56 protein-coding genes, 3 pseudogenes and 1 riboswitch (2 of these 60 only partly in view) are annotated in these 57,102 nt (G+C 51.3%); of the genes and pseudogenes, 16 read left to right on the plus strand and 43 right to left on the minus strand.

All coding sequences use genetic code 11. From position 1 onward, the window contains the following. Positions 1 to 1,074: pseudogene (locus tag NYE48_RS14125) on the plus strand (nitrate/nitrite transporter) (it extends 152 nt beyond the left edge of the window). A gap of 193 nt (positions 1,075 to 1,267) precedes the next feature. Here NYE48_RS14125 and NYE48_RS14130 read toward each other — a convergent pair. Next, positions 1,268 to 2,182, minus strand: a complete 915-nt coding sequence (locus NYE48_RS14130; protein ID WP_340999117.1) for a GNAT family N-acetyltransferase — start codon at positions 2,180 to 2,182, stop codon at positions 1,268 to 1,270. A 317-nt stretch (positions 2,183 to 2,499) separates the two neighbouring features. Then, positions 2,500 to 3,642 (minus strand): non-hydrolyzing UDP-N-acetylglucosamine 2-epimerase, encoded by a 1,143-nt coding sequence (gene wecB, locus NYE48_RS14135; RefSeq protein ID WP_340999118.1) that lies wholly within the window; start codon positions 3,640 to 3,642, stop codon positions 2,500 to 2,502. Positions 3,643 to 3,837: 195 nt separating this feature from the next. Between wecB and NYE48_RS14140 the strand changes: the two genes are divergently transcribed. The 6 genes from NYE48_RS14140 (at position 3,838) to NYE48_RS14165 (ending at position 9,241) form a co-directional block, all read left to right on the plus strand. Continuing rightward, the gene (locus NYE48_RS14140; protein ID WP_036715543.1) at positions 3,838 to 4,866 is read left to right on the plus strand and encodes a glycosyltransferase; all 1,029 of its coding nucleotides are present in this window, start codon (positions 3,838 to 3,840) and stop codon (positions 4,864 to 4,866) included. After that, complete coding sequence (locus tag NYE48_RS14145; RefSeq protein ID WP_340999119.1) at positions 4,863 to 6,068, plus strand: glycosyltransferase family 2 protein; 1,206 nt, start codon at positions 4,863 to 4,865, stop codon at positions 6,066 to 6,068. The genes NYE48_RS14140 and NYE48_RS14145 overlap by 4 nt, the downstream gene beginning before the upstream one ends. A 60-nt stretch (positions 6,069 to 6,128) precedes the next feature. Continuing rightward, on the plus strand, positions 6,129 to 7,151 hold the full coding sequence (locus NYE48_RS14150) for a polysaccharide pyruvyl transferase family protein (RefSeq protein WP_340999120.1): 1,023 nt from the start codon (positions 6,129 to 6,131) through the stop codon (positions 7,149 to 7,151). 3 nt (positions 7,152 to 7,154) lie between these two features. Beyond that, the gene (locus NYE48_RS14155) at positions 7,155 to 7,475 is read left to right on the plus strand and encodes a hypothetical protein (RefSeq protein WP_036715545.1); all 321 of its coding nucleotides are present in this window, start codon (positions 7,155 to 7,157) and stop codon (positions 7,473 to 7,475) included. Positions 7,476 to 7,536: 61 nt separating this feature from the next. After that, positions 7,537 to 7,740 carry a hypothetical protein gene (locus NYE48_RS14160; RefSeq protein WP_036715546.1) on the plus strand — a complete coding sequence of 68 codons (204 nt, stop codon included), beginning with the start codon at positions 7,537 to 7,539 and terminating at the stop codon, positions 7,738 to 7,740. 325 nt (positions 7,741 to 8,065) lie between these two features. Further along, entirely contained in the window at positions 8,066 to 9,241 is a 1,176-nt protein-coding gene (locus tag NYE48_RS14165) for a serine hydrolase domain-containing protein (RefSeq protein ID WP_340999121.1), read from the plus strand. 177 nt (positions 9,242 to 9,418) lie between these two features. Here the strand turns inward: NYE48_RS14165 and NYE48_RS14170 are convergent, their stop codons facing one another. After that, the gene (locus tag NYE48_RS14170; RefSeq protein ID WP_340999122.1) at positions 9,419 to 10,363 is read right to left on the minus strand and encodes a cation diffusion facilitator family transporter; all 945 of its coding nucleotides are present in this window, start codon (positions 10,361 to 10,363) and stop codon (positions 9,419 to 9,421) included. Between the two features lie 262 nt (positions 10,364 to 10,625). On the opposite strand from NYE48_RS14170, the gene NYE48_RS14175 reads away from it, so the two are divergent. The 4 genes from NYE48_RS14175 (at position 10,626) to NYE48_RS14190 (ending at position 13,785) form a co-directional block, all read left to right on the plus strand. Then, positions 10,626 to 10,751, plus strand: coding sequence for a YjcZ family sporulation protein (locus tag NYE48_RS14175; RefSeq protein ID WP_339324770.1), 126 nt, complete (start codon positions 10,626 to 10,628; stop codon positions 10,749 to 10,751). A 333-nt stretch (positions 10,752 to 11,084) separates the two neighbouring features. Beyond that, the gene (locus tag NYE48_RS14180) at positions 11,085 to 12,704 is read left to right on the plus strand and encodes a GMC family oxidoreductase (RefSeq protein ID WP_340999123.1); all 1,620 of its coding nucleotides are present in this window, start codon (positions 11,085 to 11,087) and stop codon (positions 12,702 to 12,704) included. Positions 12,705 to 12,903: 199 nt separating this feature from the next. Next, positions 12,904 to 13,323: a DUF1259 domain-containing protein gene (locus tag NYE48_RS14185; RefSeq protein WP_036713313.1), complete on the plus strand. Its 420-nt coding sequence runs from the start codon at positions 12,904 to 12,906 to the stop codon at positions 13,321 to 13,323. Positions 13,324 to 13,365: 42 nt separating this feature from the next. Continuing rightward, positions 13,366 to 13,785, plus strand: a complete 420-nt coding sequence (locus NYE48_RS14190; protein WP_036713310.1) for a DUF1259 domain-containing protein — start codon at positions 13,366 to 13,368, stop codon at positions 13,783 to 13,785. Between the two features lie 132 nt (positions 13,786 to 13,917). On the opposite strand, the gene NYE48_RS14195 is transcribed toward NYE48_RS14190, so the two are convergent. The 24 genes from NYE48_RS14195 to NYE48_RS14310 all read right to left on the minus strand — a co-directional run bounded on the left by NYE48_RS14195 (position 13,918) and on the right by NYE48_RS14310 (position 36,403). Beyond that, a complete protein-coding gene (locus NYE48_RS14195) occupies positions 13,918 to 14,439 on the minus strand; it encodes a GNAT family N-acetyltransferase (protein ID WP_340999124.1) in 522 nt (173 codons plus the stop codon). 24 nt (positions 14,440 to 14,463) lie between these two features. Beyond that, complete coding sequence (locus NYE48_RS14200) at positions 14,464 to 14,916, minus strand: MarR family winged helix-turn-helix transcriptional regulator (protein WP_036713325.1); 453 nt, start codon at positions 14,914 to 14,916, stop codon at positions 14,464 to 14,466. Between the two features lie 167 nt (positions 14,917 to 15,083). After that, entirely contained in the window at positions 15,084 to 16,379 is a 1,296-nt protein-coding gene (locus NYE48_RS14205; protein WP_340999125.1) for a DUF4179 domain-containing protein, read from the minus strand. After that, complete coding sequence (locus NYE48_RS14210; RefSeq protein ID WP_340999126.1) at positions 16,345 to 16,908, minus strand: RNA polymerase sigma factor; 564 nt, start codon at positions 16,906 to 16,908, stop codon at positions 16,345 to 16,347. Before NYE48_RS14210 ends, NYE48_RS14205 begins: the two co-directional genes overlap by 35 nt. 255 nt (positions 16,909 to 17,163) lie before the next feature. Then, positions 17,164 to 19,560 (minus strand): YcdB/YcdC domain-containing protein, encoded by a 2,397-nt coding sequence (locus tag NYE48_RS14215; RefSeq protein WP_340999127.1) that lies wholly within the window; start codon positions 19,558 to 19,560, stop codon positions 17,164 to 17,166. A gap of 284 nt (positions 19,561 to 19,844) precedes the next feature. After that, positions 19,845 to 20,522 (minus strand): DUF1796 family putative cysteine peptidase, encoded by a 678-nt coding sequence (locus tag NYE48_RS14220; protein ID WP_340999128.1) that lies wholly within the window; start codon positions 20,520 to 20,522, stop codon positions 19,845 to 19,847. 193 nt (positions 20,523 to 20,715) lie between these two features. After that, entirely contained in the window at positions 20,716 to 21,291 is a 576-nt protein-coding gene (locus NYE48_RS14225) for a class I SAM-dependent methyltransferase (protein WP_340999129.1), read from the minus strand. Between the two features lie 153 nt (positions 21,292 to 21,444). Beyond that, complete coding sequence (locus tag NYE48_RS14230) at positions 21,445 to 21,942, minus strand: DinB family protein (protein WP_340999130.1); 498 nt, start codon at positions 21,940 to 21,942, stop codon at positions 21,445 to 21,447. Positions 21,943 to 22,040: 98 nt separating this feature from the next. Beyond that, positions 22,041 to 22,820: an ABC transporter permease gene (locus NYE48_RS14235; protein WP_212953039.1), complete on the minus strand. Its 780-nt coding sequence runs from the start codon at positions 22,818 to 22,820 to the stop codon at positions 22,041 to 22,043. Next, the gene (locus NYE48_RS14240) at positions 22,817 to 23,740 is read right to left on the minus strand and encodes an ABC transporter ATP-binding protein (RefSeq protein WP_340999131.1); all 924 of its coding nucleotides are present in this window, start codon (positions 23,738 to 23,740) and stop codon (positions 22,817 to 22,819) included. The genes NYE48_RS14235 and NYE48_RS14240 overlap by 4 nt, the downstream gene beginning before the upstream one ends. Further along, a complete protein-coding gene (locus tag NYE48_RS14245; protein ID WP_036713323.1) occupies positions 23,737 to 23,934 on the minus strand; it encodes a PLD nuclease N-terminal domain-containing protein in 198 nt (65 codons plus the stop codon). The genes NYE48_RS14240 and NYE48_RS14245 overlap by 4 nt, the downstream gene beginning before the upstream one ends. Positions 23,935 to 23,957: 23 nt before the next feature. Then, positions 23,958 to 24,206: a hypothetical protein gene (locus NYE48_RS14250; protein WP_036713302.1), complete on the minus strand. Its 249-nt coding sequence runs from the start codon at positions 24,204 to 24,206 to the stop codon at positions 23,958 to 23,960. Further along, on the minus strand, positions 24,199 to 24,612 hold the full coding sequence (locus tag NYE48_RS14255) for a YxlC family protein (protein WP_212953045.1): 414 nt from the start codon (positions 24,610 to 24,612) through the stop codon (positions 24,199 to 24,201). Before NYE48_RS14255 ends, NYE48_RS14250 begins: the two co-directional genes overlap by 8 nt. Next, entirely contained in the window at positions 24,575 to 25,129 is a 555-nt protein-coding gene (gene sigY / locus NYE48_RS14260; protein ID WP_340999132.1) for an RNA polymerase sigma factor SigY, read from the minus strand. Before sigY ends, NYE48_RS14255 begins: the two co-directional genes overlap by 38 nt. A 379-nt stretch (positions 25,130 to 25,508) precedes the next feature. Next, complete coding sequence (locus tag NYE48_RS14265) at positions 25,509 to 27,767, minus strand: excinuclease ABC subunit UvrA (protein WP_340999133.1); 2,259 nt, start codon at positions 27,765 to 27,767, stop codon at positions 25,509 to 25,511. Positions 27,768 to 28,136: 369 nt separating this feature from the next. Further along, on the minus strand, positions 28,137 to 28,910 hold the full coding sequence (locus tag NYE48_RS14270; protein WP_341000660.1) for a TerC family protein: 774 nt from the start codon (positions 28,908 to 28,910) through the stop codon (positions 28,137 to 28,139). Positions 28,911 to 29,177: 267 nt separating this feature from the next. Then, positions 29,178 to 29,525, minus strand: a complete 348-nt coding sequence (locus NYE48_RS14275) for an MmcQ/YjbR family DNA-binding protein (protein WP_340999134.1) — start codon at positions 29,523 to 29,525, stop codon at positions 29,178 to 29,180. Between the two features lie 84 nt (positions 29,526 to 29,609). Next, complete coding sequence (locus tag NYE48_RS14280) at positions 29,610 to 30,008, minus strand: hypothetical protein (RefSeq protein WP_340999135.1); 399 nt, start codon at positions 30,006 to 30,008, stop codon at positions 29,610 to 29,612. A 156-nt stretch (positions 30,009 to 30,164) separates the two neighbouring features. Beyond that, positions 30,165 to 31,583, minus strand: a complete 1,419-nt coding sequence (locus tag NYE48_RS14285; protein WP_341000661.1) for a phosphomannomutase/phosphoglucomutase — start codon at positions 31,581 to 31,583, stop codon at positions 30,165 to 30,167. A gap of 79 nt (positions 31,584 to 31,662) precedes the next feature. After that, entirely contained in the window at positions 31,663 to 32,709 is a 1,047-nt protein-coding gene (locus NYE48_RS14290) for a glycosyl transferase (protein WP_340999136.1), read from the minus strand. Next, positions 32,684 to 33,844 carry a glycosyltransferase family 4 protein gene (locus NYE48_RS14295; protein WP_340999137.1) on the minus strand — a complete coding sequence of 387 codons (1,161 nt, stop codon included), beginning with the start codon at positions 33,842 to 33,844 and terminating at the stop codon, positions 32,684 to 32,686. The genes NYE48_RS14290 and NYE48_RS14295 overlap by 26 nt, the downstream gene beginning before the upstream one ends. Continuing rightward, positions 33,841 to 34,881, minus strand: coding sequence for a nucleotidyltransferase family protein (locus NYE48_RS14300; protein WP_036713296.1), 1,041 nt, complete (start codon positions 34,879 to 34,881; stop codon positions 33,841 to 33,843). Before NYE48_RS14300 ends, NYE48_RS14295 begins: the two co-directional genes overlap by 4 nt. 445 nt (positions 34,882 to 35,326) lie before the next feature. Beyond that, positions 35,327 to 35,431, minus strand: coding sequence for a DUF6254 family protein (locus NYE48_RS14305; RefSeq protein WP_246537318.1), 105 nt, complete (start codon positions 35,429 to 35,431; stop codon positions 35,327 to 35,329). Between the two features lie 123 nt (positions 35,432 to 35,554). Next, positions 35,555 to 36,403 (minus strand): GNAT family N-acetyltransferase, encoded by an 849-nt coding sequence (locus tag NYE48_RS14310; RefSeq protein WP_340999138.1) that lies wholly within the window; start codon positions 36,401 to 36,403, stop codon positions 35,555 to 35,557. Positions 36,404 to 36,918: 515 nt separating this feature from the next. On the opposite strand from NYE48_RS14310, the gene NYE48_RS14315 reads away from it, so the two are divergent. Further along, the gene (locus NYE48_RS14315; protein ID WP_156124671.1) at positions 36,919 to 37,029 is read left to right on the plus strand and encodes a sporulation protein YjcZ; all 111 of its coding nucleotides are present in this window, start codon (positions 36,919 to 36,921) and stop codon (positions 37,027 to 37,029) included. Positions 37,030 to 37,140: 111 nt separating this feature from the next. Here the strand turns inward: NYE48_RS14315 and NYE48_RS14320 are convergent, their stop codons facing one another. From NYE48_RS14320 to NYE48_RS14345, 6 genes are all read right to left on the minus strand, one after another. Further along, positions 37,141 to 37,503: a hypothetical protein gene (locus NYE48_RS14320; RefSeq protein ID WP_340999139.1), complete on the minus strand. Its 363-nt coding sequence runs from the start codon at positions 37,501 to 37,503 to the stop codon at positions 37,141 to 37,143. A 384-nt stretch (positions 37,504 to 37,887) separates the two neighbouring features. Next, a complete protein-coding gene (locus NYE48_RS14325) occupies positions 37,888 to 39,705 on the minus strand; it encodes an IS1182 family transposase (RefSeq protein ID WP_340999140.1) in 1,818 nt (605 codons plus the stop codon). A gap of 138 nt (positions 39,706 to 39,843) precedes the next feature. Then, positions 39,844 to 40,302 carry an AAA family ATPase gene (locus NYE48_RS14330; protein ID WP_340999141.1) on the minus strand — a complete coding sequence of 153 codons (459 nt, stop codon included), beginning with the start codon at positions 40,300 to 40,302 and terminating at the stop codon, positions 39,844 to 39,846. Between the two features lie 140 nt (positions 40,303 to 40,442). Beyond that, positions 40,443 to 41,771: a chromosomal replication initiator protein DnaA gene (dnaA, locus tag NYE48_RS14335; RefSeq protein ID WP_246537060.1), complete on the minus strand. Its 1,329-nt coding sequence runs from the start codon at positions 41,769 to 41,771 to the stop codon at positions 40,443 to 40,445. Positions 41,772 to 42,068: 297 nt separating this feature from the next. Continuing rightward, complete coding sequence (locus NYE48_RS14340) at positions 42,069 to 42,371, minus strand: hypothetical protein (RefSeq protein WP_340999142.1); 303 nt, start codon at positions 42,369 to 42,371, stop codon at positions 42,069 to 42,071. A gap of 185 nt (positions 42,372 to 42,556) precedes the next feature. Next, complete coding sequence (locus NYE48_RS14345) at positions 42,557 to 43,747, minus strand: cytochrome P450 (protein ID WP_340999143.1); 1,191 nt, start codon at positions 43,745 to 43,747, stop codon at positions 42,557 to 42,559. A 420-nt stretch (positions 43,748 to 44,167) separates the two neighbouring features. On the opposite strand from NYE48_RS14345, the gene NYE48_RS14350 reads away from it, so the two are divergent. Further along, positions 44,168 to 44,845: a class I SAM-dependent methyltransferase gene (locus NYE48_RS14350; protein ID WP_340999144.1), complete on the plus strand. Its 678-nt coding sequence runs from the start codon at positions 44,168 to 44,170 to the stop codon at positions 44,843 to 44,845. An 88-nt stretch (positions 44,846 to 44,933) separates the two neighbouring features. Here NYE48_RS14350 and NYE48_RS14355 read toward each other — a convergent pair whose 3' ends face one another. The 7 genes and pseudogenes from NYE48_RS14355 to NYE48_RS14385 all read right to left on the minus strand — a co-directional run bounded on the left by NYE48_RS14355 (position 44,934) and on the right by NYE48_RS14385 (position 52,815). Continuing rightward, positions 44,934 to 45,317, minus strand: coding sequence for a hypothetical protein (locus NYE48_RS14355; RefSeq protein WP_340999145.1), 384 nt, complete (start codon positions 45,315 to 45,317; stop codon positions 44,934 to 44,936). A 212-nt stretch (positions 45,318 to 45,529) separates the two neighbouring features. Then, positions 45,530 to 46,129 carry a GNAT family N-acetyltransferase gene (locus NYE48_RS14360; protein ID WP_340999146.1) on the minus strand — a complete coding sequence of 200 codons (600 nt, stop codon included), beginning with the start codon at positions 46,127 to 46,129 and terminating at the stop codon, positions 45,530 to 45,532. A 210-nt stretch (positions 46,130 to 46,339) separates the two neighbouring features. Continuing rightward, the gene (locus NYE48_RS14365; RefSeq protein WP_340999147.1) at positions 46,340 to 47,083 is read right to left on the minus strand and encodes a DUF1961 family protein; all 744 of its coding nucleotides are present in this window, start codon (positions 47,081 to 47,083) and stop codon (positions 46,340 to 46,342) included. Between the two features lie 49 nt (positions 47,084 to 47,132). Continuing rightward, positions 47,133 to 48,698 (minus strand): annotated as a pseudogene (locus NYE48_RS14370) (exo-rhamnogalacturonan lyase family protein); the annotation flags it as partial. Next, positions 48,689 to 50,185 (minus strand): annotated as a pseudogene (locus tag NYE48_RS14375) (APC family permease); the annotation flags it as partial. The pseudogenes NYE48_RS14370 and NYE48_RS14375, both read right to left, overlap by 10 nt. Positions 50,186 to 50,324: 139 nt before the next feature. Beyond that, positions 50,325 to 50,487: riboswitch (cyclic di-AMP (ydaO/yuaA leader) on the minus strand. A 188-nt stretch (positions 50,488 to 50,675) separates the two neighbouring features. Further along, positions 50,676 to 52,202 (minus strand): cardiolipin synthase, encoded by a 1,527-nt coding sequence (locus tag NYE48_RS14380; RefSeq protein WP_340999148.1) that lies wholly within the window; start codon positions 52,200 to 52,202, stop codon positions 50,676 to 50,678. Positions 52,203 to 52,455: 253 nt separating this feature from the next. After that, positions 52,456 to 52,815, minus strand: a complete 360-nt coding sequence (locus NYE48_RS14385; protein WP_036713278.1) for a winged helix-turn-helix transcriptional regulator — start codon at positions 52,813 to 52,815, stop codon at positions 52,456 to 52,458. A gap of 134 nt (positions 52,816 to 52,949) precedes the next feature. On the opposite strand from NYE48_RS14385, the gene NYE48_RS14390 reads away from it, so the two are divergent. Further along, positions 52,950 to 53,579, plus strand: coding sequence for an NAD(P)H-dependent oxidoreductase (locus NYE48_RS14390; protein ID WP_340999149.1), 630 nt, complete (start codon positions 52,950 to 52,952; stop codon positions 53,577 to 53,579). 143 nt (positions 53,580 to 53,722) lie between these two features. Here the strand turns inward: NYE48_RS14390 and NYE48_RS14395 are convergent, their stop codons facing one another. From NYE48_RS14395 to NYE48_RS14405, 3 genes are all read right to left on the minus strand, one after another. Further along, positions 53,723 to 54,679: an iron-hydroxamate ABC transporter substrate-binding protein gene (locus NYE48_RS14395; RefSeq protein WP_340999150.1), complete on the minus strand. Its 957-nt coding sequence runs from the start codon at positions 54,677 to 54,679 to the stop codon at positions 53,723 to 53,725. Between the two features lie 112 nt (positions 54,680 to 54,791). Then, positions 54,792 to 55,709 (minus strand): NAD(P)/FAD-dependent oxidoreductase, encoded by a 918-nt coding sequence (locus NYE48_RS14400; protein WP_341000662.1) that lies wholly within the window; start codon positions 55,707 to 55,709, stop codon positions 54,792 to 54,794. Between the two features lie 60 nt (positions 55,710 to 55,769). Further along, the gene (locus tag NYE48_RS14405; RefSeq protein ID WP_340999151.1) at positions 55,770 to 56,279 is read right to left on the minus strand and encodes an RrF2 family transcriptional regulator; all 510 of its coding nucleotides are present in this window, start codon (positions 56,277 to 56,279) and stop codon (positions 55,770 to 55,772) included. Positions 56,280 to 56,577: 298 nt separating this feature from the next. Here NYE48_RS14405 and NYE48_RS14410 point away from each other — a divergent pair, with 298 nt between their 5' ends. After that, positions 56,578 to 56,802, plus strand: a complete 225-nt coding sequence (locus NYE48_RS14410) for a hypothetical protein (protein ID WP_340999152.1) — start codon at positions 56,578 to 56,580, stop codon at positions 56,800 to 56,802. A 19-nt stretch (positions 56,803 to 56,821) separates the two neighbouring features. After that, positions 56,822 to 57,102 carry the beginning of a DJ-1/PfpI family protein gene (locus NYE48_RS14415; protein ID WP_340999153.1) on the plus strand. It continues 760 nt past the right edge of the window, so the window shows 281 of its 1,041 coding nt (coding positions 1-281); it begins with the start codon at positions 56,822 to 56,824; the stop codon falls past the right edge of the window.

Consider the following 57,102-nt stretch of genomic DNA (forward strand, 5'->3'; position numbering starts at 1 on the left):
AAATCTGGTGGCGCTGCCCGTGCTGGGGGGATCGATCCTCAGACTGGTATTAGGGTTCCTCGCTGATCGCCTCGGTCCCAAACTATCGGCCCAAATGGGAATGATCGTCACCCTGATCCCTCTTTTATTAGGCTGGTTGTGGGTCGATTCGCTCGATCAACTGTACGTCGTTGCCGTTCTTCTCGGCGTTGCCGGAGCATCGTTCGCTGCAGCTCTTCCCCTTGCCGGGCAATGGTATCCCAAGGAACATCAGGGCTTGGCGATGGGAATCGCCGGGGCCGGAAACAGCGGCACCGTCCTCGCGACCCTGTTCGCCAATCGTCTTGCCCAACATTTTGGAAGCTGGGAAATCGTGTTCGGCCTCGCCATCATACCTATTGCATTGGTTTTCATCTATTTCTCTTTGTTTGCCCGCAACAGTCCGGATCGACCTGCTCCCAAACGACTGTCCGAATATGCCCATGTCCTCAAACAACGTGATGCTTGGGTATTCTGCGCCCTATACTGCGTGACGTTTGGCGGCTTTGTCGGGCTCGCCAACTATTTGACGATCTTTTTCAACACCCAGTACGGTCTTTCGGCGGTTCAGGCTGCGGATATTACCACGATCTGCATCGTTGCAGGCAGCTTCTTCCGTCCCGTAGGCGGTTTTCTGTCCGATCGCATCGGCGGCTCCCGGATGCTGAGTTTCTCTATGCCGGAGCCGCGATGATGCTGATCGGCGTCTCCTTCCTGCCTCCTCTTGGGATCGTTGTTGCGCTGTTGTTTATCGGCATGATGTGCTTGGGTGCGGGGAACGGTTCCGTGTTTCAGCTTGTTCCCCAACGGTTTGCCGGCGAAATCGGCCTGGTTACCGGGATCGTCGGTGCTGCAGGTGGACTTGGAGGTTATGTGTTGCCGCTAATATTGGGTCGATTATACCAAGCAACAGGCTCGTACGCCCCAGGCTTCATCATTTTAAGTTTCATTGCGTCCGCTTCGCTGACGCTGACGATCGCGATGCAGCTGAAATGGCGCCGAAGCTGGCTCCGCGGAGTATCGTCCGGCCCGGAAACCGGATCGGCCAAAGCTTGATCGCGATGTATCGCGATGTACCGCCGGAAATTAAGCGATGACTCCATCAAATCATGCAAGGAGGATTAGGACCCGCTGACGAAATTGCACGAGCGGCAGGCTGAGACTTTTTTAGTCCTGGCCTGCCGCTCTTTCATGTTGCAAATAACAAGTAAGCCCTTCGTGAGCGCTCCCTTGTTATTTTTTTAACGACTTAAAGCTCTCTATGATAACGCACTTCTTCCGATATTTCTTTGAAACCGGCAGAGTGGTATAAGGACAACGCGGAAGCATTGGCCGTTTCGACTTGGAGGTCTGCAGTCGCACATCCCTGATTCTTCAGATAGGTTAGCGCCTGAGAAAGCAAATGTTTTGCAATCCCTTGGTTCCGCCAAGGAAGTCTCACAAACAGATCTTCAACGATCCCCTCCCCCTCCTCATCTACCCAAGCAATGATGCTCCCTGCGAAGGCGGCATGTTCCCTTACAATAAACATGGTCCACGAAGCATGATTCCGCTTATTCATGAACTGCTCGTAACCAATCGGGGCATCCGGCCAAATCTCCATATCTATTTCTATGTATTCCTGGATCTTTTCCTCGGTATCCATTGATTCTTTCACGCATCGAAAAGATTCAGCAAGCGGGGCCACGCCTATTTTTTCGCTTAAGTCTCTTCGCATGGTATACAAACTTTTCGAATATACAAAACCTTTCGATATGAAATAGTTATTGTTGCGCGCTTCGGTCGAATGGTTCCCGACGCCGATCATCGTTCGATTCGAACGGGGCAGCGTGTCTTTTAACTCGTATGCCCGGCGTAACATGCATTCATACAGCAAATCATAGAGCGGGTAGTCGTTTTCTCTTTGCGGAATGGTCTTTAAATTGAAATAAATATAATGCGCATGCCTTTGGGGGCCGCCTGTCGGGATCGTGGAAATGACTTCAACTTGTCCCTTCGCCAGCATCATTTCATTTTCGATCGCAACGAATACGTTAGGCCTATGATGTTCTTCTCCAACCCACCAAAAAACGGCGTTCTTATTGTTAGATGTAACGGCATGATACAACTCGCCTAATTTCTGCATGTCCTCTTTTCTAAAGGCCCGGACTTCTAAATCGCGCAAACCAAAACACCACCCATTTGATTATTCCCGCTAAAGGATTCGCAGTAGTATTTTAGCATGATTTCGATGCTTCGTTTGGTGACAAATGGATTTAATCGTTTTTCATCTGACTTCAGTTCACTTGGAGCGTCTTCATCAAGGCATAAAAAATGACACTCGCCGGAACGGAAGCAACGATACCAAGCTTCCAACGTTCCGCGCGGGCAGCTGCGTGTCAGTCATCCCCGAAAACATTGCAGAGAGAGGGTTAAAAGAACCCTCCTCCCTATCGCTTTGGCCAGAATCGAACAATCGCCGATTTTCCGATAGAGCCGCAACTAAGAACCCCATGACGCATTCGAAGAAGATCCGTGCCCAATGTCAAAATAGTCGCCTATTGCACGCACGATCCGCGCAGAAGCATGGCCGTCACCAAACGGATTGGCCGCCTGGGCCATGGCAGCATAAGCCTTCCGGTCGTGCAGCAGCTTCCTGATTCCCTCCATGACGTTTGACGTCCGCGTCCCGACGCATTTCAAGGTTCCCGCCGTCACGCCTTCCGGCCTTTCCGTCTTCTCCCGCAGGACAAGCACCGGTTTGCCGAGAGAAGGCGCTTCTTCCTGGATGCCGCCGGAATCGGTCAATACCATGTACGATCGCTTCATGATATGATGCAGGTCCACAACGTCCAGCGGCGCGGTCAAATGTATCCGCTCCTGCCCCGCCAACGCGTCCGATACGGCCTTTTGAATGGCGGGATTTGGGTGTACGGGATAGATCAATTCGATATCCGGATTTTCCTGGACGATCCGTTTGACCGCTTGGAATACATTGTTCATCGGCTCGCCCCAATTCTCCCTGCGATGCATGGTCATCAGTATCCAGCGCGTCTCCTTCCGGAGCTTATGCTGGAGCGGATGCGTAAACGGCGCATTCAGCGTCCATTTCATGGCATCGATTCCCGTGTTTCCCGTTACATAAATGTGCCGTGTTCTATTCTCTTTCAGCAGATGCGCTGCAGCCAGCTTTGTCGGGGCAAAATGCATGTCCGCAACCCGGCCGATCCACTCCCGGTTCATTTCCTCGGGAAAAGGCGCGTATTTGTCATAGGTTCGAAGCCCCGCCTCCACATGGCCGATGGGCACTTTGGCGTAATAAGCGGCCAAGGCGCCAATAAACGCGGTCGTCGTGTCCCCGTGAACCAGGACCAGATCATATGGATCCTTCCGAAATACCTCTTCCATCCCCCGAAGCAGATCCGCGCTCAAGCTGTACAGGCTTTGTCCTTCCTTCATCATATTCAAATCCATGTCCGCACGGATATCAAAACATTCCAGCACCTGATCGAGCATCTCCCGATGCTGTGCGGTAACGCACACGACCGGGGTGAACCCCGGAGTTTGTTCGAGTTCTTTGACCAAGGGAGCCATTTTGATGGCTTCCGGTCGCGTGCCAAAAACGACAAGTACCTTTTTATCCATACACGTTTCACGCTCCTCGCTCCTATCGAAATCGTCATCGGGAACATGATATGAAAGATTGATAGAAACGTTCCGAACGGGTCCCGTTCTTTGCATAATAATGAACCATTTTAAGCTCGATTCGTTCAATAGCCCAATCTTCAAAGCTATCAATGCATATAGTAACCCTAGCATCAAAGAAAGGAGGAAAACCTATTGGCAGTAATCATTTATCCAAGAACGATGAATTGGTCCTATATGAAGCAGAGGCCGCAGCAGCTGATGACCCAGCTAGGGGCGTTAGGACATCAGGTTTTCTTCGAAAACCTGGCACCGCTGGATTCAGAGTTTAAAGAGATTGAAAAAAATGTCTATCTATTTACGGATACGAAGGCCTTCTTATCCAAAAAACTCCCCGTACTTCGCAAGGAGGAACCGGTTGTCGTCTGGACGACCTGGTCCAAGCTTAGGACGCGCATCGACACGTTGTTCAAGCCGGACGTTACGATCTATGACTGCTGCGATGAATTTCCGCATTGGGCAAAATACGAGCCGAAGATGATCGAACGGGCGGACCATGTCGTGTGCACGGCGGATGTTATTCACACCCGTCTTTCTCTAGCGTATCCCGACAAGCCGCTGACGTTGATTCCGAACGGAGCTGACCCTTCATTTTTTGATGCCCCGGCATCCAAACGCCCCGCCGACCTGCCGGAAGGTCCCGTTGCCGCTTATATCGGGGCTTGGGCCTATTGGGTGGATCACGAGCTTTTCGCCAAGGCGGCCGCCGCATTTCCGCATGTCCATTTCGTTTCCATCGGCGCTCCTTACGGCAGCTCCGGCGATTACTCGCAGCTTCCCAATGTGCACATTCTCGGCGAAAAACCCCACGATGAACTCAAACGCTATCTTCGTCATATCGACGTAGCCTTAATTCCGTTTCAATATCATCCCATTACGCTCGCAACCAACCCGGTCAAAGCTTACGAATATATGGCTGCAGGCGTCCGCGTATTGTCGACCGCCCTGCCGGAGTGCATCGCGATGGAACCGCATGTAAAAACCGCGACCACCCACGACGATTTCATTTCGAAACTTGGGGATATCCTCACGCACCCGGATACGGAGGAGAGCAAGGAAGCCCGAATTGCCTATGCTCGCGGCAACCGCTGGCTCGAACGCGGAAAGGCGGCCGATCGGGTCATTGCGGAAACGATTCGTCTCAAGGGGCTCAGCGGAAAATGAAGCAGTTTGATATTCTTCCTTCCCAGCCCATCGGCTTCACCCGGGACGAAACCATCGCCTATCGCGACCGGCTTCTCGAGGATGCAAGCCGCTCCAATGGCGAGTGGGTGTGGTTAAGCGGTGCGAGTCCTCCCCCTTATAGGCAATGGCTCCGATCCTTCGATTGGCCTTTCGCATGCCCGGATCATGCTGTATGCATATGCGTGGACGGGATCCCCTGCCTATGGCGGAGGGAATGGCTTTGTAACCGCCTGTCGGAATGGAACGGCCGCCTTCCTGCGGCTCGTTTTCTTCAGGATGATCTGATGCCCGGCGACGAAACCCTAATGTTTCGGCTGGATATGCCTGAAGCGTCTGATCCAAGCCTCGGAATCTCCGGAAACCGTAAATTTTTCGGCAGATTCCCGGTTTCTCGGCAGCATGATCGCGAATATATCCTCCCTATTCTGACTGCCACCAGGCAGCATCCGGATTTTTGGGCATCGAATCAGACGGCATGGGCCCATCCCCGTTCGGAGCCGGCGGTTTCGATCCTTATGAGCGTTCACAATATGGGCGGCACCATCGGCTGGAGCATCCGCTCGGTGCTGGCACAGTCCTGCGGGGATTGGGAACTGGTCATCGGCGATGATGCTTCGGATGACGACAGCCTGGAAGAAGCCTGCTTTTTTTCCGACCCCCGAATCAAGGTTATCGTTCAATCGCGAAATCGCGGCAAGGCGATCATGATGAACCGGCTGCTCGAGGAAGCAAAAGGCCGCTTTATCCTGGAGTTGGACGGCGACGACTGGCTGCCTCCGGATACGGTCCGGCTGCTGTCCGAAGCTCTAGATCAGGCACCGGAAGCCGGAATGGCGACGGCCCTTTATGCATGGTGGATCCGGACGAGACAAATGGGACCGGTCTGGAAAAGCACCATAAGCAGCGTTTGCCAACAAAACCCGTCCGGTTTATCCGCGCATTCGGCCCACCCCCTCGTTCCCCGGATGTATCGCACCTCATTGTTGAAAGCGATCGGAGGTTGGTGGGACCGGGAAGACCGCTTCGGCCGGATCTTCGAAGATATCGACCTTACCGCCCGGCTGCTTGAGCATCACCTTCTCGTTCAGGTTCCGGCCGTCCTGTATCACCGCGTAATTTGCGGCAGCAGCATCAGCCAGCGCAACCGGGATTTATTTCCGGCCTGGCGCAAATCCCGTTAGAACCGGTCCGCCTGGTGTTGCTGTTTGATTCGGCAAGATTGTAAAGGAGGTGAAACGCACATGAAAATTGCCGCTTCCGGATATTACGGAATGGGAAACTTCGGGGACGATCTGTTCCTTCATACGCTCCGCCAGGTTTTTGACGAACATCATGTCTATCCTTGGAACTCCCGGCTGGATCCGAACCAGACCGATGCCTTCATTATCGGAGGAGGCGATCTGATCACCCCCTACTCCTTCAACAAATATTATTTCCCTGAACAGCTGAAAGGAAAGCCCATCTGGGTCTATGGGGTCGGCATTGTCGATGCCTATCCCGAGCACACCTGGCCGGAGGAGCAGGTTTCGGCTTACCGGGATATGATCTCGACGGCCCAGCGTGCGGTATTCCGGGATGTGAGATCCCAAGCGATCGCGAAACGGGCAGGTTTTCACCGGAATGTAGAGGTGGCTCCGGACATCGCATTCGCTTATCGTCAACCGTTCATTCCCGTAAAGCGTTTTTCCAGGCGTCCGACGATCGGCGTGGTGGTGTTCTCGTATTCTTCCTTCCCGATGGACAATATGGCAAAGCTGCTTTCGCATTTGAACCAAAAGGGGTTCCATCTGACGCTCATACCGGTCATTCATCATCCGGGCAACGCATACTCCGACTTTGGAACATGCCTGCAGCTGCAGCAGAAGGTGAAGGAACTTACGCCGCATGCATCCATCGAAACGCTTCCTTTCCTGATGGATATCGAGCTGACGTACAGCTTCATTCAATCCGCCGATTATTTGCTTTCATTCAAGCTGCATCCGTCCCTTGTAGCGCTTCGGGCAGGTAAGCCGGTGCTTGCCTTCAGTACGATGGGCAAAGTGCACAGCCTTATGCAATCCTTCGGGCTCGGCCCGTATGTCGTCGATTACCGCCGGCCGCTGGACGAACTGGTGGATCATGCTGAGAGCTTTTTGAAAAATGCTCCCGGCCAGGTGCATCGCGCGCTGCCTTTGATCCGGGAGACTGAACGACGAAGCCTTGCTTCCCTGCTGGAGCTAAAGAAGCATATCGAACAATACAAACGAAGACAGAAAGGAGAATGAATTATGTGCTGCATCCTGTTCGGCAGACGACTCGCTGCCAAAGTCAAAGCGTTAACGCGCAAGGTTGAACATCTCAGCCGGCAAACCGAACATTTAACCGAACGGGTCGAATCGCTGGAGAATCAGATCCGAACCGGGTTGGTCGCCATTCCGGAGCTTATCGAATATTTCGAAGCCCGAACCGGCCGGAAGGTACGCGTCGGTACTACTTTCGTTACCCTGGAAGGCGTCGTATTGGCTACGGCCGTGGATGGGGTTCAGCTTCGGGAAGCCTCGGGCGATCTCGTTCTTATTCCTTTCACAAATATTACGTCCGTACAGTAACCCCATTCGATTGACGTTTTTTTGATTTCCTATTCGTCATTTGCAAAGGAGGCGAACCCTCATGCGTTTTGTAGATTGGCTTCAGGGCTTTATCGGATCCGAAACCGAAGTAGCGGTGTCCGGCGATATCATCGTCGGGACGTTAACCTCGGTGGAAGAAAGCACCGTTACGTTAAAGGTGCCTCCGATCATATATGGCCCTCCGACCGATACGGCCATCATTCCGCTTCGGGCCATCGAATTCGTTCGAATCGTTTCGTCCTGATGGTTTTGACGATGACCCGAAAACAGCGTGTTGCCTGGCGTCTGCTTGTTTGTCGTCGGATCGATGACGGCATGGACTGCCACGTTCACATTATCAGCCCCTCCCGGCGAGATTGGTCCGGGCATTCGTTTCGCTGACCGCTTCAATGTGAACTTCGCCCCTAATAGGTTAGATGTGCAGTTCACAACCGAGCGGTCTTTTTTCGTTCAAATGATCGTAACAAACCCTATACAACCGGCCCGAAAGCGCTTAATATTCTGTTTAGTGCGTGGATCGCTTCCCTTTGGATTCAAGCAAACTTTTTCGAAAAGGAGCCCTATAAAACATGCTGGAAGCCATCATTGTCAATCAATTGAAAAAAACGCTGAGGGCAAGCATCGACAACCAGGAGATCGCCGGCGCGAACTTCATGGTGATCAAAGACGGCAAGGAAGTTTTTTATCATGAAGACGGCTTGGCCGACCTCGAATCGGGACGCCCGCTGACCAGGAATTCGATTTTTCGTTTATATTCAATGACGAAGCCGATTACCGCTGCCTCGGTCATGATGCTGTTAGAACGCGGGGAGATCGATTTGTTTGATCCGGTGAGCCGCTACATTCCCGGGTTCAAAAACCAACGGGTCGAAAAAAACGGCGAATTGGCGCCAGCCTCCCGGGAAGTCAACATCCACGATTTGTTGAACATGACTTCCGGTTTGGCCTATGGCGGAACCGACAGAGCCGGTCGGCACACGGAGGCCTTATTTCAGGAGCTGGGCAGCCGTTTGAGCGGCGATAATCCGATGAGCACCATGGAATTCGCAAACCGCCTGGGGCAAGGCCCGCTTTCGTTCGAGCCGGGATCGTCCTGGCAGTACGGAACGTCGGCCGACGTTCTTGGAGCGGTCGTGGAAGCGGTAAGCGGCGTGCGGTACGGACAATTTTTGAAAAAAGAAATTTTCGAGCCGCTGGGGATGAAAGATACCGGTTTTTGGCTGCCCGCGGAAAAAAGAGGACGCCTCGTGAAAACCTACCAGGATGACGGCGAGGGCGGCTTGAAGTTGTACGAGGGGAACAATCTCGGCATCCGGCATACCATGGACCGTGATCCGGCATTCGAGTCCGGGGGAGCGGGACTTGCGTCCACGATCGACGATGCCGCCAAATTTACGACGATGCTGATGAATCAAGGCAGCTTAAACGGCGTTCGCCTGTTGAAACCTCGAACGGTTCAATATTTGACATCGGCTTCTTTAACCGATTGGCAGCAAAAAGGCTTCGATACGTGGCATTCGTTGCGCGGCCATAGCTATGGCAAACAAATGCGCATCCTGACCGATCCGGGCAAAGCCGGATTCATCGGCAGCCAAGGCGAATACGGATGGGACGGCTGGCTTGGGGCTTACTTCTGCAACAGCCCTCACGACGGTTTGACGTTCCTGTTTATGGTGCAGAAAAAAGACGCCGGCACGATGCCGATTACCCGCAAGCTGCGCAATATCGTGTTCAGCACGTTGTAAGGGTTATCTTCCCCAACCGCTTTCTAGCCTTCAACTGCACAGCGCATCGATGAAATTCGACTTTGGCGCAAATGCCGGAGAGCTTGTGGAAAGTGGATTCAAAAAAATGGTTGCCAGTCGCCAGGTTGGATCCGGCGGCTGGCTTTTTTGCGATCCGGAAGACTGCAGCGAAGAGGGTTAATTATCCGATCCCTTAAACCCATGATGATCGTCTTCGTACCATGGATTCAAATGAACCAAAACTTCCTCAACGTCAGCATGCTGTTCCATGATGCTTTGTTTGATTTTACGGGAGATGTCGTGTCCTTCTTGAACGCTTAGTTCTGCCGGAACGCCGACCCTGACGTCAACGATGATATAATGTCCGTGGTCCCTGCACCTAATTCTGTCAAGGCGTTTCACTTCCGGAATTTGTTGAATCAGTTCAATTAGTTCGTTTATTTTTTCCGGATCGATGTTTTTCTCCATTAATACGTCGATCGATGATTTTCCCATATGAAAAGCCAATTTGAACACAAGAACAGCTACAATGATTCCTGCAATAGGATCCCCGTAGGACAGAATTCCGATATCATAATGATCGCCGATCATGGCCAATCCGATCCCTGCGACCGCAGCAATGGATGCATATACATCCGCCAGATGATCATAAGCAGTCGCAATCAAACCGTTGCTTTTCAACCTCTTGCCTATCGACATGGTATATACATATAAAATTTGTTTGAGGACCAAAGAGAACACACCTGCAACGAGGGCAATCATCGTAGCCTTATGCGGCGGTTCAAAAAGGATTGCAACGGAATGGTATGCCATGTAGATGGCAGCGAGCGCCAATATAATCGCTACGATTCCCGCCCCGACCACCTCGGCCTTCCCATGGCCATAGGGATGATCTTCATCGGGGGGGAGCTTGGAGACGCGCATCGAGCTGAGGGCGGCCCCGGTAGCCACGACATCGCCTGCATTGTGCACCCCGTCTGCGACGAGCACCGGACTGCCGAATAATATTCCGACTGAAAGTTTGACTGCAGTTAATGCAACGTTACTGATAAAACTGAGCCAAATCGCAATCGATGATTGCCTATTTTCATTAACCACGAATTCATTGCTCCCATAAAACATATTTAATCATCATTTGACGCTTTGAACGTGAAGGCGAAATAACGACCAGAATCTAATAGTAGCTCACAAACTTTGTGTGGGTCTAGAGAAACAGTTTTTGTCCTTCTCTAAAAAATATGATGCGGCATAAAATGTTGGACAAGAGAAAAAGTCGAACGGGACGGCTATTTTGCGGCATGATTTTTTATTGCCTTTTTGCCCTTACTCAATCCAAATGAATCCATATGATACAGTGTATTTTATTTCAAGGAGGTCGTACGTGATGAGTGAAGTCGTTGGAGGCGTTGGCGCGGGCTACGGTCCTGGAGGATTATGGGGAGGAAATATCGGAGTCATTTTGGTTTTATTCATATTGCTGGTGATCATCACAAGATCTTTTCTATGGTAAACAACAACAATAGAGAGGCCCTGCAGATTACTGCAGGGTCTATTTATCTATTTTTAACCGCCACAGGTTTTGCAACCATCGAGAAGCAGGACCGGATAGCAGAACCAGGTAGCAGAATCATGCGGATTTCGCTCCCTCCACCATACTCTGCTCCTAAATTTCCGCCCTGCTGCAGTAACCCCGTTCACCGTGCCTCCAACGCTTCGTGTTTGGGCATTTCCCCTTCCCGGTTGGATGAACTGATTTTTTATCGCAGCCGCGACCCTGAAATAGGCACCTTAACCAGAATAAAATAATATTCTGAATCAGTTCATTTATTAAAGGAGCTCGGGAATGAAAAAAAACTTGACCTATGATTATATCGTTGTAGGAACCGGTCCGGCAGGAGCCGTTATCGCCAAGTCGCTTACCGACGACAAACGGACCTCCGTACTCGTACTGGAATCGGGCGGAAATCATGACAAAGATCAACCGATCCGGGATTCAACCTTTGCACCGGAGCTTGAAGAACAGTTTTCTCCAAATTACTTTTGGCAAGGTGAGGGCGTTCCTCAGACCGGACTTGACGACCGGACATTCGAATGGACCACGGGCCGACTCCTGGGAGGCGGTTCCTCTATAAACGGAGAGCAATATGTCCGTCCGACGGCAGCCGTGCTTCGAAAATGGGAACGGTTGCTCGGACCCATATGGTCCCCCGATAAAGCCCTGCGGCGATTCAAGCGGCTGGAAAAATTCAATGGCTCAACGACAAACAAAGCCGCACACGGTTATAAAGGGAGAATAGACATCAGGCAAGCGCCTGAAAATCCCACCTCCATGGCCCGTAAATTGACAAATGCTATCGAGCGGGCTACCGGTTACCCCATCATACTTGACTATAATGATCCCGATACTCCCCTCGGACCATTCACCCGCTGGCAATTATACCAACAACCGGATGGCCGAAGGGAAAGTTCATCCACAGCCTTTCTGTCTTCGGATATCATGACGGCTTTAGGCAAAGGGGTCCATAACCGTAAGTTAACCGTACTCTTCCGCACCACGGCTCTTCGCGTTCTTTTTTCCGGCAAACGTGCCATTGGAGTTGAATTTTTGAAGGATGGACAATGCATCTGTGCGTATGCTCGGAAAAAGGTGATTATATCGGCAGGCATCAACAGCCCTCAGCTGCTGATGCTTTCCGGAATCGGATCGGCCAAAATGTTGAAAAAAGCGGGGATCCCCGTCGTCTTCAATAATCCGAACGTAGGGCAACGATTAAAAAATCACACTTTAAACTTCGCTGTTTTCAGTACCAATCCCAATGATCATCCCCTTCCTGCCGTTGATCCGGATGCGCTTTATACGGGGGGAGCTTTTTTGCCGGATCCATCCGGAAACGCTCCCGGCCAACGGGGCGTTCAGCTTGTCGGCATCGGTGCAGACGGGCAATTGACCATAGCCATTCTGTACTTGCGTCCTAGAAGCAAGGGGAATATCCGGATACAAAGCAAGGATCCGCTAAACATCGTATTGGCAGACGAAGGATTTCTTTCGGATCCGGACGATCTGGAGGCCGTAAAACAAATCTATCGGACTTATATCAAAAATATTGCTCTTGAGCTATCACGGATTGATCCTTCTTATCAGCTTCTCTCGCCTACGTTGGATATGATCGATGATGATGAAAGCCTTGAAGCATTTATTAAAGAAAATTTCGACCATAATCACCATCAGCAAGGCTTTCTGCGAATGGCTCCTTTATCCAAGGGAGGCGTCGTTGATCGTAAAGGAAATGTGCATGGGGTCAAAGATTTGATCGTTGCGGATGCATCCATCGTCCCTTTTACGGTCGACAGAAACACTTCCGCCGCCGCCTATCTTATCGGCTATACGATAGCTAGGCAACTAGGCAAAAAAAGAAACCCTCCAAAAAAACGGCGGACGCGAACGGAATGGGGCGAAGAATGAATTCTGGCGTTCCGGGATGATTCGCGCGTGCTGAAGGTGTTCATATCGAAACTTTGAACCTGACTTAAGATAAGTCAGGTTTTTCATATGAATTGAGTGGAAACTCTATTTTTCGGTCATATCACATAAGAGATTGCTCCAATACAATTCTCTTCTTCGATCATAGGATACATAGAAATGGATTAAAGGAGGACATGTGATGGCAGAACAAGTCAAGGTTAGCCCGCAATTCAAAAAGCTCTGCAGCCAATTCGCGAAAATATTGGGAGGCCAATCGGAAATCGAAGCAGGTCCGGTTTGTTTTGTTACGCGGATGACGAATCTACGAGAGAAAATTTTAGGTAGAAGAACGCGTTCCCCGCTGGTTCAAATGCAAATGTTTTCCTTCGAGTCGCTCGATAAGTCCGGCCGCGCGCTTTGTTTGGGTGAAACCGCCGTGCATCAGAGCCAGGTGAACCGTTTGATGTCGAATCTCCGCAAACGCGGGATTAAAGTAACGGCCGTTCATAACCATTGGCTCAAAGAACAGCCTCGCTTAATGTATATGCATTGGGAATCCATTGACAATCCTGTCGCATTTGCAAGAAAAACAAAAGAATCCATTAAATTTTTGGGTTAACGATCGGCTGTATTCATACCTTAAATGAGAGGATGATTTCATATGGCGGAAGTTAAAGTAAGTCCTCGCTTTAAAAAACTTTGCAACGAATTCTCGGCTATCTTAGGTGGAACGGAGCATGAAATTACGAAAGGCCCGGTTTGTTTCGTCTCCAGAAACCGTAGAATTAAAGCATCGATTTTAGGGAGACGTACCACCTCTCCATTAATCCGCTATCAACTATTCTCGTTTGAATCGCTGAACAGCTCCGGTCGTGCGCTCTGCTTGGGGGAAACGGCCCTTTTCCAAAGTCAGGTCAATCGATTGTTGACGAATCTTCGCAAAAACGGGATTAAAGTAACGGCAGTCCACAATCACTGGTTGTTCGAAAATCCGCGTTTGATGTATGTTCACTGGGAGTCGATCGACGATCCTATTGAATTTGCGAAGAAAGTCAAACGTTCCATTGCTTTCTTGGGTTAATATTCCCCCCGCGGGAAGAGCCGACGCACAATGCCGAGGTTCGGACTAATATACGAAGCGGCGGCAGCCTATGGCTTTTCAGTCTAGTCTGCTGCCGTTTCTTTTTTGCGGCTTTATATTTCTCTAAAAATGTCATTTCAGCGTCCTGGTCATGATTAAATCGGTTTGTTCTTCATCACCCATATAGAACGAGTGGGCTCCCGTATGAACAAAACCCATTTTGCTGTAAAAATCAATGGCGTTCTTGTTCTTTTCCCAGACGCCCAGCCAAATTTTTTCTTTATTTTGTTCCGTGGCAATTTCAATAGCTTTATTCATTAGAAATGTGCCAAGTCCCTGCTTGTGAAATTTCTTCCTGACATAAATCCTCTCGATTTCAAGTGAATCATCGCCCATGGCTTCGGATTGGGCATCGCCTGCGTTTACCTTCAAATACCCGGCGATGTCCCCGTCCGCATAAATAAAATAGAATTCCGAAGCTTGGTTTGAGAGTTCCGTTTCCAATTGCTTTAAGTTAAAAGCCTTTTCTACATAAGCTTTCATATTTTCCGGCGAATTTTGATCCTTGAACGTATCGATGAATGTTTCCATGCTTATGTTTTGGAGGGTTTGTACATCGTCGACGCAGCATTTTTTGATTGTTATGGCGGTCATTGTATTTATCTCCCTAATCTCTATTCAATAATTTCTTTTGTTTCCTTTTTTGACGAATTCCCAGTCGGTTTCTACGTTTTTTCTGACTCTTTGGAGCAGATGAAACAGCGTTTCAGCTTCGCTTTCGGTAAATCCGGCTAACGCGACCCCGTTCGAATGGTCATGTTCCCGTATGATAAAAGGATATACATCGCTACCTTTGGCCGTAGGAAACAGCTTTTTTATTTTTTTGTTATGTTCATCGTCTTTTTTTTCGATAAATCCGTTCATTTCGAGTTTTTGAATCGCTCGAGCCGCCGTCGTTCGGTCTACTTTAATCATTTCGGCCAATTTCTCCTGAATGATTCCCGGGTTTTCGCATATGCGGACAAGGTACAAGTACTGGCCTTTGGTAAGATCCAATGCCTTAAATTCGATATTGCTGATCGAATCCAATGCCCGGGCGATCATTCCGATTTCACGCAGAATTTCTTTCAATGCATGCACCTCCATCGACGTATTTTCCGAATACATCCTACACTATTTTTATTGCATTTGCAACAAAATGCGGATTTCACCCCGTTCTACCGGCGAAAAAAACATACAGCCTCCCGGAAAACCGGAAGGCTGAACCCATGGACGTTCAAATAAAACCATGCTTTTTATTATTGCCTATCGACTGGAATCGATATTTTCTTCTTGTAGGTCTTGATATATTGATATCCATCCGCCAGCAGAAATTCAGGCTTATCCCGAGTGTTAAACGAATACGTCTGCTCCCATAAAATATTGCCGTTATTCAAATCCCACTGACGTTCGGCCGAAATCGACGAAACGGGAATGATTTTGCCCCCGGCTTGGACGGATAAGCTGCCTTTGTCCAGGAATGTGAATTGATTTCTGGCAATGACGATCTCATACCCCGCGCCGGTTTTCGTGACGCTTCGAATCCAGAACTTTTCATCCCCAACTTTAATGGAGCGATCGGATGGCGACCCAAGCGGGATCGGATCGTTTATTTTATGGTATCCTTCGAAATTTTCGAGCACAAGTTCAATGGACTGAATGCTGCGGGTTGGGAACGGGCCGAAATTCAGTTGGAAGTCCGCCGGATGCTGTCCCTTTTCCTCGTTTAGCCTTACTTCGAGTCCATTCACGTAAAGCCTGGTTTTCCCTGAAAACCTCGGATATTCTCGGAGTTCATAATGCCCCTTCACGATGGTTGAAGTCGGCGATGCCGTAATGTAGTCGTAGTGGATGGTTCCTTGATCGACGTCAACGGATTCCGAAAGTTCCTCTTTCACGATGCTTTTCATTGCTTTGTTCGCTTCAAAATCGAAAGTAATGGGATACGATGCCTTTTTTCCGTTATCCAGCCACTCGCTAAAAGTGACGGTTAATGTCCGGGAGAAGGGGCTGACCGGCTCAAACTCAGCGTATCCCGCGAATTGGCTTTTGCTTTTCCCGGGATTTCCGCCGCCTCTAAGCGGAGCCGAATCGGTCAAGAACCCCTTCACGCTGTCAAAATGGTATCGTCCAATACGATCGTCGGTAAATTCGATGCCTTCGGGTAGATCGATGTTGTAATACAAACGGAAAACGTTATCGTCAGCAATCACCCCATGAATGGTCAGAACGGTGCCGTCCGGAAGCGTGGTGCTTTTGTTTACCTGTTGTCCGAATCCTTGTTCCATCACTTCGGCAAAGCTGAGCGAGTTCAAACCGGCGCCGTTAAACAACTTGCTTCCGTAATAAGCGAAGGCAGGATACTCATAAACTCCGAGCATGAGAATGATCGCTGCTGCAGTGGAGACGGCCCATGCCCATGCTTTGCTCGTATTTCTTTTTTTGGCGGGGACGCGCTCCAGCGCATTCCGAAGCCTCTCCTCAAGACCTGGCGGCGCCTGCACTTTATTCACCGCCTGCTTATACTCCTCTAAGGTCTTCTCGATCGTTTTCATAACGATCACCCCCGATCATGGCTTTCAATTTTTGCATGCCTTGAGAAATTCGCGATTTGATGGTTCCAAGCGGCACGCCCGTCATGTCCGCAATCGTCTGATAGGGAAGATCATGAACGTAACGAAGCTCGATGGCTTCCCGCTGCCGTTTGTTCAGATGGGATAGAAGCACCTGCATGTCCATCTCGGACTCCGTATCGCGATAGGGATTTTCGTCAGTCAATGCAGAATGCGATGCCTCTTCCCCTTCTCCGAATGCAAGGTATCGATTCTTTTTGCGAAGCAGCGTTTTGCACCGATTGACAAGAATGCTTTTGCTCCAGCTATAGAATGCCTCCCCTTTTTGCAATTGATCGATCTTTTCATACACCGTGACGATCATGTCCTCCATCGCGTCCATCGCATCATGCTCGTTTTCCATGTAGGTATACGCAAGGCGGTAATAAGCGTCCTGATCGGCCAAGATGAGCTGCAATAATGCTTCTTTGTCGCCTTTTTTGGCCTGCTTGACAAGATGGCTAACTTTCATGTTCTCTCCCCTTTTCATACATAAGAGACGCCGGAGGATCCTAAAGTTCATTTTTTGTGCAAAAAATCATGTTTTCAAAGTCATAAGCCAAGGGGAATACGCTAGATTCCTCGAATACGTTTCATTCCTTTATTCTATCGCCGCCGTAGAAAATGAAAACATCCACCGCTGCAATAGAGACGGTGGATGTTTGAAAACGAAGAGAGATTCTAAGAACATTCCGTATGGACCTTCATGGAACTTCATGGCAGAAGGTTATCTTTGGTTAAGCGGCGTATCCACGTTTCCTTGCAGATGTGCCAGCCGTACCAGAATGGTCGCCGCTTCCGCCCGCGTGACCGGCTTCGCAGGGTCGAATTTCCCGCCTGGCGCCTCCATCAGGCCAAGTTTCAGCATAAGCGCGACGGCCCCTTTGTCCTTGATGGCGCTTGCGTCCGAGAGGGACAACGCCTGCGCATCCTGCTGGAAGAACTTGGACAAACGGTTGTAATGCAGAACCGTGGTCAGGCTGGAGGCTGCCGCTTCACGGGTCAACTTTTGCTCCGGATGCAATTCGGAAGATTTCGCGTCGCCAAACCATCCTTTATCCGCGAACAGCTGCACCGCTTGAGCGATCGGGCTGTCCGCCGGAACATCGGCAAAAAGCGGCTGCTGGATGCGGCCCCCATAATAGGCTTGGTCGGGATAAAGCCCTTTAGCTATCATCTGGATCCAATCGCCCAAGGTCACCTCCGCATCGGGATGAAGCAGGCCGTCTTCCGCCGGAGACAGGACCCGATATTCAAGCAGCGTGGCCAGATCCTTGCTTGCCGCGTGGTTCGCCGCGTCGCTTGGAAGCTCGGGAGTAGATCCTTTATTCGGATCGGGCAGTTGAAGTAAGGCTTCCGCTTTGCCCGTGACCCCATCGATATAACCGAGGTTTCTGCTCTTATCGAACGTTGGAACATACGCCAGCCGAACTTTAGGCTCCACATACGTGTTATCCACGGAGTAGCCGCCGCTGCTGATGTACCGCAGCTCCACGCCGAGTTCGTTCAGCAGGCGATCCTGCGCTTCTTTCGGACTGATTTTAGCTTTTAACCCATCCATCGCTTTGAGATCCGCATCGGAGAGGCCATTGTCCGCATTGTAGCTAATCAAGCTGCCGCCGCCGTCGATCGAGACGCTTACCGTGCTTCCGTAGACGGGCAAATCCTTATAAAAACGTTGGAACACAAATTGATAGACTGTTTTCGAGGAGGACGGGTTCAACGTTTGAGCGTCCGACAGTTTCAGGTCTTCGGCGGCATTCGGATAATGGGCCAGCACCAGCTCGATCGCCTTGGTTTGAGCCTGGGCTTCCGTCACGGCGGGAGCGGAGGCTTTGGCCGGTTCGCTTCCGGGATATTGGAACTCGTTATAGGAGAGCAGCTGCCCCGTCTCGGCATCCACGACTGCGCTTTTGTTGCTTTCCTGGTATATTCCGGGAGTTCGTTTGTTCCAGTACAAATTCCAAACCTGCTTGTTCCCGTACCAATAGTTCCCTAAGCTGGATTGGAGCTGATATTCCGAGCCGGGGGCGATTTCCTGCACAAGCTTCAGCGCTTGGTCTGCAGTCAACTGTCCACCTTTATGCGGGGTGAACGCTTTATTGGAAGGCTTTAATGCGGTATAACGAACCGCTTGATTGGCTTTATCCAGATCTTTTCCCCAAATCGTATCGATCCCCTTGCCGGAATTGGCATCCGCAGGCACCAAAGTCCGGTCCGGAATGTAGCCGATTTTCCATTCTCGTTTAGATGTCGCATTAAAAAGAGGCGTCGACGATATGTAAGCAAGTGTTACGGACAAGCCTTGCTCAAGGCGCTTCTCCGCTTCCTCCTTGCTGATGGCGGCTTTGGCGGATGGATAATCGCCTTGGTAAGCGCTTCGGGTAAAACGGACGATATTCCCGTTTCCATCCACTTCAACGCTCACGAACTCATTATCGGCCGGAAGTCCGTTGACGTCCACCGAATACCCAAAGCTATACCGAACCGGACCGAACAATGCCTGATTAGACGAAAAACCGTATTCGGTCGAAGGCTTCATCGTTCCGGCTTTGATCGAGGGAGCCGCTTTGGCGATAAACGTCTCGGCAATCTTTTCCGCTTCCTGTTTGGATACCGCCGGAGGGTAATAAGCCGTGTTGGAATCTTCCTCTGGCCACATGGATGGATAATAGAAACTCAGGATGTCTCCCGTCACGGCATCCACTTCGGTACTGAAACCCGACGAGTTGTTTCCCTTTTGAATCGACCAGTTCAGTACCCAGATCTTTTTCGTATTGGGCGGGAATACATTCTGCTCCCCATAAGTAATGCCGTCCAGCCTCGCCTCCTTCAAAATGGGGAACAACGTTCTTGTCCGCGCCTCCGCTTGGGCTTTCGTAATCTTGGCTTCGGCCGGATTGAGCCCTTTGGATGCGTCGGAACCGCTGCTTTGGGTTGCTTGCGGCGCTGCTGCTTTCTCTACAACGCTTACGCCGGAAGCCGCCGACACCAACAAAGGCATCTGCAGCAGACTTAAACCGAGAGTGCCTGCGACCACCTTCTTCGCTACGGATGCGGTTCGCATTTTTTTCCCCTTGTCCTGGTTGATCGGCATGCCAGAGGCACGTTTTTGCTTGTCCATCCTTCTCCCTCCCTATAATACCATAATAAACCATTTATATTATAGCATAGGAAATCAGGATACATGCTGGAAATTTGATTTTCATTTTCTTTAAAAACCGCATCCATTCTCCCATATTTTCGACTTCGCCGTGGCTTGAGCGGGCTAAGGCGAATCCAAGCCCCCTGTACGTCGCCACCCTCCGCTTTCTATGGATAGAAACAGCAGCGGTCTAAGACTGTTTTTTCAAGTCCCGGACGGCTGCTGCATCATTTTTATCGGGGGATATCGACTTGTTGGAACCGCTACCAATATCCGGTTAATGTTAATCCGTTCATGGCACAACTCCATCCTGCTTCATGATAAGGCTGCTCGAGGGGGAGCTGCAGCGTGCCGATCCCATCCCGTTTCCAATCGATCTCCCGGATCGACTGCAACCCGGACACGGTCTGCAAAAATAGAATTCTGCAGCTGCCCGGCGTCAATGAGGACAAAACAGCATGAAGCTCCACGGCTTCCGCCTCCCCGATTTCTCCCCACCTGATGAACAGAACGGAACGGCTGTGACCGAGCACATGCAAAAAACTTTGGATTCGATGGGCAAGCTTTTCGCTGTACGCACCATAGGCTGCCGTCCAATCCTGGTTGGGGATGACGGGGAAATCATGGACGGATAAAACGTTGTAACGCGTATCCAGAATATAATGGGCGCTTTGGTAAGTCCCGCCTTCTTGAAGCACTGCGATGCCATCTTCCAAAAAATCCGAAGTTCCGTCAATCTTCCGGAGCTGTCCGAGCTCCATAAAACCTTCGAAGCGATTTTTTAACAACCGGGTTACGTCCGCGGCCGAATTCGATATCATCCAATCTAGCGGAAAGGAAAATCGCCGCAGCTGATACCGCGCCAAAAAGATGGACGGCCCGCACCAGCTTCCCAAGCCGATGATAACGTCATAAGCGCCTTTCAAGTCCTCTATCTTCACGTTCGTCACCACTTTTTTTTGATAGATTTGCTATATTCTATGTAGTTTGGCGACAAACCGTATAGATGTTAAGGAAATAAAAACGTAAGGGAACACGGGTTTATATAGTAACGGCGCTATGAGCCCAACTCGAGGCATGTCGCAAATCTATCCCGAAAATCTGCAGCATATGGGCTTTCTTCGCATGCTCTTCCTAGGATGTTTTGCGATATAAATAAGCGACAAGAAAACCCCTTCGGTCTTCCTCTTCCAAGTAGCGGATCCGCTTGAGCGAAGGATCGATATGGTCAAAATCAGACGGCATGATTAAATCTTCCTCTCGTATGAACGGATCCTCCTTATGTTTATGGCCGAATCCGCAAACGAAAAGCAGCCCTCCGCTTGCAAGGTTGAGATGAATTCTGCCCAGGTGTTCCTTCCCCAGCCTGTAATGATTGACGACGATATTGTCGTATATCCCCACTTCCTTCAAACAATCCGGACGAGACAGGTCCAATTCCTGCGTCCGCACAGCGTAGTGGTGTTCGGCAGCAAACCGCCTCAGACGGTCCAGCGCCTTGCGACTGAAATCGATGCCGGTTACTTTAAAGCCCTGCTTCAGAAAATACAGCGCATTCCTGCCGTCCCCGCAGGCCAGATCCAGCAAAGTTCCCTTTTGAAAAAGCGGACTATTCTCCAGAATCATTTTTTCCGGACCCATCAACCGACCGTCCCGCTCCGTAAACTTATGATCCCAAAAATCTTTGTCGCCCATATACCGCACCGCCATCCTCTCCTTTCAAAACCAATGCAACCATGATTGCGCAGCTTTCTTAATCGAAAGTACCGGCTGAATCCCTCCGTCAAACATGAAGACCCTCGCTGAAAATAAATAAAAAAATACCGCGATTTTTCGCGGCAATCTTGCGGTAAAAATTTATCGTCAATTTCCTTGGTCGTCGGCCGATGGACCGTAGGCCCCAGGCACCGGGATATCCAGCAGCCGCAAATAAACGCCGAGCTGCGCACGATGGTGGACCATATGGCTTATTCCGAAGGTGCGAAGCGCGATCGCACGCGGCTGGCGAAGGATAATGTGGTCGCCGTTCCGCAAGGTCCATTCTTCTCCGAGCGATTTCTCGTCGCATTCGTCCAACAGCTTTTCAAGCTTGGCCACATTCCCGTCGAACTCTTCCAACAGATCTTCGCGTCTTTCCAAAGCTTCCCGCCGAAGCGGCACGGTCGACAGGTCGAATTCCGGGTAAAGAAAAATCGCGACTTGCCAGTTAAGCAGGTTGATCAGGTGCGTGGCCAGTCCGCTAAGCGTCATCGACTTGGCATGCGGCTTCCAGGACATGTGCTCCTCAGGCAAACGTTCCAGGACGCGGCGCGTCGAAGCCAGCTCATTCATGATGTCTCCGACGATCAGTTGTTTCACCATCCAATCCCTCTCCTCCCTTATATCGCAAGCATACTATAAACCCGGCCTGATGGAAAGACTTGTCTTAGATCGTTCGGCAACAAGCATAGTGAGGTAAATTATCCTTTTGAATACCTTAACTTTATTCGATACACCGCGGCTGCGAAAAAAATAAAGATACATGCCAAGCACAGAAGGGCCGCGCCAACGGCGCCCTTCGCTTCGCCCGCGGGCTCCAGCCATTGCGCCGAAATTTGCGGCAGGGAACCCGGGCTATAAACCGTATACCTCGGCAGCCATCCCGACGCCATGGACAGCAGCAGCGCCGCCCCCAGGCTAACAAAAGCTATGCCTGGCGCGGGATCCAGAAGCGAACTCACGAGCAGCGTCAGCGCTCCCGCAAACCAGAGCCACAGCAAATAGAAAAGTCCTGCTTTAACAACCGCACCGGCCTCAACGGCGCCGATGATCTGGACGGTATAATACCAGGCGCCTCCATAGCCGAGCGCAAACGAGGCGGTGACGAGGGACAACATGCTTGCCCACTTGGCCGCAGCGTAGGACACGTACGACACCGGCTTTGCAAAGATCATTTGTGAAACGCCGCTTTGCCGCTCCCCGGAAATCATGGTCATGACCGACAATACCAAGATCAAAATCCCTATCGAGCTGTACTGACCTAGCGTTTGCGCCAGCACCTCCGCCCCCGAAGGAGGGGCGATCGTGATCGTCATGCCTTTGGGCATGTTTCCCGCGGACTTCAAAATTTCCGGCATAAAACGCGTCATCACCGGCTGCATGACCCCCAGCATCAAGAAGACGAGCGGGACCCACAACCATTTATAGCTGCGTCCCATCTCCAGCATCTCTTTGCGGAAAAACAACTTGAACTGCATCATGATCGCACCGCCTTCAGGAACAAGTCTTCGAGCGTGCTTTGGCCCGCTTCGAGCGTACGAATCGTCACCCGTCGGGACACGGCATCGGCCATGAGTTCAAGCGCAGCCCGCTCGACGTCAGCGACCCTAAGCTTTGCCCGTCCGCCGGATATTTCCGATTGCACGACGAAGTCCTTGCCCCCCGCGGCTGCAAGCCATGCCCTCGAAACCTCGTCTCCACCGACTTCCAGCCGAATCACCGGTTCGCTGTAAGTTCGGCGCAAGTGATCAAGACTTCCCTGCAAAACAATTTCGCCTTCGCGCATCATGAGAATTTCATCACAAATCTCTTCGGCATCATGCAGCACATGCGTGGAAAAGAGGACTGTCGTTTCGAGACGAATACGTTGGAGCAGAGTCAGAACATCCTTGCGACCTGCAGGATCGAGCGCCGATACCGGTTCATCCAGAATAAGCAGCCTCGGGCGGTGGATGAGCGCCTGGGCTAGCCCTAACCGCTGCTTCATGCCGCCGGAGTAACCACCGATCCTGCGTTTGCCCGCATCCCGAAGGCCTACGGCGTCCAGCCACTTTCCGGTCTCCCGTGTGGCTTCGCGTCTTGTCAGCCCGGCCAGCTCCCCGGAGTAAAGCAAAAATTCAGCCCCGGTCATCCAAGGATAAAACACGGGCATTTGCGGCAAATATCCGATGAAAGGCCGGGGGTCGGCGACCGGTCTTCCTTCCGCCAGAAGCACGACCGAACCGCCTGACGGTTGAAGCAGTCCCGCCAGCATGTGGATCGTCGTGGTTTTTCCGGCACCGTTCGGGCCGATCAGGGCAGCGCAGCTGCCTTCGGCAATGCTGAACGAAATCCCTTTAACGACTTCGCGATCCTTAAATCGCTTGGATAATCCCTTTACCTGGAGCAGCTCCCGTGTCATGAGGCATCCTTCCTTCCGATGACAAAGTAAGCGACCGAACCCAGTATGTTCCCGCATACGATGATGATGACCCACAACCATTTCGGTCCGCGCGTCGCTTCCGCTTTATATAAGGATATCAAACCAATCACGGCTAAAATCAGCTGCAGGCCGATCAATGGCGCGATCAAACTCCAAGGTATGCCCGTATTCATCGCATCCATGGTCGTCTCCCCCTTTATTCATTTGATCCATATTGGTGTTTACGGTTCTTAAGACGCTCTTTTCGCAAGGGCCAGTAAATATGAACGAGCCAATAGGCAACGAGCGGTCCAGGGAACTGGATCAGCCCGACGATCCCCCATATCCAGTAGTATTTCGTGTGGCGGCGCGAATGGATGAAGAGGAACAGGCTTTGAATCAGCAAAATGCAGGCGATCAGTACGACTGCCCATAAAGGAACCGATTCGGGATTCGTTTTAGGCATGTCCGGACTTCACCTTCTTCTTCGAACGATAGAAAAAGCGAAAAGCAAACGCGATCGCGCCGACGAAGACCAGCCCCTGGATAACCGCAAACACGACGATGTTCATGGACGCCAAAAGCATATTGCCGCCGATGATGGCCAAGGCCATGATCAAAAACAGCGCGACCTCCAGTCCCGCGCGTCTGCGGAGCTTCCGCTTCTCTACTGCAACAAAACGTTCCAGTTCGTGCAACGGCGGCGGTTCAGGCTGGCGGATCGCCAGTTCCATCTGCTCGAACCCTTGCAGCAGCTGCGCGATCAGAGCCTGGTCCTCCGCAAACGGCTCTTCATGAACGATTTCGGCATGCGCACGCTCCTGCTTGTTTAGATCAGCGGACCTTTCCCGCTCTTCCTTGTTCCACTTCATCCGTCGTCAACTCCTTTCGTACCTGCTGCAACCCGTGATGGATTCTAGATTTTACCGTCCCTGGCGGAATGTCCATCATGTCGGCGATTTCATCATAGGCATAGCCGTAAAAATGCTTAAGCAAAATCGGCAGCCGCCATTCGTAGCCGAGCCGGGAGAGGGCTTGCATCGCATCGGTCCATTCCTCCCGCCTTGCTTTCAGCTGCCACTCCGTCCGGCGTAGGGCCTGCTCCTGATCCTTCCAGTGCTTCTCGACCCTGGTACGGCGCATCTGATCGATATAGATCCGCGTCGCCAGCGTGATCATCCAGGAAGAAAATTTGGATTTTCCGTTATATAAATGAATCTTCTCGATGCACCTCAGCATCGTTTCCTGTGCCAAGTCCTCGGCCATCGCCGGGTTCATCGTCATTTTGACGAGATATTTCATTAAAAAGGAGTAGTGGGCCTGCAGCAGCTGCGCCATCGCCTGACTATCCCCGCGCTGCGCCCGTTCGATTTGCTTGCGTTCTTCCAACCGCAGTCCCTGCTCCTTTCCTTTGGATTCATGTCGCCCATTCGATTGCATCCGTCCGTACGCGACCCATGCAATCACCCATAATACGAAGAAGTTCGCGAAATCGTTCACCGGAAATCAATAAATTTGATCGGGCACTGCTTGACCATGCATAAACGGGAACGCGGCAGCATCTCCCGACTACATTCATCCAACGCCGTCATCCCCTCGAAAAGATGCCGAGTGCCATGTCGTCAGTCCAGGCCTAACACAGGAACAAAATATAAAAGCCGCGATATTCGCGACTTTATACTCGATATATGCTCTTGTCCTGCGGCAAGTTTCTTACGCCAACCATGATATGCGTTTTATTCGGGACAGCTGTTTAATTCCATGACAATCATTGCCGTAAATATCTTCCCGTGATCGACTGCTCCGCATGGACAATCTGCGAAGGCATCCCTTCGAAGACCACTTGGCCGCCCTTGCTGCCTCCGTCCGGTCCCATATCGATGATCCAATCCGCCTGGCTGATCACTTCGAGATTATGCTCGATGACGATCACCGTATTGCCGGCATCCACGAGTCGGTTCATGATCTCCAGCAGGTGTCCGATATCCGACATATGCAGGCCCGTTGTCGGCTCGTCCATTACATAGATGCTCCCCTTCTTATGCAGCTCGCTTGCAAGCTTGATGCGCTGGCATTCTCCGCCCGATAGGGTGCTGAGCGGCTGGCCGAGCGTAATATAGTTCAAACCTACATCACTCATCGCCTGCAGCTTGCGGACGACCTCTTTCAGCTGGAAAAATTCCAAAGCCTGTTCCACCGTCATCTCCAGCACATCTGCGATGGACTTGCCGTTCAGCTTGTAGGCGAGCACCTCTTCCTTAAATCGTTTCCCTCCGCATGCTTCGCACGGCATCTCCACGCTTTCAAAGAATGAAAGGTCCAAGTACACAACGCCCAGCCCTTGACAGTGTTCGCAAGCTCCCTTGGAGTTGAAGCTGAACAAGCTTGGGCTCACCTTGTTCGCGGAAGCAAAAGCCTTCCGCACATCATCCAGGATGCCCGTATAGGTCGCAGGATTCGAACGCGTCGATACACCTACCGCCGATTGGTCGATGACGATCGCATCCGGATGCTGACTGAGGAATACTTCGTTAATCAGCGTGCTTTTGCCCGATCCCGCCACACCCGTAACGACGGTCAGCACTCCGGCCGGAATGTCGACGCTGACGTTCTGCAGGTTGTGTAAAGTGGCATCCTTGATGGACAGCTTGCCGGATGGCTGCCTGCAATCTTGCTTCAACTGAAGCGGCCGCTTCATATGGATGCCTGTCAATGTATCGGCCTCAAGCAAGCCCTGGTAGCTTCCTTCATACACGATGGTACCGCCGCGGCTGCCGGCGTACGGACCGACGTCAACGATATGATCCGCCACTTTGATGACGTCTGGATCATGCTCGACGACTAGCACGGTATTCCCCTTGTCGCGCAGCTTCTGGAGCAATTCATTTAAGCGGTGCACATCGCGGGGATGCAAGCCGACGCTGGGTTCATCGAAAATGTACGTAACATCGACCAGGCTTCCGCTCAGGTGTTTCACCATTTTCACGCGCTGCGATTCGCCGCCGGACAATGTATCTGTCTCGCGGTCCAGCGTCAGGTAGTCCAGTCCGATATCCACCAGATGCTGCAGCCGCTCCGTCAGCGACTTGACCATCGGCGCGGCGGCAGCGTCGTCAATCTCCCGAATGACGCGGATAAGTTGTCCGACCTCCATGGAAGACAGCTCGGCTATGTTATGTCCATTGATCTTGCAGCCCAGCGCGGCTTGACTAAGCCTCGCACCGTGACAGCTTGAACATGGACCCTCGGAAATGAACGGAGCGACGGTTTGCTGCGTGCGTTCGGACTTGGTTTTCAAGTCCTGTTTGATGTATTTGTTCGTGAACTTCTCGATGACGCCTTCTACCGTAATATTGGTTGCCTTCCCGGCGAAATCCATCTTCACTTTCCGGGCTTTGCCATACAGCAGCTGCTCCAGGTCTTCAACCGAATAATCGCTGAGTTTCTTATCAGGATCAAAGGAACCTGACTGTACAAGCATGTTCCATTCCCAGCCGCCTACCGTATAGCCCGGCAGCATAATAGCCCCTTCATTGAGGGACTTGGACATGTCCACCGCTTTGCCCATGTCGACGGTAAGGCTGCGTCCGATCCCGTTGCATTCGGGACACATGCCTTGGGGATCGTTAAACGAAAACATGTTCGCTCCCCCGACATAGGGCTGGCCTACCCGTGAAAAGAGAAGACGGAGAATGGGAGAAATATCGGTAATGGTGCCCATCGTGGAATGCGAACCCCCGCCCAACCGCTTCTGATCCACGATCACAGCCATACTCAGGTTCTCGATTGCGTCCGCATCCGGCTGCGGGTATTTGGGCAGAAACGTGCGCACGAACATGCTGAAGTTCTCATTCAGCAAGCGGGTGGATTCTGCGGCAATGGTATCGAAGACGATCGATGACTTGCCTGACCCCGATACACCGGCAAAAATCGTGATTTTCCGCTTGGGAATGCGCAAGGATACGTTCTTGAGATTGTTTTCCCTCGCAGCCGAGATCACGATATACTCCTGATTCGATTCGCTCATGCATCCAACATCCTTTCAAAGTCATGTCCATTCATCGTTACATTCTTCGAAATAAAATAAGCGGGCTGCCCAACTTGTCCGAAGCAAACGCAAACCGGCTGCAAAAAGACATGCAACCGGTTTTATTTGATTGGGCTCAAGCCGAGTTCGATGATGATACCCATAAACTTCTTTATCGTAGTATTTTTTTCGTTTCCTCGATAAAGCACCGTCCAGAGAACCATTGGCGGTTCTCCGCCGATAGCCCAAATATAGGATAATCGGTTACGGTTGTCAACGTTGAGCAATTGCATTTAACTACCCGTTGCCCACCGTTTGAAGCGGCGTCAACGGCATCTCCAATGAATCCAAAACGGATCTCTATCGATGTTATGGACCTGGCTGGGACTGTTTTTTATTCGCAGGCGCGAACCAACCGAGAAGAGCGATCGCAACCAGGACGCCGTAGAAAACAAGGGTCCAGGCTGTGCTATGCGGGAAATGATGATTCAGCACGCCAATATCTTCATGTGCCAAAGTAATGACGGCGAGTTTGACGCCGACCCACGCCACGATGGCGTATGCCGTCGTCTCCAGTGCAGGCCGTTGAGAAAGCAGCTTAATAAACCAGGTGGCCGCGAACTTGATCAAGACGAGCCCGGCGATTCCGCCCAGCACGACAACGATGAATTGCCCTCCGTCCATGCCGCCGAAATCCCGAAGCGGCGAATCCGGAAGTCCCAGCGCCAATGCCACGGCAGCAAGAATGGAATCAATTGCAAAAGCGAGATCCGCAAGGGCAATTTTACCTACCGTCGGCCAGAAGCCTTTCCCCGCAGCATCATTTTCTGCGTCCTCGCGATCCTTCTTGTCTTTTTTGCCGATACGGGCCTGGATGATGTGTTTTAATCCGAGGTACAAAAGATAAGCGGCTCCGATCGCCTGTATTTGCCAAACGTTCGCAATGAACGATATCGCAAACAGCGCGGCAAAGCGAAAAACGAATGCCATGACGATCCCGTAATTGATGGCCTTCTTCTTTTGGTTCTCAGGCAAGTGCTTTGCGATGACCGCCAGGACAAGGGCGTTATCCGCCGACAACAAACCCTCCAACCCAATAAGAATCAACAATGCCCATGCATACTCCAACCAAAACGACTCCAACGGCATTTCCCCTCTCCTCATGTTTGTACGGCTTTCCTTTCGTTATTACGTTGTTGAGCGATGCCTCGTTTCATTCATGTTCAGCCCGGATTCATCCGTTCGTCGAACAGCCGACAAGAACGATCCCTGCCTCGCCCGCGAAGGGTGGGGGTAATCGCTTAATAAGCAGAAAAAAAGAGGGAAAACGTATCGCTTTCCGCCCTTTTTTTGCTCGCCAACACGGCGGCTTTTTTAGCTTCCATTCTCCTAAATCATGTTCTCCCGATCCTAATTTACCCTTTCCCGAACACTCTTCGGCAGCTTTTGGACAACCAAATCGTAAGAATGGTCGATCATGTCGAATATATCCGTCTCCGATAAGGATCCATCCAGATGAACGGAGTTCCAATGCGTTTTGTTCATGTGGTACCCTGGTTGAACGGCCTCATGCTGCTCCCTCAAATTTTCGGCGATGATCGGGTCGCATTTGAGGTTTACGATAACGTGGTCCCCATGGTCAAAAACGAGAGCAAACATCTTGCCGGCCACCTTGATGACGAGCGGATCGGGCCCGAAGGGATAGGTCTGAATCGCTCCTTTCTTCTTCAAGCAGTAATCGACGATACGATCTTTCATTTCCGGCACTTCTCCTTTGCGAGTGACAACAAAATCCTATGCGTTTATGATACTGCAACGCGTAAACCTCGTAAATGCTCCGTGCTACGATAACTTCCAGGCAGGTATCAAAGAATGGAAATGGAAAAAATAGCTCGCGATGAAGTGGATTAACGTATACAACGCTAAAATAATCAGATACGTCAATAACCAAATCCGGAACGGCTGCTGCAAAAATAGAAACAGCAACAACATGCCGACAGGGAACGGTATGAACACGATCAACCCGATCGGCAATTTGAGTGCCTCGGCAAGGGCACCCAAAGAAACGACGGACGCGCCTATGATTAGAGCCTGCCAGGCATAAAGGCCTGGAGTGAGCAGCCGGCTGCCGAAGAAATAGGATAAGGACGTGAGGAATACAGCCATCAAGAAACTAGCGAAATAGTGCATTGCATCTTCACCTTTCGGGCAATATTTTAAATAGGATACCAGATGGAACATAATAACATCCACGTTTTTATGTTAAATAAATGTAAATTTATATACCAATTGGGATAACTTATCGGGCTGGATATCGATTGTTCTTTATCCCCCATTTCTTTCTTCAAAGATCAAAAAAGCTCCCCCGGCATAATCGCCGCAGGAGCTTTTTTATTGTTACCATTGAATTGGCAATCCCGGTGCAGCCTCGTGAAGCGCTTGTTCCAAATGATCTTTGATTTCAGCTAAGTCTGCCTCGGTATCGGCCTCCGCCCGAAGCACCAGGATCGGCTGGGTGTTCGAGCTGCGTACCAGGCCCCATCCGTTCGGGAACAGCACGCGTACGCCGTCGACGTCAATCAGCTCGCGCGTCCCTTGAAAATAACTTTTCACCTGTTGAATGATCTGTTGTTTCGCATCGTCGTCACATGGCACCCTCGTTTCCGGAGTGGCGCAATACCTTGGCACGTCGGCAAATCGCTCGGACAGCGGACGCGAATCCCGGCTCATGATGCGGAGCAGGCGTCCCGCGGCATACAGGGCGTCGTCGAAACCGTAATATTCGTCGCGGAAAAATAAATGCCCGGACATTTCGCCCGTAAATGGAACGTCCAATTTGCGCATGCTTGCTTTAATATGGGAATGCCCGGTGCGATGGAAAATCGGTTCGCCGCCCAGCTTCTCGATCTCCTCGACCAGCGCTTTCGAGCATTTGACTTCCACCAGCGCCTTGCAGCCCGGATATTTCGGCAAAATTTCGCGCCAGAACTGGATCATCAGCTGATCGCCCCATAAAATGCCGCCCTGTTCGTCCACCACGCCAAGGCGGTCGCCGTCCCCGTCGAAGGCGATGCCGATGTCGGCCTTTTCCTTTTTCACGGCGTCGATCAAATCCCGCAAATTTTTCGGCTCTACCGGGTCGGGATGATGATTCGGAAAATCCGGATCCGACTTGCAGTACAGCTCGATCACTTCGCAGCCCCAACGCCGCAGCGCCTTGGGAGCGAACGGCGACGGCGTGCCGTTGCCGCAATCGACAACGACCTTAAGCTTCCGGCCGTTCAGCCGGATTTTGTCTGCCAGCATGTCCAGGTAAGGCTCTTCCACGCTTTCGCGGCGCAGAGCTTCTTCGGCATCATCGAATCCGGAAGGCAGCTTGCCTTCGGCCGCCAAACCAAGCATGCGGCTGCGCAGCTTCTGGATTTCTTCGCCGTAGATCGTCGTATAGTCCATGGCGATTTTAAATCCGTTTTCGTCGCCGGGGTTATGGCTGGCCGTAATCATGATGCCGCTAGGCTCTTTATAGTGATGCATCGCAAAGTAGAACATCGGCGTCGTCACTTCGCCGATATCGACCGCTGTGCATCCGGCTTGCCGCAAGCCGGCGGTCAGCGCCCGATGGAACTCCGGGGAAGATTTGCGGTTGTCATGGCCGACGATGGCCGTGTTCCGGCCCGCCGACTTCAAGGTTTCGCCAAAAGCTCTCCCCAGCCAATAACAAAAAGGGAGGTCAATGTCTTCATACGCTTTGCCGCGAATATCGTATTCACGGAATACATGGGAGGGGATGGAGGTTCCCCCATCCCGGGCTGGCATCCCCTGCTCCTGCAGTTCTTGGGTTAAAGGCATCGTTTATCCACCTCTTTTTGGTTGTCGTTTATTGGATGATGGCGAGTTACGCTTGTTGGTTTATCGTTTTTTCGTATATAGCCTCGGTCAGCAAGTAAGAGACGACGGCCTCCGCCCCGCAGTTCACATTGGGACCGTCCGCGTTCAAACCGTCGCAGCAGCTGCCGTCCTTCTCGTGAACCATGGGTACTCCGAGATCATTGCCGCCGTAAAACCAATCGCGGCATTTTGCCACGACCGATTCGTAATTTGGCATTTTCGTCAGCTCATAGGCTTTGGCTGCGGCTAACGCCAACTTCATGACATCGATCGGCTGCTGGTCCCACAAGGCCCGGTCACCCGGACGGCACCAGCCCTTGCTTCCGATCGGCCGGATTTGCCCCGCGTCGTTTTGCGACAAACCGATCAGGAAATCAAGGGAGCTTAAAGCGATATCAAGCATATCCGTGCGTTTTAATATTTCATAGGCCCACAGCATCCCCCAAGGCAGCAGGGCGTTGCTGTAAGTGATTTCGGGTTCGTACCATGACCAATCCGGAGCCGAATGCCGGTGATAAAGGCCGGCAAGGCGCTCTGCGGTTTCCCTGATCCGGTTGGTCAAGTCGACATCGTAACCGGAACGCTGCAGCAAGCCGAACGCCGCCAGGGCGTAAGCCCATCCGCGCGGGTAACGCATGTGATGGGCCTGCCCCAGCGCTTTGCGGAAAATCGATTCCGCCGCAAAAGCGAAGGACGGCGAAGGCTTTGCGGCCATCGCCCGGGCACATGCCCATAAGCAGCGTCCAAGGCAATCGTCGGAGGGCGTTTCCGGCTCCTTGCTGCGGTCATAGGCAAAATTGTTGTGAAAATGCCCGTCTTCCTTTTGCGCCCACAGCAAAAAAGCGATATAGGTTTCGGCTAACCGCTCGAGCCTTTTTTGGTCTTCCTTGCCGCAGCTGCCGGACCATTCCAGGCAAACCCATAACGCCCGGGCTTGGTCGTCCGTGCTGTACCCTTCGTTGCGCCGGGGAATCGAACCTAATCCATGCTCAAGGATCCCCGTGTCGTCCGTCATTTTTTCAAGATGGTCAAACCGAACGGATGGCCTTTCCATGTCTTCCCACCTCGGTCAACAAACGGAGATATTCATGTCCGACGTTCGGCCAATGCATCGTTTGGCCCAGCCGCTTCATTTTCCGGACGACATCCTGCAGCATCACCTCGTTGGTCAGCAGCGACACGATCCGTTCCCGCCATAATGCCTCGTCTTCCGCCGGGATCAGCAGACCCGGTTCTTCGGCAAGCAAATCTTGCGCATAACAGTACGGGGTCGACAACACCGGACGCCCCAGGCCGACTGCATAAGCCAGCGTACCGCTGGTAATCTGCTCCAGCCCCGGATACGGCGTCACGTACACGTCGCAGGCGGTGATATGGCGAACCAGATCGTTTTCCTCCATGTAGCGGTCGATCATGACGACGTTTTCCCCGATGCCGTTTTCCTCGATCATCGCCTTCAGCTCTTCGCGGTATTTCTCCCCTTCCCATTTTTTGACTTCCGGGTGGGTCTGGCCGACGATGGCATATAATACGTGAGGCACCTTTTTCACCACTTCCGGCAACACCTTCAGGATCAGTTCGATCCCTTTGCCGCGGCCCAAAAGGCCGAACGTCATCAGCACCTTCCGGTCCGCCCAGCCGAGCTGCTCGCGGAACGTTAGGCGGCGCTCCGCGTCGGGTTCGGGCGTACCGTGCGGAATGAAGACGATTTTGTCCTCCGGAATGCCAAACGAACGATGCAAATACGAAATCGCTTTGCGGTTCATGACCACGATTCGGGCGCTTCGTTCGGCAATTTCCCGCTGGATGCTCGCGTAAGGCTCGCGGGGATGCTCAAACACGGTGTGAAACGTAGTCACCAGCGGTTTTTTCAGCTCGCGGATGAAATGCAATATATGCCGGCCGGCTTCCCCGCCGAATATCCCGAACTCGTGCTGCAGCGAAACGACCTCGATATCGGAGTGGTTGATTTTGTGCGCCATTTTCCCATAATCTTTTTCGCTGTCGCGCCGAAGCAGCCACAGCAGCGGATCCCTTGATCCGTCCGTTTCCCCGTCGTGGAGCACGATGACGGGATCCTTCACTCTCCACTCTTTGGCTGCGTGGACCGCCTGCCGCAAATGATAGGTAAATGTGGCCAGGCCGCATTTTTTCGGAACGTAAGTGCTGACATAAGCTACACGCGTCATGCTTGCATCACTCCCAATCGGTTCATCACGGCTTCATGCAAAATATGTCTTGGACCGAGCTCCAGCCCGTATCCGAAAATGCAGTTGTTTAAGTACGCTCCTTCGTTTACCCGGCAGCCGTCCCACAGGATCGTTTCCGATAAGCGGACGTTCGGGCCGATCGAGCACTTGTCGCCGAGCACCACATGAGGTCCGATGACGGCCCGGGCACCGATTTTTACGTGATCTCCGATTAACACCGGAGGAACGAGGAGGACGCCGGCTCCGATTTTGCAGCCTTTGCCGATCCAGATGCCTTGATCTTGGGCTTGTCCGGGCATCCGGATCCGACCGGCACCGTTCAAGAGATCCCAGTGAACTTGGCGGTATCTATCTTTCGTGCCCATATCGGCCCAATATCCTTGGATGGTCGTGCCGAATACACCCATGTTTTCGCGGATCAGCAGCGGAAACGTTTCACGTTCAATGGAGACTTCCCGATCGGACGGAATCGCTGCGAGCACGCTTTTTTCCATGACGTAAATGCCTGCGTTGATCCGTCTCGAAGGGGCTTCGTCCAAGCGGGGCTTCTCCACAAAACGCAAGATGCGCCCCGTATCGTCCTGATCGACGACCCCGTATGCGCTTGGATCTTCCACCTCCGTCAGGCCGATGGTGACCTTTCCTCCATGGGATCGATGGAAATCCAGCAGCGGTTTCAGTTCAATATCATGGACGATATCCGCATTCATGGCAATAAATTGTTCATCGAGCAAAGGCTCGGCGTTTTTGATCGCCCCGGCCGTTCCCAGCAGCTTGTCTTCCATCGCGTACTGGATCGAAACACCCAACCGGCGGCCGTCGCCGAAATGATTTCTTATTTTTTCGGGATGATGTTTCAGAGCGATAACGAAACGGTGAACGCCTTGTTCCTTCAGATGAAGAATGAGATGTTCCAGCCAAGGGCGATTCAGAATCGGCGCCATCGGCTTCGGCATGTTCTCCGTCATGGGTCTAAGTCGGGTTCCCAAACCACCGGCAAGTAACAGTACATTCATTTTCGAAATCTCCTCCTGTTCCCAAAAAATTGTTCGACAAACAAAACTTACGCCAGCTTCGGACACTGACGTTCTTGTTCCTTGCTCCCCTCCTTCCCCTCTTTTTATTGTTAGCACTCTATGTAGTCGAGTGCTGATAATATAGTATTTTATGGAAGGTTGCTTTGTTTCTTCAAGTTGTTTCAGAGATAATAGCATACTTTTTTCTTTTAATCTTCTCCTTTTATCTCTTGTTTTCTTTTAAAATCTCATGATTTCTCTGATTTATTCATGAAAGGCTACCGGGCCGGAAACGCCGCCCAAGCCGCAATCGCGCTCTGATCCGCTTTGCCTGAAAAAGAGGGACGCCGGGTTGTCCATTGACGATTGAACCGCCATGAAAAAAAGACTGCCGGTACGTTTTCGCCGACAGTCCCTCTTTTCCAAGCAGCATACTTCTCTCATCCTATTCGCTGGACAATTCCTTGAGCGATTTGATTTTTCCGTGGGGATGCTGTTGTTGCTTTCTTGACTTCCAGGCAGCTTCTTTCCTTCTCTTCTGGTGAGCCATAACAGAAATCCTCCTTTAGAGATCGAGATGTACACTACTTCCTTATGTTGTCATTTTCAAGCCGGGTTCATTCATGAAATTTGCCTGGTTGCATCCGTTTTGGTCAAAGGACAATCCGCAGAATTACAGCGTTTTGCGCATGAATTGCGCAACATGCTTTTCCGTAAAACCAAGGCTGTCATACAGATTTCTGGCATGATTCCCGACGACGCACCAGAGCTCCACGCTAGGGTTGCCGCGGCGGATGATCTCATTGCATAAATACTTGACAAACGTTCTGCCGATTCCACGTCCTTGAACATCCGTACGAACGGAGACGCTGCCGATTTCATTGCCTGGAATGTGGCCGTAAGCGACGATTTCCCCGTTGAATTTGTAGACGAAACGGTTCGCCGCGTTCTCTTTCCATGTTTGCCTTTCCTTTTCGCTCGGCTGGGCAATCGCCGAATCCGGAAAACACCCGACCCGGACGCGCATTTCGTGAAAAGCTGCGGCATACAGCGATTGGCAAACCAAATAATCTTCGTCCTTATAGCCCCTCACCGGAAGTTCTTCCAGTGGAAAAGGGGCTCCGGTGCGCTGCATGAACGCCGATGAAAAGTAGGGCTCAAAACCGAGCTTGCACGCAAACGCAAAAGAGGACGGATGACCGGCACGAAAGGAACTTCTGACTATTTGGGTTCCGCCTGCCCGCAATTTTGCCTCGGCATACCGGACCATAGCAGAACCGATGCCTTGCCTGCGATCCTCCGGAGCCACAAAAACGGTTAAATACGACTGGGATACAGGCTCGTTCACTTGGGCCAGACCCACAAGCTTGTCCCCGATATACGATACAACAAACAAATCCGGTTCTTCAGCCAGCACCCGAAGGATATCTTCCCCCGCGTCGGCGTCTCGGCTTAACATTTCTTTGACCGCGCGTTCATCTTTTGGACTGAAACGTTCATAGCGGATTCCTGCGATATTCATCCAGCTTTGCCCCTCCGTTTCTTATTAAATCTCATAAAATAGATATGTATTGCTTGGACGTTAACAATGCCGCTCCATGCGGCGTTTTTTCAGTTTACCATTTCTTGCGGATTTAAGGATGTACAAAATATCTTTAGCGATAATCAAAATAAAAGACCCTGGCAGCCGTGACCGGCAGCAGGGTCTCTGTTGATTTACGTTTTTAACATCCCCATGTTCTGGCAACAATGACTAGCAGAATAAAAAGAACGAGAATCGTAAATATTTTGTTGCCTCCGCCATAATCCGCTCCCATAACTTCGCCCATATTGTTCATACCCCTTTCAAATAGGATAATACATCTTATTAACATCCTGGTTAGATCGAAAGGGATAGATATAGCAGTCAAAAGATATATTTTTCACTCAAAAATAGGATAGCATGCAATATTCCATATTATTTTTGCCTTGATGCCCTTACCATGTCCTTACCAATCCATATAATACATTGTATCTTAATTCAAGGAGGAGTATGGAATGAGCGAAGTAGTTGGAGGATATGGTCACGGCGGTTTTGGTAGAAATGCGGCAGCGATTTTGGTGTTGTTCATTTTGCTGGTGATCATCGCGAAAAGTTTTAGCTGGTAATAACATCAACCATCCATTGACGATGCATTGAGATGTTTACTTCTTTCAATATTGAATGGCGGAAAAGGCTCATCCGAATTTACAGGGTGAGCCTTTTTCTCTTCCGCATCCCTACTTTTTATTGGCAGAGAGCTTCAGCTCTTCTTTATGACCGTTCCACTCGACAGTCACCTCGATGATCGAATCTTTCAGCGGGATGGCGCCATTGCCGCCGCTTTGATGAACAATCTCCCTTCGCCCGGACAATTCCGTTTCACCGCTTCCTTCCCCGGAAGTGGCCGCATATTTGTATTTTACGGTGCCCACATGAGCCGGGTCGTCCCCTTCGTAAGTCATAGTCAGCGTATTCCTATGATTATCGTCGATGGTATGGGATACTTCGTACCGTGCCGACCAGTTTTGGCTTTCGCCAGTGAATGCCATGTCGTTATCGTTCAAGCAACCGGCCAAAATAATAACCATAAATAAACCCATGATCGCGCCTTTGATGATAATCCCCTCCCCTGCAAACGAATCAGGCTGCTTATGTAATAAAACGCAGGAAATTCCATGTAGTTACATATTTCCTCATAACTCCTGGCCCTTTGTAGTATGGCTAAAGCCAGGCATCGCCCTTTACTCTGGACCGGGCCCGGTATGGTATACCAGGCCGGTTACCCGGTTACATCCGCAGGACCAAAGATCCGGGCGATCTAAGGGTCGTCTATGCCGGACCGGTATATTCGCAATTGCATGCCACTCAAAAGGTGTTCGCTCCGTTAAATGAGGCCATGCTTGAGCTGTATTCGAAATACAGCCGGGAAGAGCTGCAGACCGTGCTGGATTACGTGACCCACTCCAATCGGATCCTCCGGAATCTCACCGAGAACCTTCGCAAACCGGCGCAGGAGGAACAAGAAAGGGGCTGTCCAATAAGTCCCCAAAATAAAAAGTTGGTCGGAAAAACGTCATGTTTTCCGTCCAACTTTTTTTGTTCTGTCGCTTTTGCAGGAAAGTAGCGAGGCGGATGCCTGCCACCTTCAGTAGATTGTGGGCCAAAGCCACAATCCCAAACTCGGTGTGAACCTTCTCCAGCCCTCGCAAGGAGAACCGCCGGAACGACCGATTGCCCTTGATGTGACCGAATACGCTTTCTACCTCGACTTTACGCCGAGCATAGATCGCGGATTTCTCGTCATCCTCAAGGGCTTTTTTGGCCTTTGCTTTTAGTTCTTCCCAGATCGTATTCCAGTGTACCTGGCGGTTCCCCTTGGCCTTGGTGCAGCTTGCCTTGAATGGACAATCACTGCAATCTTCACATTCATATATCTTAAAGCTTTGTTCCAAGCCGGAAGCATTTTTTTTCGTTTGGTATTTCTTAAAGCGAACATACCGGCCATTCGGGCAAACAAATCGGTCATCGCGCTCTTCATACATCCAGTTCGAGGCATGCCGAATGTCCTTCTTGTAGCGACGCGTTTTCTCTTTCATATAACTGCCGTAAGGAATGAGAAAATCAAAACGGGACTCTTTTTCTTCGCCCATCGCATACAAATAGTTCTCTTCGCTACCATAGCCTGCATCAGCAATCACCGTTTGGGGCATCGGCAAAGAAGACGCGGCCAATCGCTTCATATGCGGGATGAAAGAGCGCGTATCGGTGGGGCGCTGGTGGATACTGTAAAATAACACGAACTGGTTTTCTGTCGCCATTTGCACATTGTAACCCGGTTTCAGCTGACCATTCTTCATGTGGTCTTCCTTCATACGCATAAACGTGGCGTCCGGATCTGTTTTGGAGTAGCTATTGCGATCGCCAAAGCACGCCTTCTGCTGCTCATACTTGGCGAGCCGAGGAAGAAAGTCCTCCCGAATTTGTTTCAGTGGCTTCTTCAAGGCACTGCGCTCTTTGCGTAAGGCTTTCCGTTCTTCGCTGTCGTTTGCCTGAGCGATTTGTTCGGTGAAATCCTCCACCTTTTCTTCCAGTATGGCGGCTGCTTTTTCGAGTCTTGCAGGGAGTTCGTCCGGTTCTGCCGCCGCGTATCCGCCAGCTTCTTGCTGCGTGAGCGTATGAATATGCGCAAGGGCCGCCTGCACCTTTTCCTTGAGCTTCTCTTCAAAGTGAAGGGTGGATTTTTTCCACACAAAAGAATACTTGTTAGCATCAGCTTCGATCTTCGTGCCGTCTAAAAAGTAGTTCTCCATCGTGATGTAATTGTCTGCGATAAGCTTTCGGATCATCGTTTCAAACAGCTCGTCCATAAATGCCTTCATGCGCACGCCACGGAAGTCGTTCAAGGTGCGGAAGTCGGGTTGCTGCATCGCTGCCAGCCACATAGCCGGGAGGTTTTCTTGCAGTAGCTTTTCAATCCCGCGACAAGAGTAGACCTTTTGCGAGTAACCGTAAAGGATGACTTTGAGCATCATTTTGGGATGGTAGGAACTGCGGCCTCCGCCTGTGTAATGAGCAAACAATTGCTCATCCGGGATGGCTTCAATCATTTCATCAATCACACGCGCCACATGGTGGGTAGGGATACGCATCTCCAGATCAAGAATCATCTGAGCCTGTCTGTTGTCATAGGGTTTGAAGGCAGGGGCAAGGCTTCGCTTGGAAACTGCTTTTTCTTCCAAATCCCCTAGAGGAAGTATCATTTGCATGGTATACTGTTCTGTAGTAGTCATTTGATTACGCATAAAAACCGTCCTTCTGTAAAATGGTTGTCTGGTAACTTTCATTTTACAAGATCAGACGGTTTTTTTGTGTTATTTTTTGCATTCAACGAAAATGGGCGGACCAGAAGTCAGTTTTCACTGACTTTCTGGACAGCCCCTTCACACCTCTTCCACCACGAATTGCCCATCTTGCGACCTAACCCAAAAGAGCTCATCGAACCCTTCATGATATGAAGGCGTCTCCAATTTCTTCAGCGTGCTTTTGATTCCGATGTCGGCAACCCGTTCTTTTCCCTGCCTGGTTTCGTTTCTTTCGAGCGATAGCTCATAATCCGGCACGAAGTAGTATCCTATGACCTTGAATCGATGTTTCTTGGCGACCTCGATATATTTTTGCCTATCGATTCTTGTCGGATTGGTATTATCGACGACAAACGGTTGTTTGGCCTGGATCGAAGCGTCAACAAAAATTTGCTCCCGATGTCTTGTTTTTAACATATCGAGGTTAATCCGTACATGGGTTTTAAAAAAATTTTCTTTATAGAAAGTCGACTTCCCGGAAGCTTGGATTCCGACGAAAATGATGCATTCCCTATTGCCGAAATCGACTTTTTTCAATTTTCTTCACCTTTTTCCATCACGGTGTCGTCATTCCTTCTGGATGCCAATCTCACCCTAATATTTCCATTCATTTTAATCGCCGTTTGATCCGAAAGCAAGTCGGAATATCGATGTTCCCTGCCCAAACGTAAAACGATTTATACCCGCGGCTGTACCCGGCTCTTAATGTGCTCGGCCAGCTTGGCGACGGTTTGCTGAATTTCCTCGTCCTTGCGGATGACGGAAGCGATTTTTTCATGGGCATGAATGACCGTGGTATGATCCCGCCCGCCGAAGGCTTCGCCGATCTTGGGCAGCGAATGGTCCGTGAGCTCCCTCGAAAGGTACATGGCGATTTGTCTGGGAAAAGCGATGGCTTTTGTACGTTTTCGCGCTTTGAAATCATCCGGTTTAAGTCCGTAGTAGCTCCCTACTTGCTCCTGAATGTCCTGGATGGAAATGGTTTGGGGCCGGGATGAGGGGATGATATTTTTTAAGGCTTCGGCCGTCATATGCACGGTAATATCCTGATTGATCAACGAAGAATAGGCGATGACGCGGATCAGGGCCCCTTCGAGCTCACGAACGTTCGTATGGATATGGCTCGCGATATATACCATCGCTTCATTCGGGATGTCGAGATGTTCCGCTTTGGCTTTTTTGCGCAGGATGGCGATCCGGGTTTCCAAATCCGGCGGCTGAATGTCCGTGATCAGTCCCCACTCAAAACGGGACCGCAGGCGTTCCTCCAGCGTGGGGATCTCCTTGGGCTGGCGGTCGCTGGATATAATAATCGCCTTCCCCATTTCCTTCAAGGCATTGAAGGTATGAAAAAACTCCTCCTGCGTCTGCTCCTTGCCGGCGATAAACTGGATATCGTCGATCAGAAGGACGTCGATGTTGCGGTATTTGTTGCGGAAGGCTTCTCCGCGGTTGTTCATGATGGCATGAATAAATTGATTGGTGAATTTCTCGGAAGAGAGGTACAGCACTTTGGCCTGCGGATTGTGCTCCAGCACATGATGGCCGATGGCGTGCATCAAATGGGTTTTGCCCAGTCCGACGCCGCCGTAGAGGAAAAGCGGGTTGTACGCCTTGCCCGGAGCCTCCGCCACCGCCAGCGCCGCCGCATGGGCAAAGCGGTTGCCGAGACCGACGACGAACGTGTCGAACGTATATTTCGGATTCAAAGCTGCCGCATAGGATTGTTCAAGCGGAGGAGGCTCTTCGATCGCGACCATGGACTGGGAGGAAGCCTGCTCCGAAGCGGCGGCCAGTTCATCCTGCGTAACGATGTGAAGCTCGGGCCGGACCTGCAGGCATTCACGAACGGCGTCGGATATAAGCTTGGCATATCGGTTCTCCAGCCATTCCTGCGTAAAGGTATTCGGCGTGCCGATGACCAGGATATTATCCTGCAGGCTTACAGCCTTCGTGGACTTCAGCCAAGTATCGAAACTGGGTTTGCTGATCTTCTTCTGAATCATAGACAGGACCTCGTGCCATAATTCCTGGACTTGCCTTTCCACGGGCGTTCAACTCCTTATACGTTCAGTAAAACGAAATGATCATCCCGGCTGAGCCTATGAAAAAAGCACCCGTTCTTTCCTGCAAATGCTGTTCGCGGAACCTTCGCAGTAAACGGATGCCTGTGATCCTGATGCTTATGTACAGGCTGCTTTTACTATTCTATCATAAATCGTAGCAGCCTTGAAACGCCCGCATCTATCCGGCATGGGCATGAGCTGGAAGTACAAGCGGCCTTATTCGGACCGATGCTTCGATTAAAAAAAAGAAAACCGCATATAATATCCCCCTTGCACCGATGTTTGCGAACCGTACAACAGCAGCAAACGCAGATCCCGGTCTGAGTATTCCTTCGCGGCATGTTTTAATGAAATCCCGGAATCCGGAGAATGCACCAGCGTGCCGTCCTTGGGATCAATGGCAATCTCCACTTCATGATCCGGCTGGAAACTCGCATAGTGAAAATTCAGCCAAAGCTCCCTACGCTCCGAGTAGAAGCTGCTCGTCAAATATATGGTTCCTCCTTCCGGCTTCAGCAGCGTCCGGTCGAATCTTAACATGGTGTCATCCCCCGGCCGCTGCTTTGAGCGCGTTTGCCTAACCTCCAAACGTTTTATTTTTTCTTCCATGCGGCAACCGTTTTTTGATTTGCCTTGCATTCGGGTCACTTTTGCATATAAAAACGACAGCCCTGCCCCGGAGCCCGGGAACAGGACTGTCATGAATAACAGGATATACCCTAACCTTATCTGCGGTCCATGGTCATCGGGTAGTTTTTGACGCCGAATACAAAAGAGCTCTGAATCGGCTGCATGGTGCCGCCTGGTTCTCTCCTAAGATTTTTGAATCGATCGAGCAGCGCTTGGAACGCTATTTTCCCTTCCAATCTGGCAAGGGGCGCCCCCAGGCAGAAATGAATGCCGAACCCAAACGTCATATGCGGATTCGGCTTGCGGTCCAGACGGAAAGCGTCCGGGTCGTCAAACCGGGATTCGTCGCGGTTGGCGGCCCCCACCCAGGAGATGACCTGCGCGCCCTTTTCAATGGTCCGGTCCCCGATTTGCACCGTATCCTTCGCAATGCGTCCGATCGCAACGATCGGCGGGTAATAGCGCAGCACCTCTTCAATAAACGCCGGAATAAGCTCCGGCGCCTGATACAGCTCTTCCTGAAGCTCCGGAATTTCGGTAAGCACGCGAACGCCATTGGTCATCAAATTGGTCGTCGTCTCGTTTCCGGCTGCCAGGAGCAGCACGCAGAAGCTTACGATCTCCTTTTCCGTGAGTTTCTCCCCTGCGATCTCCGCATTCATAAGCGCCGTGATCAGATCGTCCTGCGGCTCGATGGCCCGCTGCGCCATAATCCCCTTGAAATAGTCGTACAGCTCCCCCATCGCTTTCATCCGCTTATCGGTAATCCGCCGGAAAGCTTCATCGGACAAATCGTCGGCGCTCTCCACCAGAACGTCGGACCAGTGCTTGAATAGCTCCCGGTCTTCTTTCGGCGCACCCAGCAGCTCCGCTATGACGATGACCGGAAGCGGCGTGGCAAAATCACGCGTCACGTCCATGGCGTTCTCCGGTACCGCATCCAACAAATGCTCGGCGATGGACTGGATGCGGGGCATCAGCTCCTGAATCGCTTTTGGCGTAAATGCTTTGCTGACCAGATCGCGCATTTGCTTGTGTTTCGGAGGATCCATGAACAGGATGGAGCCGCCGGCTCCTGCCCCTCTTTCGGAGGAGAAGGTTTTCGAATCCTTTAATATGCGCTGCACATCGTCGTAACGGAAAATATCCCAGCAGCCGCGGCTGCCGTCATAACGCACGGGCGTTTCGTTTCGAAGCCGGCGCAGGATATCGAACGGAAACAATCTATTTTCCGGCGTCGCAAGCTCCGTCATGTTCAGCATATTGGCGTATTTCACTTGGTTCATCGGTCCCCAGTCCTTTCCTTTATGTCTGCGAGCTTAAGTCGTGTTGTGAGAGGTCCGTCGTGTCTTGTCTAAACCGTTACAGTTCTCAAAAAAATCATAACATGATCCAAATCGGCCTCTCGACTTACCGTGGTTGTGTTTTTGCTAGGTACTTAAGCATGATCTGCTATCCTTTTCCCGCAAAAAAACAGGATTCAAGCCATGGCAAACAGGCCCATGGGATCGTGATAACAAAAAAACAGAGCCCGGAAGAATCAAAATCTTTCACGGACCCTGATGATGGATCGGGCGTGCATTTGCGGTGAACTAGTTCGCCTCTTATAGGTTTCATCTATTATTCCTATTTGAATTATATATTTGTGCAATAAGATCTTGGACTGATACAATAACGGTAAACATTGCTTTAAGGGGGAACTAACGATGGATCCGAACGTAAAAAAGCTGTTTGATTCCGGGGCGGACGATTACGATTGGCAGAGGCGGCAATTGATTCCTTGCTTTGACGACTTTTACGGCATGGCCGTGTCTTTGGTCGAGCCGGACGAACGCAGTCCCCGGATATTGGATTTGGGCGCAGGTACCGGACTGTTCGCCGGCCTCGTCCTTCAAAAGTATCCTGAAGCCAAGCTGACTCTCATCGATTTCAGCGACAAAATGCTCGAAGGCGCACGACAAAGATTCGGTCCATCGGCCGATGTTCAATATGTTGCCGCCGACTACTCTAACTACGATTTTACGGATTCGTACGATGTGATTATTTCCTCCCTGTCTATTCACCATCTGGTTCACGAAGAAAAACGGAAGCTATTTTCCGCCTTGTTCAAAGCCCTCCGTCCGGGAGGGATATTCGTGAATGCCGATCAAGTGCGCGGCAGCACCCCTCAGACGGATGCCTATTACAAAGAGCGATGGCTGGCATCCGTTAACGCAAGCGGTCTTCCCCGGCAAGCGATTGAAGCCTCTATAGAAAGAAGGAAGCTCGACATTAACGCTACGGCGGAGGAACAAATCCAGTGGTTGAAAGAAGCCGGATTCGGCGATGTGGACTGTATGTACAAAAATCTGGAGTTTGCCGTTTTTTATGGCAAAAAATATTAGAACAAGCCATTCGAAGGCCACCCTATTCAGGATGGCCTTCTTGCATGAAATCGGGTTTCAAGTTCACGTTCACGTTCAAGTCAAAAAATCATGGCTCAACGGGTACGCTTTTGGTTTTGAAATCATTAAAGAACCATGTCTTGTAGGCGTCGATCGGCCGATCTTTCGCGCCCTCAAAGCCAGGCCCATAATATGAAGCGAAATACTCAAACTGGATGACGTCTTTTTTCGTGCCGAAGAAGCGGATTATGATATCGGGATACCTTCGTTCGTCCTTGGAATAGTGTTTGAAGTACGACTCTTCGATTACCGTCCGTTGGAAATCGGATGAAAGAGCTAGTGCTTTCGCCTTCATAAAAAGCTCCTGATCCTCTTCGACGTCCGGCTTGCGATCGAGGTAATAGTTGATTTCAATTTGCGTGGGCGACATTTGGAGTTCCATATCTTTAATTTCTTTATGCTCGGAACGCATCTGCTTTTTAAAGCCGCTCCATTGCTCGGTTTGCAGCGTTTTATGGGACATGCAGCCGGATAAGAAAACGAGAGCATCAAAAAAAGCCGCGAGAATCGCAGCTTGTCATGCATCTATGTTCTGTCATATATTGCGAGGTAAGCTCCGCCTGCTGCTCACTTCGCGGGGACATCCAGTAACTCGGAATCGTCGCCAACTTGAATCTTTGGCTCCTAAGTTTCCGTATAACTTGAGGCAGCGCGTTCACCGTTCCGGTCAAATCCTCGCCTGTTCCGCCATTCATCTTTTAAAAGACCATAATAAACCAGATCGTCATATTCGCCGTTTTTTAACACGTGCTGCCTTAACGTTCCTTCGTATTTCATTCCCAATTTCTCCATCACCTTTCCCGATGCAGGGTTTTTCCCCAAGTGTCGGGCAAATATGCGGTTTAATTTCAGTGGTTTGAATGCATAGTCGACGATTCCTTTTGCTGCTTCCGTGCAGTATCCTTTGTTTTTGTATTCTTTTCCGATCCAATAGGATAGTTCCCCATGATTGAATTTGTTATTGTATCCTATGCATATGGCGCCGATTAACTCGTCTTTTTCCTTATGTACAATGGCCAATTCAAGCGATCGGTCCCCGTTGAAATTGTCCGCATGCGTACCGATCCATTTTTCGGCGACGCCGTCCTCATATGGATGCGGAATATATAAAGTCGTTTCGGCCACATACGGATCCCCCGCCAATTGTTGGACCACCGGGGCATCATCTAAAATAAAAGGCCGCAATACGAGTCTTTCTAACGAAATGGTCGGCAATGTTTTCATTGGCAACTCCCCCTTTTTACCTTCTTTATGCCGCATGGTCCTCTTCCCCTTTCGACGCACGCGGCGCGCTTGCTCAATTTAATCGATTATACTTCAACATCCGAGGGTTGTGGGAGAATTGTTCGAAATGCAAAAAAAGAGGATGTCGCGAAACATCATTGGCGCGATGTTCACGTACAGCCTCTTCTGATGATTACCGGCTATAGTTCCCTATCCTTCCCGTTTTTCGGCATATACGGCGACATTCGCGTATTCGCCGATCAAAGGCGCCATCTGGCGGAAACCGAGCTTGCCGCCTGCAAGCGGAGGTCCGTACGTTTCGCCGTCGTCCTTCCACGAAAAAACCGGAAGGTCGTTAACGGCAAACGTAATGCAGGGTCCGTTTTTTACGATCAGCATTCGGTAGGGCCCGGCCGCATCCATGACGCCCGGAATCGGGTCTGCGCCTTGCGCGACCAGGTGAAAACCGTAGCTTTTGCGCAAATTGCACGAGTGGAATTTCCGCTCCTCCGCCCATTTCCTCCGGAAATAGGAGACATGGAAGGCGTTGATTTCGCCGTGATGATACTGGTCGTATTCGCCCGTACGCGGCTTGATCGAAGGATCGAACAAATCCCGGCCGTCCGTGCCGTTTGCGCTAAAAAACATGATCGCCAGTCCCGGCTCGCGCACCGGCCAAAACTCCCATGACACGGCAACGTCGGCCGGAAAATCCTCCGGGCACCACAACACGAAATTGGCGCGTTGTCCCTCCGACTCGTCGCGGACGCTTTCGAGCCGCATCCGGCCCAAGGGAAACGTAACGGCAGCCTCGCCTTCCATCCGAAAACCGGCGATATGTTCCGGCTCGGCAAGCGGGTTAACATATATCACGTCCCAAACTTCGGGGATGAGAGTGCTTTTGGCCGTTTGCACTCCCTTTGCATCGGGAAGTTGCGGTTGCCCTGTTCCCATCGACTTCCTCCTTTCCTTCGCGGCGGGGCTGCCTGTCGGCCGTCCCCGGTCACGCATTGGCTTTTTCCCGTGATGAACAGGCATGCTCAGGCAAAGCGTCCGGGATGAGCGCCAAACTGATGATCGTATTCAACGACCACTGCGACGCCTCATTCGTGTTCATCCACTCCAATTCCTGCACCTCGTCGACATACGTCACGGTAGCGGCGTCCCTTTCCAGGTCGACGGTGGCAAACGGGTGGTTCAGCAGCGTCGACCAGGCAAAATCGGCCGTCCGCCGATCCTTTCGGTACCAAGCCCCGAATGCGACGATCGCGAGCGTCAGCACCGGATGCTCAAACTGTTTCGTGCTGATGGTCCCGCCCGTGATTTGATCCTTCTCTGCCTGGGAAAGGTTATAAAAAACGCCGAAATCGGCCATCATTTCATCCCACTCTTGATCCTTCAGCATGCCGGACAACTCGAACCATACCTGCGGCGCGCCCATGCACAAAGCCAAATGGCGCCCCCAATTATCGTCGCCCATGGAAGCCAGCACGCCCGTTTTCGGGTCATAGCCGTAAGTAGGGCCGGAAATCAGGCCGAAATTCGCCTGCTTAAGGCACTGAATGCCCGTTAACAGCTTGTCGCGATAGCAGGCGTCTTCTTTCCGTTCCCAGCGGGTCATCCAGTTCGAGCTGAATGCGGCCCAGTCCGGGCCGACCCGGATATGGGTCGGATGTTCGTCTTTCGGGAAATAGGCCCGCATCGGATCGATGTGGACGGTCGTATAGTCGGCATCCTTTGCTTCGTCCATCATGTCGCCGATTCTTTCGTCCCCCGTCAAATAATAATAATAACGGTGCAGGCCGGCCATGCCGATCCGTGCTTCCTTGCAGCCGCAGCCCCAATGGACGACGTTATGACGCGAACCGAGCCCGGCGTATTCGCCGAAGTGGTACACGTCGACCTCGCTCGTATGACGCGTCATCGCTTCCGCCATCCGGAAAATATCCTCCCGTCCCGTACGCAAAAACATCAGCCACAGCCACATGTTCGGGGCCAATTCGGTATTTTGCCATGCGCAGCCGCCGAGGTCGTAATTCCACGCATGGCGCGCCGGATCGTAGCTGTGCATGAAATCGCCGTAATCCCAGAAGCCGTACCAGCGCCGCTGCTCGACCTCTCTTTGGTAGAAGGCGACAATGCCGTCCAATTGGTCTTCAAGATGCGCTTTGGCAGGCGTTTCCCGATCCGGCAGGCTCCAAATCCCGAATGCGCCCTGCTGCCGCAAATAAGCCGGCTCGCACGCAAGCTGTGGAGGAGAGTCGTTATATTCCGCGTAAGCTTGCAGTTCCGGCGGGCTTGGGGTTGCTTCGCGGCACCAGATCGTCAGCTCGCTTGTGTTGCCGACGCCGTAGGGGGTTGCGCGCATCTCCTCCGCGCCTTCATAGGATGATTCGACATGCGTTTCGGTATCGTAATGGCGCATGTCCATGGCCGGCGCTTCCGGCGACCAGAACCAAGCCGTCAGCTGCGCCTCGTCACCCGCAAGGCCGTGCGCCTCCATACCGGCGGGATGTTTTTGCCAGAAATGGCGCATGGCCAGCGCAAGCCCTCCGCCGGGTCCGCCGACAAGGATTGCGCATAATTCAACGAATGTTCGACCACGTGCGTGATGCCGGACACCGGAAGGATGACGACGTTTCCTTCGATCGGAACCGCCGGTTCGCAGGTCGACAAGCGAAGCTGCTCGCCCACCGCTTCATAATGCTTCTTGATTCTGTGGAACAAATACACGATCAAGGGCAAAAATATCAACACCGGCCATATTTGCGGGAACTTGGTCACGAAAAACATGAGCGATACGGTGAAGCTGATGAGCGCGCCGATCGCATTGATGATAAGTTTCGTTACCCAGCCTGCGGGTTTTTCCCGCACCCATTTTACGATCATCCCCGTCTGCGACAACGTAAAAGGAATAAAGACTCCTACCGCATACAGCGGAATCAAATGCTCCGTTTGCCCGTGGAAGGCAATGATCAGCACGATCGACAGCAGCCCAAGAATGATGATGCCGTTGGAATATCCGAGGCGGTCGCCCCTTACGGTAAACATTCTGGGAATGAACCGGTCTTTGGCAAGATTCACCGCCAGCAGCGGAAATGCGGAATACCCCGTATTCGCCGCCAAGATCAAGATCAGCGCGGTGGTTCCTTGAATGATAAAATACATGAAATTGCGCCCGAAGGTTTCCTTGGCGATTTGCGATACGACCGTTTCCTGCCCATTTGGGGAGATCCCCAAATAATAAGCCAGGAACACGATACCCGAAAAAAGCAGGGCCAGCAGAATGCCCATGGCCATTAACGTTTTGGCTGCATTTTTAGGGGCCGGATCTTTGAAATTCGGTATCGCGTTGGATATCGCCTCGACGCCGGTCAGCGCCGAGCTGCCCGATGCAAAAGCTTTCAGCAGCAGAAACAAGCTGATCCCTGCCACCGGCGTGCCGACTGGCGTATGCAGGTTAGGCGAAACCTGGCCGGTCGCGATATGGTACAGCCCGACGGCGATCAAAATGAACATCGCCAGCGCGAATAAGTACACCGGATACGCCAAGATGGAAGCCGACTCGGTGACGCCTCTCAGATTCAGGAGCGTAATGAGGATAACAAACGTGACTGCGATCGCCACCGTATGCTCATGCAGCACGGGAAACGCCGACGTGATGGCGTCCGTTCCCGCCGAGACGCTCACCGCCACGGTCAAAATGTAATCGACCAACAGCGAGCCGCCGGCCACCAATCCAGGGTATATCCCCAAATTTTGCTTGGATACGACGTATGCTCCCCCGCCATGCGGATAAGCGAAAATGATTTGGCGATACGAGAGAATCAATGCCGATAATAAAATAAGGACCCCGATTCCTATCGGAATCGAATACCAGAAAGCCGATGCGCCGACCGTGATCAGCACCAGCAGGATCTGCTCGGGACCGTAGGCGACGGAGGATAACGCGTCCGAGGAAAGTATCGCAAGTGCCTTCTTTTTGTTGAGCTTTTGTTCTCCCAATTCCGCAGATTTTAGAGGACGTCCAATGAGGAGCCTTTTTAACGCTGCCATCGTGTCATTCACCGCCACTGTTCAAGTTGAAGTTCCATGAAAGTATCCTTATTGTTTCCCCTTTTGGCCCATTTGGGCACACCAAAAAAAGCCACAGGAAAGTTGGGCTTTCCCGCGGCTTTCAAAAGCGCACGACAAATCCTTCTTTCATAACGCCTACGAGGTTAGCTGACGGATTCGGGATTGAAAGTATCCCTACACTCGACCTGCGAACATAATCAAGTGATTCACCCCTGGGACGAAGTTCCCTTCCTCCCGTTGGTTCCCCCGCTTCTGAATACAGAATTCAGCGATCAAGGAAAATGACAATTCAGGATCACAAGTTCATTTACGAATGAAATCATACTCCCGGCGGATACTTACTGTAAAGAGGCAAAGAATCATATTGAAGCGCGAAAACGGGCAAATTGAATCCATGGCATCGCTTACAACGGCTGCATCCTGTTTTTTTTGGCCGTAGCCATGGTTCACGCCTGTTTTTGGCCGACGCTTAGAGCAGAGGCGAAATAAGCCTCATCAGCGATTCCGAAATACGTTTCGGAATGCCTCGTTTCTGGAAGGAGTCCCAAGCGATGCGGACGGAGTCCTTGAAATCCTGCTCAAAATCGCGTTTGATGTCCAACACGGTTTCGGATTCGTAGAGCACCGCGGCAAGCTCGTAATTCAGCTCAAAGCTGCGGATATCCATGTTGGCCGTGCCGATCGATGCGATTTCGTCATCCACCAGCACGATTTTGGCATGCATAAAGCCGTCTTTGTAATGATATATAGAGGCTCCCGCCTTAAGGAGGGGCGTAAAGTAGGATTGGGATGCCTGGTCGCTGATCACGCTGTCGCTTTTTCCCGGGTACAAAATACGTACATCGATGCCTGCCGCCGCGGACAACCGCAGCAATGTTAATGTTTCCTGATCCGGTATAAAATATGGCGTGGCGATCCAAATCGATTTTTTTGCCGACGCCATGATGGCCAACAGCGCGTTGCGAATGCTTGTATCCTCCGAGCTTGGGCCGCTGGCGACGATCTGAACGGCCCCATTCGCCGGGACCCCCTGATCCGGAAAATACGACCTGTTCATGTAAGCGTCCCAGGAGTAATGGTTTTGGCCGCTGGTTGCGTACAGCCAGTCTTCCAGGAAAATGGCCTGCAGTTTATAGAGCGCCTTTCCTTCGATTTTCAAGTGGCTGTCGCGCCAGACCGGGAATTTTTTGGAACGGCCGAGATATTCGTCGCCGACGTTCAGCCCTCCGGTAAAACCGACAACGCCGTCAACGATGACGATTTTGCGGTGGTTACGGTAATTGACCGTTTCAAGAAGCCAAGGCGAAAAAATAGGATCAAACTCGACGACCTCGATGCCGGCATCTTTCATCGGCTGCAAAAAGCGTTTACGCAACCCGTTGCTGCCCAATCCGTCAAAAAGAAAACGTACGATCACGCCCGATTCGGCTTTGCGGATCAGCGCGTCCCGAATAGCGGTACCGATGCGGTCCGAACGATAAATATAATACTGGATATGGATATGATGCGCGGCCTTTTCGATGGCTTGCAAAATTTCCGAAAAGGTTTCGTCGCCGTCGGTCAGCAGCCTGGTTTCGGTTTCCGTTGCTGCCGGGCCGCCGCCGAACCTTTCAATGACCTTGATGACATATTCCGACCTCTCGCTTAACAAAGACAACGGGGCCAAATTCAAACGCCTGCCCGCCAAAATCTCCCGGAACAGCTTTCTCTGTTCTTCCGCCCGGTGCAAATGTTTTTTCCGTCTCCAGCGGCTTCTGCCAAAAAGCAAATACAACAGCACCCCTACCGCCGGAAGAAATGCCAGGATCAAAAACCATGCCAGCGTGCTTTGCGGCGAACGGTTTTCCATAAAAATGATGAAGCCGATGCCTATAATGGAAAGCGGCCATAAAATGCCGATCAGCGTCGACAGGCGGATCACGGACCTGTTCATGACAAAAAGGCCGATCAGCACCAGGACTACGACGATCACGATTTGAAAAACGCGGTTTTTCATATGTAGTAAAATCCACCTATTCTCCGATGTATAATTGGGGTCCGACTAAAGTGTACGTTCTCATCCTGCTCCTCTCCGCGAAAAAATAAGGACATGCTGCTCTCTCAAAAAAATCAAAATCCTGCTGATACACCCTTAAGGTACTGCTTATGCCATTTTAAATACTGCATGACGGTATGTCTATACATGCTGGTTAAGCTGCTTGCTTTCCCCCTGAATCATCAAAAAAACGGACAAGCAATCTTGTTGAACGCTAGTCCGTTTCCGTTTGTTCATTGTTCCCCTTATGGAGCTGTTTTCGCTGGACATGGGCCAATCCCCATTGATGCAAGGCTTCCAAAATCGGAGACAGGCTTTTGCCGTATTCCGTGATGGAGTACTCCACTTTCGGCGGTATTTGCGGATAAACGACCCGTTTAACGATCTCTTCCTCCTCCAATTCGCGCAGATGGAGCGTAAGCATCCTTTGCGTGATATCGGGCAGCAATCTTCTTAGCTCATTGAACCGCAACGGTTGGCCCTGAAGCAAATGATAGAGGATCATCGGCTTCCATTTGCCGACGATCGAATCCAAGGCTACGACGAATTGGCATTGGGCAGGGTTCTTTGGCATACGTTCGCCTCCTTTTCAGTACCTTTTTTGATACTATACCACATTATTGTGCCTACTTACCATAAGTAAGTATATATTATATGATCAGCATTGGAAGTGAAATTTCATTTAATAACAGAAGGGAAGTTTGAACCATGGCAACCGTATTGTACATCACAGCGCACCCCCTGCATCCCGAAGAGTCGTATAGCCTCGCGGTGGGCGCGGAATTTATTGAAGCATACCGTAAAGCAAATCCGGCAGATGAAGTCGTTCATTTGGATCTGTATAAAGAAAATATTCCGCAGATCGATGCCGATGTTTTAAGGGGGTGGGGAAAGCTTCGGTCGGGTTCGTCATTCGATCAGTTGTCCGAAACGGAGGAATCAAAAGTAGCTCGTCTTGAAGAAATTCTTCATCAATTCATGGCAGCCGATAAGTACGTTTATGTCTCCCCGATGTGGAATTTTTCGGTCCCGCCGGTGTTGAAAGCATACACGGATGCGACCTCGATTCCGGGCAAGACTTTCAAATATACCGAAAATGGTCCTGTAGGACTGTTGCCCGGCAAGAAAGCCTTGCACATTCAAGCCAGCGGTTCCGTTTATTCGGAAGGTCCTCTTGCTCCGATTGAAATGGGATTCAGCTATCTGAGCAAGATTCTGCGGTTTTACGGGATTGAATCAGAGGCTATTTTTGTGGAAGGAACGGCAGTATCGGAGCAGGCACCATTCGTAAAAGAAAAAGCGATTGCACTTGCTAAGGAAGTTGCGAAACGTTTCTGATTCGTATAAATTATTCCTGAATCATAAAAAAGCCTGTTGAAATTTTTCAACAGGCTGAACGTACACCTCTGATTTTCTTTCCGTGATGCGGCCTTCTTCCGGTGTGAAGCTTTTCGTAATTTGCCCGTTCATGAGAGGACGGCTTATTTTAAGAAACCTTCTTTGAAGATGTCCAGCAGATGTTCAAGCGTCGTCGGATCGCTGTAAGACGAAGCCTCTGTGTCGATTTCGATCACATGCTTGTTTTTGACGGCCGGGATATTCCTCCAGGTGTTCGTTTGCATAAACGAGTTGTCTCCCGCCGCGCTTCTGCTGAGAACGATGTAATCCCCGGCATAATCGCTAAGCACTTCCGGGGAGAGCGTATAGTATCCGGGGCCAAGCGCATCCGCTTTGACCTTCTCCGGCATGTTCAGCCCCATCGCCTGATACAGCAGCTCGGTTCCGCGCGCCCAGGCGTTGCCGAACACGTAGAAGTTTTTCGAGTCGGTCTCGAACACCGATACGGTCGCGTTTTCGCCGATCTTCTTCTTAATTTCTTCTCCGATTGCTTTAGCCCGTTTCGAAAAGTCCTCCACCCAAGCTTTCGCCTCCTGCTCCTTGCTCAGCAGCTTCCCGATTTCAATCTGCTGCGCCAAATAGTCCCTTTTTCCCCACGTATAGGCGACGGTAGGCGCGATTTGTTCCAGCTTTTTGATATTTTTGCTGCTGGCGTCGGCAATGATCAAATCCGGATTCAGCTCGATGATCTTCTCCAGATTGCCGTCGGAGACGACCTCAACCCCTTTGAGCTTCCCGGTGAACAGCGGATTTTTCTCCGTCCATTCATCTACGCCGACGAGCGTTCCCCCGAGGGAAAGCACGTTCGGCGCGTTCGTCAGAGCGACGATCCGCCGCGGATTGGCCGGCACGTCGACCGGGCCCAGCTCGGATTGATACGTGACTCTTTCCGTGCTCGCCGCAGACCCGGCCGCGGCTGATGCCGGTTCGTTCGCGATCGGGCCGGCGCTCGAGGGATGTTTAGAGGCGTTGTTCCCGCAAGCGCCGAGCAAGATGACGGACAACATAAAAACGACGGTCAAAAATAACTTTTTATTCATTTCCAGGCCCCTTTAATTAATATTGATTCTCAATATCATTTAATGAAATTACAATACCAATTTTTATTAGGGGTGTCAACGAATATCCGGTGACCCTGCTGCGGTCAAATCGTTAGCCGTCTTGTCTCCAGGCCTCCAGGTTCAGTTCATTGTTGAGCGCCGCCGCGGTAAACGCCCCTTTAGCTGCGGCCGCAACGGCCTGATGCAGCCGCGACGCCGCATCTCCGGCGGAATAGACGCCCGGAACGGTCGTTTTTCCAAAATCGTCGACGACGACCATCCCATCCTCCGTTAAGCGGCAACCGATCGCTTGCGGCAAGTCCGAGCCCGTCGTCAGCTCCGGCTTAAAAAAGATCCCCCTGCAAGGAATGGACGTGCCGTCTTCCAGAACCACTTGTCGCACGATCCCCTCGTTGGATTCAATGTTAAGGATCGGCGATTCGAACAAAGGCACTTGATGCCGCCGGAGTTCTTCCCGCTGATCGTCCGTCAGCCCGGCGGGGCCGTTCGTGCAGACCGTAAAACGATTCGTCCATCCGGAAATTAGCGGTGCGAAGTGCATCAGATCCGCCCCTTTTACGATAACCACGAGCGGCTCGTCCCTTAATTCCCAACCATCGCAATACGGGCATACAAACGCGCTTTTCCCGTAAACCTCAGCCAGCCCGGGAATGTCGAGCGGCCGATCCTTCATTCCGACGGCAAACAGCAGCTTTTTGCTCGCATACAGGTTTCCTTGGGCCGTTTTGATTTGAAAATTCCCATCCTCGCCCGCAACTGATACGGCCGTATCCTCCACGATAGTGACCGAAGGATAGGCGCCAAGTTCTTCTTTCGCAATACGCCGAAATTCAAAAGGGCTGACGCCGTCGCGGGTAAGAAATCCGTGGGTCTCGCGGGTAACCGAGTTACGGGGTTTGCCTTCATCGATCACCGCAACATGCTTCCTCGCCCGCCCAAGCATAAGGGCTGCATTCAGCCCGGCCGGTCCCCCGCCGATAATTACCGCATCCAAAAGTTGTTTTCTCATCATCATCTTTTTATACCTCCATAGATCTATAATGTCCATAATTAAAGCGCAAGAAGTGTATCACTTCTTGTTTGCTTCCGGATTGCAACGCTCCAAAGCCTCGTTCAGCACCGTTTGGATCGTATGTTCCCGCAAATACTGGTGAAGCTGGCGTTCCGCGCCGAACATCACTTTCTCGATCAAACATCCGTTTTTCCCCGGGCCTTCCTGCTCTGTCGATGCAGTCCCCTCTTCTGCCAACAATATATGCTGCCGCGATTCGGAAGTCGAGCATTCGAACATGCCCTGTCTTCCTTCAATCACTTGTATCACGTCCAGAAAAGTAATCTGATCCGCCTGCCGCGCAAGCTCATAACCGCCGTTCACTCCCGGTACGGCACGTACGATCCCATCCTGTCTCAGCTTGGACATGATTTTGGATAAGTAGCTTTCCGAAACGCCAAGCGTGGCGGATAATTCCTTGATCCCGACGTTATGGCCTTTGTGGCCGTTGCCGTTATGAGGAATCTTCGCGAGAGCCAAATGAAGCAAGGCGTGCAGCGCATAATCCGTACTTTTGGAGAACTGCATGGTTTGCACCTCCTCTCTAACCATTATCATTATTATGGATATCTAATATCTATAATATTCGAATGGTGGCAAAAGCGCAAGTCCCCTATTTTGAATCCATCATTCCTCATCATATTCTGCATATGTCCAAACCCGCTCAACCCTTTCGAAGGTTGCGATGCCATGTTGATTGTTTTGTGATCTTTTTACGGCCTGATTTGAGATATTCGTTTGTTATGATACATCATGCAAAGCACGGCCAGGGTGGAACCTAAACCGCGCTCGCCGCGACACAATACCGGATGAAGGAGGTTTTCAAATGGGCTTGGACAACGGCCATTTTTCGTTTTTCCCGTTTGGCGCATTATTTTTTCTGACGCTTTTTAGTTTTGTTGCCGTTCGAATCTATGCTATCAGGCAGCGGTACAAGGTTCAGGGAACAAAGGATCCCGAATTCGCTTCGATTCTAAAAAGCCGGATGGCGAAAGGCGAACTGGACGAAAACGAATATCGCAGGCTGAAAGATCTTCTGGCAAAAAAATAAAGTTTAGGAGGTTTGGCAAATGCTGAACGTTCAAATCGTGCTGTTTGACGGCTTCGACCTGCTGGATGCCATTGCGCCATTCGAGGTTTTCAGCGCAACTTCATTGCATGCCAAAAACGCGGTAAGCGTACAATTCGTCACCGCCGAAGGACCAAGATCCGTGACCAGCGGCATAAACGGGTTGAACATCGAGGCAAGCGGCACGCTGGATCCGGAGCAATCCGGAATCATCCTTGTGCCCGGCGCGTCCGGAGAAATCGAGGGTGACGGTCCCGATTCGATCCCGGCGATTCTGGGGCG

It is taken from the genome of Paenibacillus sp. FSL M7-1455, assembly GCF_038004655.1.
GTDB classification, from domain to species: domain Bacteria; phylum Bacillota; class Bacilli; order Paenibacillales; family Paenibacillaceae; genus Paenibacillus_AQ; species Paenibacillus_AQ cookii.

Bases quoted from the DNA above. Each gene is read 5' to 3' on its own strand.
- wecB (WP_340999118.1), bottom strand. From the start codon at position 3,642: ATGGATAAAAAGGTACTTGTCGTTTTTGGCACGCGACCGGAAGCCATC.
- NYE48_RS14145 (WP_340999119.1), top strand. From the start codon at position 4,863: ATGAAGCAGTTTGATATTCTTCCTTCCCAGCCCATCGGCTTCACCCGG.
- NYE48_RS14150 (WP_340999120.1), top strand. From the start codon at position 6,129: ATGAAAATTGCCGCTTCCGGATATTACGGAATGGGAAACTTCGGGGAC.
- NYE48_RS14155 (WP_036715545.1), top strand. From the start codon at position 7,155: ATGTGCTGCATCCTGTTCGGCAGACGACTCGCTGCCAAAGTCAAAGCG.
- NYE48_RS14160 (WP_036715546.1), top strand. From the start codon at position 7,537: ATGCGTTTTGTAGATTGGCTTCAGGGCTTTATCGGATCCGAAACCGAA.
- NYE48_RS14165 (WP_340999121.1), top strand. From the start codon at position 8,066: ATGCTGGAAGCCATCATTGTCAATCAATTGAAAAAAACGCTGAGGGCA.
- NYE48_RS14170 (WP_340999122.1), bottom strand. From the start codon at position 10,363: ATGTTTTATGGGAGCAATGAATTCGTGGTTAATGAAAATAGGCAATCA.
- NYE48_RS14175 (WP_339324770.1), top strand. From the start codon at position 10,626: ATGAGTGAAGTCGTTGGAGGCGTTGGCGCGGGCTACGGTCCTGGAGGA.
- NYE48_RS14180 (WP_340999123.1), top strand. From the start codon at position 11,085: ATGAAAAAAAACTTGACCTATGATTATATCGTTGTAGGAACCGGTCCG.
- NYE48_RS14185 (WP_036713313.1), top strand. From the start codon at position 12,904: ATGGCAGAACAAGTCAAGGTTAGCCCGCAATTCAAAAAGCTCTGCAGC.
- NYE48_RS14190 (WP_036713310.1), top strand. From the start codon at position 13,366: ATGGCGGAAGTTAAAGTAAGTCCTCGCTTTAAAAAACTTTGCAACGAA.
- NYE48_RS14195 (WP_340999124.1), bottom strand. From the start codon at position 14,439: ATGACCGCCATAACAATCAAAAAATGCTGCGTCGACGATGTACAAACC.
- NYE48_RS14205 (WP_340999125.1), bottom strand. From the start codon at position 16,379: ATGAAAACGATCGAGAAGACCTTAGAGGAGTATAAGCAGGCGGTGAAT.
- NYE48_RS14210 (WP_340999126.1), bottom strand. From the start codon at position 16,908: ATGAAAGTTAGCCATCTTGTCAAGCAGGCCAAAAAAGGCGACAAAGAA.
- NYE48_RS14215 (WP_340999127.1), bottom strand. From the start codon at position 19,560: ATGGACAAGCAAAAACGTGCCTCTGGCATGCCGATCAACCAGGACAAG.
- NYE48_RS14225 (WP_340999129.1), bottom strand. From the start codon at position 21,291: ATGGCGGTGCGGTATATGGGCGACAAAGATTTTTGGGATCATAAGTTT.
- NYE48_RS14230 (WP_340999130.1), bottom strand. From the start codon at position 21,942: ATGGTGAAACAACTGATCGTCGGAGACATCATGAATGAGCTGGCTTCG.
- NYE48_RS14235 (WP_212953039.1), bottom strand. From the start codon at position 22,820: ATGATGCAGTTCAAGTTGTTTTTCCGCAAAGAGATGCTGGAGATGGGA.
- NYE48_RS14240 (WP_340999131.1), bottom strand. From the start codon at position 23,740: ATGACACGGGAGCTGCTCCAGGTAAAGGGATTATCCAAGCGATTTAAG.
- NYE48_RS14245 (WP_036713323.1), bottom strand. From the start codon at position 23,934: ATGAATACGGGCATACCTTGGAGTTTGATCGCGCCATTGATCGGCCTG.
- NYE48_RS14250 (WP_036713302.1), bottom strand. From the start codon at position 24,206: ATGCCTAAAACGAATCCCGAATCGGTTCCTTTATGGGCAGTCGTACTG.
- NYE48_RS14255 (WP_212953045.1), bottom strand. From the start codon at position 24,612: ATGAAGTGGAACAAGGAAGAGCGGGAAAGGTCCGCTGATCTAAACAAG.
- NYE48_RS14265 (WP_340999133.1), bottom strand. From the start codon at position 27,767: ATGAGCGAATCGAATCAGGAGTATATCGTGATCTCGGCTGCGAGGGAA.
- NYE48_RS14275 (WP_340999134.1), bottom strand. From the start codon at position 29,525: ATGAAAGATCGTATCGTCGATTACTGCTTGAAGAAGAAAGGAGCGATT.
- NYE48_RS14280 (WP_340999135.1), bottom strand. From the start codon at position 30,008: ATGTTCCATCTGGTATCCTATTTAAAATATTGCCCGAAAGGTGAAGAT.
- NYE48_RS14285 (WP_341000661.1), bottom strand. From the start codon at position 31,583: ATGCCAGCCCGGGATGGGGGAACCTCCATCCCCTCCCATGTATTCCGT.
- NYE48_RS14290 (WP_340999136.1), bottom strand. From the start codon at position 32,709: ATGGAAAGGCCATCCGTTCGGTTTGACCATCTTGAAAAAATGACGGAC.
- NYE48_RS14295 (WP_340999137.1), bottom strand. From the start codon at position 33,844: ATGACGCGTGTAGCTTATGTCAGCACTTACGTTCCGAAAAAATGCGGC.
- NYE48_RS14300 (WP_036713296.1), bottom strand. From the start codon at position 34,881: ATGAATGTACTGTTACTTGCCGGTGGTTTGGGAACCCGACTTAGACCC.
- NYE48_RS14305 (WP_246537318.1), bottom strand. From the start codon at position 35,431: ATGGCTCACCAGAAGAGAAGGAAAGAAGCTGCCTGGAAGTCAAGAAAG.
- NYE48_RS14310 (WP_340999138.1), bottom strand. From the start codon at position 36,403: ATGAATATCGCAGGAATCCGCTATGAACGTTTCAGTCCAAAAGATGAA.
- NYE48_RS14315 (WP_156124671.1), top strand. From the start codon at position 36,919: ATGAGCGAAGTAGTTGGAGGATATGGTCACGGCGGTTTTGGTAGAAAT.
- NYE48_RS14320 (WP_340999139.1), bottom strand. From the start codon at position 37,503: ATGGGTTTATTTATGGTTATTATTTTGGCCGGTTGCTTGAACGATAAC.
- NYE48_RS14325 (WP_340999140.1), bottom strand. From the start codon at position 39,705: ATGCGTAATCAAATGACTACTACAGAACAGTATACCATGCAAATGATA.
- dnaA (WP_246537060.1), bottom strand. From the start codon at position 41,771: ATGATTCAGAAGAAGATCAGCAAACCCAGTTTCGATACTTGGCTGAAG.
- NYE48_RS14340 (WP_340999142.1), bottom strand. From the start codon at position 42,371: ATGTTAAGATTCGACCGGACGCTGCTGAAGCCGGAAGGAGGAACCATA.
- NYE48_RS14345 (WP_340999143.1), bottom strand. From the start codon at position 43,747: ATGAACCAAGTGAAATACGCCAATATGCTGAACATGACGGAGCTTGCG.
- NYE48_RS14350 (WP_340999144.1), top strand. From the start codon at position 44,168: ATGGATCCGAACGTAAAAAAGCTGTTTGATTCCGGGGCGGACGATTAC.
- NYE48_RS14355 (WP_340999145.1), bottom strand. From the start codon at position 45,317: ATGCGTTCCGAGCATAAAGAAATTAAAGATATGGAACTCCAAATGTCG.
- NYE48_RS14360 (WP_340999146.1), bottom strand. From the start codon at position 46,129: ATGAAAACATTGCCGACCATTTCGTTAGAAAGACTCGTATTGCGGCCT.
- NYE48_RS14365 (WP_340999147.1), bottom strand. From the start codon at position 47,083: ATGGGAACAGGGCAACCGCAACTTCCCGATGCAAAGGGAGTGCAAACG.
- NYE48_RS14380 (WP_340999148.1), bottom strand. From the start codon at position 52,202: ATGAAAAACCGCGTTTTTCAAATCGTGATCGTCGTAGTCCTGGTGCTG.
- NYE48_RS14385 (WP_036713278.1), bottom strand. From the start codon at position 52,815: ATGCCAAAGAACCCTGCCCAATGCCAATTCGTCGTAGCCTTGGATTCG.
- NYE48_RS14390 (WP_340999149.1), top strand. From the start codon at position 52,950: ATGGCAACCGTATTGTACATCACAGCGCACCCCCTGCATCCCGAAGAG.
- NYE48_RS14395 (WP_340999150.1), bottom strand. From the start codon at position 54,679: ATGAATAAAAAGTTATTTTTGACCGTCGTTTTTATGTTGTCCGTCATC.
- NYE48_RS14400 (WP_341000662.1), bottom strand. From the start codon at position 55,709: ATGAGAAAACAACTTTTGGATGCGGTAATTATCGGCGGGGGACCGGCC.
- NYE48_RS14405 (WP_340999151.1), bottom strand. From the start codon at position 56,279: ATGCAGTTCTCCAAAAGTACGGATTATGCGCTGCACGCCTTGCTTCAT.
- NYE48_RS14410 (WP_340999152.1), top strand. From the start codon at position 56,578: ATGGGCTTGGACAACGGCCATTTTTCGTTTTTCCCGTTTGGCGCATTA.